Origin of the sequence: Serratia grimesii (assembly GCF_900186025.1) — a bacterium.
In the GTDB taxonomy this organism is placed as follows: Bacteria; Pseudomonadota; Gammaproteobacteria; order Enterobacterales; family Enterobacteriaceae; genus Serratia; species Serratia grimesii.
On sequence record NZ_LT883155.1, the window covers coordinates 57,672 to 115,342 of the forward strand.

The 57,671-nt window shown below is 55.3% G+C and carries 48 protein-coding genes (2 of these 48 cut by a window edge); 22 read left to right on the forward strand and 26 right to left on the reverse strand.

Annotated features, from left to right (window positions below; all coding sequences use genetic code 11):
• On the reverse strand, positions 1-828 hold the 5' portion of the coding sequence (locus tag SGBXF1_RS00270; RefSeq protein ID WP_186427641.1) for a threonine/serine dehydratase. The gene continues 141 nt to the left of window position 1, outside the view; the window shows 828 of its 969 coding nt (coding positions 1-828); it begins with the start codon at positions 826-828; the stop codon falls past the left edge of the window.
• Between the two features lie 170 nt (positions 829-998).
• On the opposite strand from SGBXF1_RS00270, the gene SGBXF1_RS00275 reads away from it, so the two are divergent.
• Positions 999-2,279 carry a YidR family protein gene (locus SGBXF1_RS00275; protein ID WP_037421177.1) on the forward strand — a complete coding sequence of 427 codons (1,281 nt, stop codon included), beginning with the start codon at positions 999-1,001 and terminating at the stop codon, positions 2,277-2,279.
• A 33-nt stretch (positions 2,280-2,312) separates the two neighbouring features.
• Here SGBXF1_RS00275 and SGBXF1_RS00280 read toward each other — a convergent pair whose 3' ends face one another.
• Complete coding sequence (locus SGBXF1_RS00280) at positions 2,313-2,657, reverse strand: YceK/YidQ family lipoprotein (protein ID WP_037421302.1); 345 nt, start codon at positions 2,655-2,657, stop codon at positions 2,313-2,315.
• A 304-nt stretch (positions 2,658-2,961) separates the two neighbouring features.
• Here SGBXF1_RS00280 and ibpA point away from each other — a divergent pair, with 304 nt between their 5' ends.
• The 3 genes from ibpA (at position 2,962) to SGBXF1_RS00295 (ending at position 5,863) form a co-directional block, all read left to right on the forward strand.
• Positions 2,962-3,375: a small heat shock chaperone IbpA gene (ibpA, locus tag SGBXF1_RS00285; RefSeq protein WP_037421174.1), complete on the forward strand. Its 414-nt coding sequence runs from the start codon at positions 2,962-2,964 to the stop codon at positions 3,373-3,375.
• A gap of 232 nt (positions 3,376-3,607) precedes the next feature.
• On the forward strand, positions 3,608-4,036 hold the full coding sequence (ibpB, locus tag SGBXF1_RS00290) for a small heat shock chaperone IbpB (RefSeq protein ID WP_037421171.1): 429 nt from the start codon (positions 3,608-3,610) through the stop codon (positions 4,034-4,036).
• Positions 4,037-4,204: 168 nt separating this feature from the next.
• Positions 4,205-5,863: a putative transporter gene (locus tag SGBXF1_RS00295; protein WP_186427642.1), complete on the forward strand. Its 1,659-nt coding sequence runs from the start codon at positions 4,205-4,207 to the stop codon at positions 5,861-5,863.
• Between the two features lie 34 nt (positions 5,864-5,897).
• Here the strand turns inward: SGBXF1_RS00295 and SGBXF1_RS00300 are convergent, their stop codons facing one another.
• The 10 genes from SGBXF1_RS00300 to SGBXF1_RS00345 form a co-directional block, all read right to left on the reverse strand.
• A complete protein-coding gene (locus tag SGBXF1_RS00300) occupies positions 5,898-7,151 on the reverse strand; it encodes a valine--pyruvate transaminase (RefSeq protein ID WP_061808256.1) in 1,254 nt (417 codons plus the stop codon).
• A gap of 134 nt (positions 7,152-7,285) precedes the next feature.
• Positions 7,286-9,352, reverse strand: a complete 2,067-nt coding sequence (locus tag SGBXF1_RS00305) for an alpha-amylase (protein WP_186427643.1) — start codon at positions 9,350-9,352, stop codon at positions 7,286-7,288.
• Between the two features lie 161 nt (positions 9,353-9,513).
• Positions 9,514-10,491, reverse strand: coding sequence for a glyoxylate/hydroxypyruvate reductase GhrB (ghrB, locus tag SGBXF1_RS00310; RefSeq protein ID WP_037421162.1), 978 nt, complete (start codon positions 10,489-10,491; stop codon positions 9,514-9,516).
• 166 nt (positions 10,492-10,657) lie between these two features.
• Complete coding sequence (locus tag SGBXF1_RS00315; RefSeq protein ID WP_017891160.1) at positions 10,658-11,926, reverse strand: MFS transporter; 1,269 nt, start codon at positions 11,924-11,926, stop codon at positions 10,658-10,660.
• Positions 11,927-12,023: 97 nt separating this feature from the next.
• Complete coding sequence (locus tag SGBXF1_RS00320) at positions 12,024-12,983, reverse strand: sugar kinase (protein WP_130382834.1); 960 nt, start codon at positions 12,981-12,983, stop codon at positions 12,024-12,026.
• A gap of 5 nt (positions 12,984-12,988) precedes the next feature.
• Entirely contained in the window at positions 12,989-13,741 is a 753-nt protein-coding gene (locus SGBXF1_RS00325; RefSeq protein WP_130382832.1) for a sugar phosphate isomerase/epimerase family protein, read from the reverse strand.
• Between the two features lie 182 nt (positions 13,742-13,923).
• Positions 13,924-14,958 (reverse strand): LacI family DNA-binding transcriptional regulator, encoded by a 1,035-nt coding sequence (locus tag SGBXF1_RS00330; protein ID WP_082797640.1) that lies wholly within the window; start codon positions 14,956-14,958, stop codon positions 13,924-13,926.
• A 128-nt stretch (positions 14,959-15,086) separates the two neighbouring features.
• On the reverse strand, positions 15,087-15,749 hold the full coding sequence (locus tag SGBXF1_RS00335; RefSeq protein WP_186427644.1) for an OmpA family lipoprotein: 663 nt from the start codon (positions 15,747-15,749) through the stop codon (positions 15,087-15,089).
• A 268-nt stretch (positions 15,750-16,017) separates the two neighbouring features.
• Positions 16,018-16,476 carry an N-acetyltransferase gene (locus SGBXF1_RS00340; protein WP_186427645.1) on the reverse strand — a complete coding sequence of 153 codons (459 nt, stop codon included), beginning with the start codon at positions 16,474-16,476 and terminating at the stop codon, positions 16,018-16,020.
• Positions 16,449-17,015, reverse strand: a complete 567-nt coding sequence (locus SGBXF1_RS00345) for a DNA-3-methyladenine glycosylase I (RefSeq protein WP_037421145.1) — start codon at positions 17,013-17,015, stop codon at positions 16,449-16,451. The genes SGBXF1_RS00340 and SGBXF1_RS00345 overlap by 28 nt, the downstream gene beginning before the upstream one ends.
• A 197-nt stretch (positions 17,016-17,212) precedes the next feature.
• On the opposite strand from SGBXF1_RS00345, the gene SGBXF1_RS00350 reads away from it, so the two are divergent.
• Positions 17,213-19,204, forward strand: a complete 1,992-nt coding sequence (locus tag SGBXF1_RS00350; RefSeq protein WP_186427646.1) for an autotransporter outer membrane beta-barrel domain-containing protein — start codon at positions 17,213-17,215, stop codon at positions 19,202-19,204.
• Between the two features lie 4 nt (positions 19,205-19,208).
• On the opposite strand, the gene SGBXF1_RS00355 is transcribed toward SGBXF1_RS00350, so the two are convergent.
• Positions 19,209-20,552, reverse strand: a complete 1,344-nt coding sequence (locus SGBXF1_RS00355; RefSeq protein ID WP_061808224.1) for an MFS transporter — start codon at positions 20,550-20,552, stop codon at positions 19,209-19,211.
• 262 nt (positions 20,553-20,814) lie between these two features.
• On the opposite strand from SGBXF1_RS00355, the gene glyQ reads away from it, so the two are divergent.
• The 6 genes from glyQ (at position 20,815) to SGBXF1_RS00385 (ending at position 29,214) form a co-directional block, all read left to right on the forward strand.
• Positions 20,815-21,729: a glycine--tRNA ligase subunit alpha gene (glyQ, locus tag SGBXF1_RS00360; RefSeq protein WP_037421295.1), complete on the forward strand. Its 915-nt coding sequence runs from the start codon at positions 20,815-20,817 to the stop codon at positions 21,727-21,729.
• 9 nt (positions 21,730-21,738) lie between these two features.
• Positions 21,739-23,808 (forward strand): glycine--tRNA ligase subunit beta, encoded by a 2,070-nt coding sequence (gene glyS / locus SGBXF1_RS00365; RefSeq protein ID WP_186427647.1) that lies wholly within the window; start codon positions 21,739-21,741, stop codon positions 23,806-23,808.
• A 273-nt stretch (positions 23,809-24,081) separates the two neighbouring features.
• Complete coding sequence (locus SGBXF1_RS00370) at positions 24,082-24,801, forward strand: DUF3053 domain-containing protein (RefSeq protein ID WP_037421136.1); 720 nt, start codon at positions 24,082-24,084, stop codon at positions 24,799-24,801.
• Positions 24,802-25,349: 548 nt separating this feature from the next.
• Positions 25,350-27,266, forward strand: a complete 1,917-nt coding sequence (locus SGBXF1_RS00375; RefSeq protein WP_186427648.1) for a PTS mannitol transporter subunit IICBA — start codon at positions 25,350-25,352, stop codon at positions 27,264-27,266.
• A gap of 61 nt (positions 27,267-27,327) precedes the next feature.
• On the forward strand, positions 27,328-28,482 hold the full coding sequence (locus SGBXF1_RS00380; protein WP_037421130.1) for a mannitol-1-phosphate 5-dehydrogenase: 1,155 nt from the start codon (positions 27,328-27,330) through the stop codon (positions 28,480-28,482).
• Positions 28,483-28,662: 180 nt separating this feature from the next.
• The gene (locus SGBXF1_RS00385) at positions 28,663-29,214 is read left to right on the forward strand and encodes an MltR family transcriptional regulator (RefSeq protein ID WP_037421127.1); all 552 of its coding nucleotides are present in this window, start codon (positions 28,663-28,665) and stop codon (positions 29,212-29,214) included.
• On the opposite strand, the gene SGBXF1_RS00390 is transcribed toward SGBXF1_RS00385, so the two are convergent.
• Complete coding sequence (locus tag SGBXF1_RS00390; RefSeq protein ID WP_061808222.1) at positions 29,211-29,819, reverse strand: LysE family translocator; 609 nt, start codon at positions 29,817-29,819, stop codon at positions 29,211-29,213. The genes SGBXF1_RS00385 and SGBXF1_RS00390 overlap by 4 nt on opposite strands.
• 139 nt (positions 29,820-29,958) lie before the next feature.
• Here SGBXF1_RS00390 and SGBXF1_RS00395 point away from each other — a divergent pair, with 139 nt between their 5' ends.
• Both SGBXF1_RS00395 and SGBXF1_RS00400 read left to right on the forward strand, forming a co-directional pair.
• Entirely contained in the window at positions 29,959-31,425 is a 1,467-nt protein-coding gene (locus SGBXF1_RS00395; RefSeq protein ID WP_186427650.1) for an aminotransferase-like domain-containing protein, read from the forward strand.
• A gap of 72 nt (positions 31,426-31,497) precedes the next feature.
• On the forward strand, positions 31,498-31,860 hold the full coding sequence (locus SGBXF1_RS00400) for a YibL family ribosome-associated protein (RefSeq protein ID WP_037421118.1): 363 nt from the start codon (positions 31,498-31,500) through the stop codon (positions 31,858-31,860).
• Between the two features lie 145 nt (positions 31,861-32,005).
• Here SGBXF1_RS00400 and SGBXF1_RS00405 read toward each other — a convergent pair whose 3' ends face one another.
• The 5 genes from SGBXF1_RS00405 to fdhD all read right to left on the reverse strand — a co-directional run bounded on the left by SGBXF1_RS00405 (position 32,006) and on the right by fdhD (position 37,280).
• Positions 32,006-32,785, reverse strand: a complete 780-nt coding sequence (locus tag SGBXF1_RS00405; RefSeq protein ID WP_061808220.1) for a class I SAM-dependent methyltransferase — start codon at positions 32,783-32,785, stop codon at positions 32,006-32,008.
• A 113-nt stretch (positions 32,786-32,898) separates the two neighbouring features.
• Complete coding sequence (gene yiiM, locus SGBXF1_RS00410) at positions 32,899-33,570, reverse strand: 6-hydroxyaminopurine reductase (protein WP_186427651.1); 672 nt, start codon at positions 33,568-33,570, stop codon at positions 32,899-32,901.
• 93 nt (positions 33,571-33,663) lie between these two features.
• Positions 33,664-35,589, reverse strand: coding sequence for a methyl-accepting chemotaxis protein (locus tag SGBXF1_RS00415; protein WP_186427652.1), 1,926 nt, complete (start codon positions 35,587-35,589; stop codon positions 33,664-33,666).
• Between the two features lie 124 nt (positions 35,590-35,713).
• On the reverse strand, positions 35,714-36,334 hold the full coding sequence (gene sodA / locus SGBXF1_RS00420; RefSeq protein WP_037421110.1) for a superoxide dismutase [Mn]: 621 nt from the start codon (positions 36,332-36,334) through the stop codon (positions 35,714-35,716).
• Between the two features lie 127 nt (positions 36,335-36,461).
• Positions 36,462-37,280, reverse strand: coding sequence for a formate dehydrogenase accessory sulfurtransferase FdhD (gene fdhD / locus SGBXF1_RS00425; RefSeq protein WP_420329910.1), 819 nt, complete (start codon positions 37,278-37,280; stop codon positions 36,462-36,464).
• A 222-nt stretch (positions 37,281-37,502) separates the two neighbouring features.
• Here fdhD and fdnG point away from each other — a divergent pair, with 222 nt between their 5' ends.
• From fdnG to selB, 8 genes are all read left to right on the forward strand, one after another.
• Positions 37,503-40,550 (forward strand): formate dehydrogenase-N subunit alpha, encoded by a 3,048-nt coding sequence (gene fdnG / locus SGBXF1_RS00430; RefSeq protein ID WP_130382808.1) that lies wholly within the window; start codon positions 37,503-37,505, stop codon positions 40,548-40,550.
• A 12-nt stretch (positions 40,551-40,562) separates the two neighbouring features.
• Positions 40,563-41,462, forward strand: coding sequence for a formate dehydrogenase subunit beta (gene fdxH / locus SGBXF1_RS00435; protein WP_037421096.1), 900 nt, complete (start codon positions 40,563-40,565; stop codon positions 41,460-41,462).
• A complete protein-coding gene (gene fdoI / locus SGBXF1_RS00440; RefSeq protein WP_012004559.1) occupies positions 41,459-42,094 on the forward strand; it encodes a formate dehydrogenase cytochrome b556 subunit in 636 nt (211 codons plus the stop codon). Before fdxH ends, fdoI begins: the two co-directional genes overlap by 4 nt.
• Positions 42,094-43,023, forward strand: a complete 930-nt coding sequence (gene fdhE / locus SGBXF1_RS00445) for a formate dehydrogenase accessory protein FdhE (RefSeq protein ID WP_061808215.1) — start codon at positions 42,094-42,096, stop codon at positions 43,021-43,023. The genes fdoI and fdhE overlap by 1 nt, the downstream gene beginning before the upstream one ends.
• A gap of 139 nt (positions 43,024-43,162) precedes the next feature.
• Positions 43,163-43,810: a DcrB-related protein gene (locus SGBXF1_RS00450; RefSeq protein WP_186427654.1), complete on the forward strand. Its 648-nt coding sequence runs from the start codon at positions 43,163-43,165 to the stop codon at positions 43,808-43,810.
• A gap of 34 nt (positions 43,811-43,844) precedes the next feature.
• Positions 43,845-44,450 (forward strand): glutathione S-transferase, encoded by a 606-nt coding sequence (locus SGBXF1_RS00455; protein ID WP_186427655.1) that lies wholly within the window; start codon positions 43,845-43,847, stop codon positions 44,448-44,450.
• Positions 44,451-44,518: 68 nt separating this feature from the next.
• The gene (selA, locus tag SGBXF1_RS00460; RefSeq protein ID WP_186427656.1) at positions 44,519-45,910 is read left to right on the forward strand and encodes an L-seryl-tRNA(Sec) selenium transferase; all 1,392 of its coding nucleotides are present in this window, start codon (positions 44,519-44,521) and stop codon (positions 45,908-45,910) included.
• Positions 45,907-47,748 (forward strand): selenocysteine-specific translation elongation factor, encoded by a 1,842-nt coding sequence (selB, locus tag SGBXF1_RS00465; protein ID WP_186427657.1) that lies wholly within the window; start codon positions 45,907-45,909, stop codon positions 47,746-47,748. The genes selA and selB overlap by 4 nt, the downstream gene beginning before the upstream one ends.
• Before the next feature lie 23 nt (positions 47,749-47,771).
• On the opposite strand, the gene SGBXF1_RS00470 is transcribed toward selB, so the two are convergent.
• The gene (locus SGBXF1_RS00470) at positions 47,772-49,019 is read right to left on the reverse strand and encodes an MFS transporter (protein ID WP_061808211.1); all 1,248 of its coding nucleotides are present in this window, start codon (positions 49,017-49,019) and stop codon (positions 47,772-47,774) included.
• A 219-nt stretch (positions 49,020-49,238) separates the two neighbouring features.
• Here SGBXF1_RS00470 and SGBXF1_RS00475 point away from each other — a divergent pair, with 219 nt between their 5' ends.
• Positions 49,239-50,231 carry an acyltransferase gene (locus SGBXF1_RS00475; RefSeq protein ID WP_061808210.1) on the forward strand — a complete coding sequence of 331 codons (993 nt, stop codon included), beginning with the start codon at positions 49,239-49,241 and terminating at the stop codon, positions 50,229-50,231.
• On the opposite strand, the gene SGBXF1_RS00480 is transcribed toward SGBXF1_RS00475, so the two are convergent.
• The 6 genes from SGBXF1_RS00480 to nhaC form a co-directional block, all read right to left on the reverse strand.
• Positions 50,226-51,149 carry a GlxA family transcriptional regulator gene (locus SGBXF1_RS00480; RefSeq protein ID WP_037426992.1) on the reverse strand — a complete coding sequence of 308 codons (924 nt, stop codon included), beginning with the start codon at positions 51,147-51,149 and terminating at the stop codon, positions 50,226-50,228. The two genes, SGBXF1_RS00475 and SGBXF1_RS00480, sit on opposite strands and share 6 nt — an antisense overlap.
• A 2-nt stretch (positions 51,150-51,151) precedes the next feature.
• Complete coding sequence (locus SGBXF1_RS00485) at positions 51,152-51,703, reverse strand: cysteine hydrolase family protein (protein WP_061808209.1); 552 nt, start codon at positions 51,701-51,703, stop codon at positions 51,152-51,154.
• A gap of 100 nt (positions 51,704-51,803) precedes the next feature.
• Positions 51,804-53,198, reverse strand: a complete 1,395-nt coding sequence (locus tag SGBXF1_RS00490) for an amidohydrolase family protein (RefSeq protein ID WP_186427658.1) — start codon at positions 53,196-53,198, stop codon at positions 51,804-51,806.
• A gap of 268 nt (positions 53,199-53,466) precedes the next feature.
• The gene (gene xylB / locus SGBXF1_RS00495; RefSeq protein WP_186427659.1) at positions 53,467-54,918 is read right to left on the reverse strand and encodes a xylulokinase; all 1,452 of its coding nucleotides are present in this window, start codon (positions 54,916-54,918) and stop codon (positions 53,467-53,469) included.
• Positions 54,919-54,961: 43 nt separating this feature from the next.
• On the reverse strand, positions 54,962-56,278 hold the full coding sequence (xylA, locus tag SGBXF1_RS00500) for a xylose isomerase (protein WP_130382790.1): 1,317 nt from the start codon (positions 56,276-56,278) through the stop codon (positions 54,962-54,964).
• A gap of 11 nt (positions 56,279-56,289) precedes the next feature.
• A protein-coding gene (gene nhaC, locus SGBXF1_RS23735; RefSeq protein WP_202819432.1) for a Na+/H+ antiporter NhaC crosses the window boundary here: on the reverse strand, positions 56,290-57,671 show its 3' portion. The gene runs 70 nt beyond the window's last position; the window shows 1,382 of its 1,452 coding nt (coding positions 71-1,452); the start codon falls outside the window, past its right edge; its stop codon occupies positions 56,290-56,292.

Below are 57,671 nucleotides of genomic sequence, written 5' to 3' on the forward strand. Positions count from 1 at the left end.
AATAATCCAGCGGTCGCTGGCGGCAATCTGGCGCATGGCCTGTTTGATTTCCGCTTCACTGACCAATATTTTGCGATCGATCACCTGCTGACATAGCGGGAAGGTGATCGCACCCGGCTCAACGCCGCCGGCAGTGCCATCGGACAGCGTGTCCTGTTCTTCCACCGGATAGATATGACCCGCCTGCAGTGCGCTATACATGCTGGTGGCATTTTTCGGCCAGCAGGCAATAAGTTGGGTTTTCGGCGACAATTGCTGCAAAACGGTACCAATTCCTGAAATATAGCCGCCACCACCCACGGCGACAAACACCGCATCCAAATCCGCTTGCTGCTCTACCAACTCCATGCCGCAAGTGCCCTGACCGGCAACCACCTGTGGATCGTTATAGGGTGAGATATAGACTTTACCTTCCTCAACGGCAGCCTTTTCCCCTGCCTGTTCGGCATTCAGTGCGTCGCCCGGTACCAGTTCTACCTTGCCGCCCAGCGCACGGATGGTCTCCAGTTTGATTGCGGCCGCCGTTTCTGGAGCATAGACCGTTACGTTGACACCCATCAGTTTGCCGGCCAGCGCGACGGCCTGCCCGTGATTGCCTGTTGAGGCGGCTATTACCCCGCCGCTGCGCTGTTGGTCATTCAGCAGCCGCAGTTTGTTGCTGGCACCGCGAAATTTGAAAGAGCCGGTATGTTGCAGATGGTCGCATTTCAGATATAGCTCACAGCCCAGTTGCTGTGACAACAGAACACTGCGTTCGAGTGGCGTCACGCGAACCTGCGGGCGCAATTGCTGATGGGCGGAAACAATTGCGTCGAATAAATTGCTCATACGGGCTCCTGTAGAAATTTTTCGTAGACTTTAAAATCCAGTGTGTACTTTTTAGTATTGCATGTAAACCCTCATTTGTACGTGAACAAAGTGTGCCAATGGGCAATGTGAACCCGCTGCCCATTCCGGTAAGATGGCTGTTCAGTACCCGCCTATGCAGGAGAGACGCCATGAGCCATCGGGAACAACAGCTGACTTTTGATCCACGTGGACATCAGTTAACCAACATTAACGTCTGGACGCCGGACAGCCAGTGGTTGGCTTACGACGTACGCCCGAATGGTGCTTCATTTACTGGCTTGAGTATTGAGCGGGTGAACGTAGAGAGCGGCGTGGTAGAGGTGGTCTATCGCGCACAACACGGCGCTCATGTTGGTGTGGTGACCGTCAGTCCGGATGCACCAGCTCGCTATGCCTTTATTCACGGCCCAGAGTATCCGGACAGCGTTTGGCATTATGATTTTCACCATCGTCGCGGGGTGATCGTCAGCGAGCCGGATCGTGAGTTGGCCATAACTCTCGATGCGATGGATATCACCGCACCCTATACCCCCGGCGCACTGCGTGGCGGCACTCACGTGCATGTCTTTAGCCCGGACGGTAGCCGCCTGAGCTTTACTTATAATGACCATGTGATGCATGAGCTGGACCCGGCGCTGGATCTGCGCAACGTGGGTGTAGCCGTGCCATTACAGGGCGTGAATCCTCCCAAGCAGCATCCGCGTGAATATGATGGCAGCCATTACTGTGTATTGGTGAGCGAGACGACACCGCAGCCGCAGCCAGGCAGTGACCAGATCAACCGTGCCTATGAAGAAGGCTGGATAGGTCAACGTGGTTATACCCGATCCGATGGGCGGCAACAGCGTTGGGCGCTGGCATTTATCGGCGATACACTTTCCAGTAGTGGTGAGAAGCTGCCTGAGGTTTTCATTGTTGATCTGCCACAGGATGATGCCGATTACGCCAAAGCCGGAGCCAGGCCGCTACAGGGCACTGCACGGCATTTACCTGCACCGCCGTTGGGAATACGCCAACGGCGACTGACGTTTACCGGACAGCGACGTTTCCCTGGTGTGGTGACGACTCCCCGCCACTGGCTGCGCAGCTCACCCGACGGCAGTATGATTGCCTGCCTGATGAAGGATGATGCGGGTGTCGTGCAGTTGTGGGTTGTCTCACCCAACGGTGGTGACCCGCGGCAGGTCACTCATGGTGAACAGGGTATTCAATCGGCGTTTAGTTGGCACCCACAGGGGGGCAGGATCGCATTGGTGTGTGATAACAGCCTGATGCTATGTGAGGTCGCCAGTGGCCGTATGCAACGCCTGACACAGCGTACTGCGCTGCCGCCTTCGGGGGACGCTATTGTGTTCTCACCGGACGGTAGCAAAGTGGCGTTTATGCGTGAGATTGACGGATTCAGCCAGATTTTTGTGGTTGAGCTGTAATCAACCGCGGGCGCGTGGCCCGCGTCTGATACGTTAATGTGGGGTGGTGGTGGCTGCGTGGGCAGGATCGCCGCTGGCGGCCAGATTCTGCTCTTCGCCATGCAAGATGCGCGCTCTTGGCGAGTCTGCGGTACCGTCACTGCCGGAGCGCATATAGTCGTAAGGCAGTAACACCGTGTCCATCACCGCCGAGAATGGCAGATCCAGCGCCACCAGTGGCATCATCGCCCAACTGGTATTGTCGTCCCTCAGCACATCCATGCTGGCACGGGTACCCGGATAATAGCCCTGATTCGGGCCGGTGTGGCTCATCACGCTGGAGCAGCCGTTGGTCGCTAACAGCATGCAACTGGTTGCTATGACTCTTATCGTTTTCATTATTCCATCCTGCAGGGTGCTGTTCCCCAAAATCTGCTGATCTATAACATCTTGTAGATGTTTTAAAAGGAGCAAGAGCCCGCTCTGTGGCGGCCGTCTCAGTTTATTGTAAGGGATAAAAAAACTTTCGCTGCACTGATTATCATTTTTTTGATCATCAGCGGTTGAAATGGTGAAAGCCACCCCCATTTTCTTATCAGAAGCAAATTAAGAATTCGCCGTAAGGGAATTCTGATTATTTAGCCTGTCCATGATGGAAGGCTTAATTATTCAACCTCGCTGAAGTGCCTTAGGAGGCTGTTTTATGCGTAATTTCGATCTTTCTCCACTCTACCGTTCCGCAATTGGTTTTGACCGTTTATTTAATGCGTTGGAGGCGGGTCAGAGTCAGGGTAATGGCGGCTATCCTCCTTATAATGTTGAGCTGGTGGATGAAAATCATTACCGCATCGCGATCGCGGTAGCTGGGTTTGCCGAGCAGGAGCTGGAAATCACTACCCAAGATAATCTGCTGATTGTACGCGGCGCCCATAATAATGAACCGGCGGAAAGAACCTACTTATATCAAGGTATTGCTGAGCGGAACTTTGAACGTAAATTCCAGTTGGCCGAGCATATCAAAATTAAAGGCGCCAAGCTGGAAAACGGTTTGTTGTATATAGATATGGAACGAATTGTTCCAGAAACATTAAAACCGCGCCGGATAGAAATTAAATAATTCTTATTTCAACGGCGGAATGAACCGCCGGTGCAATGAATGTTAGTTAACGTGCCTGCCGTCAGGGGGCACTGCTTAATTTACCCTATGAATTTCAAGTACAGTAAGGGGCCCGCTCATTTAACCCACTGCGCTTATCTTGATAAGTGACTGGGATGAATGAGTGCAGGTAACAACACAGTAGCTTGAAAGACGACGGGTAAAATCTCGCTTCATAGAAGGAGTTTATACTATGCGTAATTACGATTTATCCCCGCTGCTGCGTCAGTGGATTGGTTTTGACAAACTGGCAAGCTCAATGGGCGGTCAGGAGCCGCAAGGTTTCCCGCCTTACAACATCGAGAAAAGCGACGACAACCATTACCGCATTTCTCTGGCGCTGGCCGGGTTCAAACAAAGTGAGCTGGATATTGAGGTTGAAGGTCCACGCCTGACTGTGCGCGGCAAACCAACACCGCCAGAAAAACAGGTGGAATATCTGCACCAAGGGCTGGTGTGTAAAGAGTTCACGTTGACCTTCACGCTGGCTGAGCATTTGCAGGTGTCAGAGGCCCAGTTTGAAAACGGCCTTCTGCATATCGATCTGGTGCGTCAGGTGCCGGAAGCCCTGCAACCACAGCGTATTGCTATCGGCACCACGCCGGGGTTGGAATCAAAATAACCGACTGAAAAACAGCTAAATTATACGGGGGAAGTCCAAACGGGCTTCCCCCGTTGTATTCTGTGGTGCACCCCACAGTCGTGCCTTCCCGCTTATGCCAAAATCCCTGTTAATTGTGCGTATTTAACCGCAAAACCGGTTGTTAAACTTCTGGCAAGGATGTGACCAATGAGCGAAATCGCCCTGACCGTCAGTATGTTGGCGTTGGTGGCCGTTCTCGGGCTGTGGATGGGTAATTGGAAGATATACGGGGTAGGACTGGGTATTGGTGGGGTGCTATTCGGCGGTATCATCGTTGGGCATTTCGCCCAGAGCTGGCAGCTTAATCTTAATGGCGACATGCTGCATTTTATTCAGGAATTCGGCCTGATCCTGTTCGTTTACACCATTGGTATTCAGGTCGGTCCTGGTTTCTTCTCTTCGTTGCGGGTGTCCGGGCTGCGGCTCAACGGCTTCGCCATTTTACTGGTGCTGGTTGGTGGGCTCGTCGCGGCGGTGGTTCACAAACTGTTTGCTGTACCACTGCCAATCATTCTTGGTGTGTTCTCCGGGGCTGTCACTAATACCCCCGCACTCGGCGCCGGGCAGCAAATTCTTACCGATTTAGGGTCAGACCCTGCAATGGTTGATCGGATGGGGATGGGTTACGCCATGGCTTACCCGTTCGGTATTTGCGGCATTTTGCTGGTGATGTGGCTGATACGTCTGTTTTTCCACATTAATATCGAGCAAGAGGCGCAGGCGTTTGAAAGTAGCCTGGGTAACCAACGTGAACTGCTGCACACCATGAACGTGGCAGTACGCAACCCTAACCTGCAGGGGATGGCTGTCAAAAATGTACCGCTGCTCAATGGTGAGGACATCATCTGCTCACGCTTGAAACGTGGTGATTTACTGATGGTGCCGGCGCCGCTTGAGAAGCTTGAACTGGGCGATTATCTGCACCTGGTGGGCAAGCGCGAAAGCCTGGAAAATGCCCGGCTGGTTATTGGTGAAGAGGTCGACGTCTCACTGTCAACGCGCGGTACAGAGCTACAGGTGGTGAGAGCGGTAGTGACTAATGAAAAGGTGTTGGGCAGTAAAATCCGCGATCTGAACCTGAAGCAAAAATACGACGTGGTGATCTCACGGCTCAACCGCTCTGGGGTTGAATTGGTCGCCGGCAGCAATGTGACGCTGCAATTTGGTGACATCCTCAACCTGGTGGGGCGGCCCGAATCTATCGAGGCGGTGGCGGCGATTGTCGGTAACGCCCAGCAGAAGCTCCAGCAGGTGCAAATGTTGCCGGTGTTTATCGGTATTGGTCTGGGCGTGCTGTTGGGATCTATCCCGCTGTTTATACCGGGTTTCCCGGCGGCATTGCGTCTGGGGCTGGCCGGTGGCCCGCTGGTGGCGGCGCTGATCCTTGGGCGTATCGGCAGCATCGGCAAGCTGTACTGGTTTATGCCGCCCAGTGCCAATCTGGCGTTGCGGGAACTGGGGATCGTGCTGTTTCTGGCGGTGGTCGGGCTGAAGTCGGGCGGTAACTTTGTCGATACGCTGATTAATGGCGAAGGGCTGGCATGGATTGGTTATGGCGCGCTGATTACCGCGATTCCTCTGTTTAGCGTGGGCGTACTGGCGCGGACGGTGGGCAAGATGAATTATCTGACGCTGTCTGGCATGCTGGCGGGGTCAATGACCGATCCCCCGGCGCTGGCCTTCGCTAACGGCTTGCACCCGACCAGCGGCGCTGCTGCGCTGTCCTATGCCACGGTTTATCCGTTGGCGATGTTCCTGCGCATCATGTCACCGCAGTTGCTGGCGGTGTTGTTCTGGGCAATATAAGACGATGGGGCGCATGTGCGCCCCATCGTTATGATCAGTTCGCTTCTTGGTGAGCGCGTTCGATCTCTTCCGCCAGTATTGCCACGCCGCGCTCAATCTTCTCCGGATCCGGCACGTAGTTCATCCGCATGCACTGGTGGGTATGCGGCCATTCATGCTCCAGCCCCGGGAAGAAGTAATGCCCTGGAACCATCAGCACACCACGTTTTTTCAGGCGTTGGTAAAGCAATTCGGTAGTGATCGGCAGGTCCTTAAACCACAACCAGAGGAAAATTGCCCCTTCCGGTTTGTGGATCAGACAGCGCTCTGGCGACAGGTAGCGGCGAATGATCTCGATAGTGTGCTCGACACGCTGTTTGTAGAACGGACGGATCACCTCGTTGGACAAACGCAGCAGGTCGCCACGTTCGATCATTTCTGTCGCCATTGCCGGGCCTATACTGCCCGGTGACAGGCTAATGATGCCGTTCATGTTGGTCAGGGCACTGATGGTCTTTTCATCGGCGATCACAATGCCGCAACGCGAACCGGGTAGGCCGAGTTTCGACAGGCTCATGCACAGAATAATGTTAGGGTTCCACAGCGGCGTTGCGTCGCTGAAGATAATGCCAGGGAACGGCACGCCATAGGCGTTATCGATCACCAGCGGAATATTGCGCTGTTGCGCCAGCAGGTCGAGCTTCATCAGCTCTTCGTCGGTGATTACGTTACCGGTTGGGTTAGTGGGGCGCGACACACAGATCATACCGATATCGTCGCCAATATTCAGATGTTCGAAATCAACGTGATACTTGAATTGGCCTTCTGGCAGCAGTTCGATATTGGGTTTGGCCGAAACAAACAGGCCCTCGTCCAACCCTGCATCGGCATAACCGATATATTCTGGGGCTAGCGGGAACAGCACGCGGCGGCGGCTGCCGTCGGCATAGCGCCCGGCAAACAGGTTAAACAAGTAGAAAAACGCGCTCTGACTGCCGTTTGTCAGTGCAATATTCTGTGGAGAGATCTGCCAGCCAAGTTCATCGTGCAGCAAATTGGCTAGTGCTTTCAGCAGGGCGTCTTTGCCCTGCGGGCCATCATAGTTACACAGTGCCTCGGTCAGTTTGCCCTGGTCGAGCATGTCCTGGCACAGTTGCTTGAAGTAGCTTTCCATCTCTGGAATTTGCGCGGGATTACCGCCGCCGAGCATGATGGCACCGGGGGTGCGCAGGCCTTCGTTCAGGTCATCCATTAAACGGGTAATGCCCGCGTAACGGGTAAATTTGTCGCCGAAAAGTGAAAAAGTCATAGGTGCAGCTGTATTGTTTTTAGCAGGTAATTCCCCACCATACCGCCTGACAATTTCCGGCGCAATGCGGCTCAGAAAATAACCACCGGGAGTTAACTTCACCCGATGGTTATTTCTCAGCATATTTATCTGAATTAATGTGACCGATCGCCGACCCACACCACCATAGCCCTATCGTCGCCAAGCCGACGGCTGAAGGCGTAGTATTGCGCGGTCTGTTGCGACAGCTGGTTACCTGCACCGATTGCCGGGTGGCGAGCGCGGAATTGACCCAGCCGCTGCCAGTGCGCTAACAGTGGGGCTTTGTCGCCCAGTAGCTCATTCCAGTTCATATCGGAACGCGTGCCCTGCAACGGGTCTGAACCGCTTGGGCCAAGCTGACGGCCACTTTCATCACCGTAGTAAATTTGCACCGCGCCGGGGGCTAGCAGCAGCAGATCGGCGGCGCGCTGCTGCAACGCCAGCGACCCTTTGGCATCACTGGCAAAAAACAGCCGGGTATCGTGCGAAGAGATATAACTTAATACGTTGAAATCCTGAAGTTTGTCGGCCATCTGTTGGTAGGTGGCGTCGATACTGGAAAGGCAGCTCAGCGCCTGTGACGCCTGGTCCTGGAAATCAAAATTAATCATCGCGTCGAAGCCATTCTGGTAGTAGTCACTTTTCATGACGCCATGGCCCCAAGCTTCACCGGTCATCCAGAATGGGGCGTTATCCAGTGCCTGTTGCGGATGAGCGGCTTTCCACTCAGCCAGCGCTGCCGTGGCACGCTGTTTCAGTAGCGCCAGCGTCGGTTTCTCTACGTGTTTGGCGGTGTCGACACGGAAGCCGTCGATGCCGTAGTCGCGTACCCATTGGCTGAGCCAAATGGTCAAATAGTCACGGGTGGTGGCTCCGGGAATTTCGCGCGCAGCAGTGTCGGGTTTATGGCGATAAAACAGCGGTAAACCACTGACGCCAGGTGCTTCAGTTTTGATGTCCGGGAGGAAGGCCAGCGACATGGTGAAATCGTCATAGCCCGGGGCGTCATAGTCGCCGATATCGGTACGGATCCAATTCTTGCCCCACCAGTGACTCCAACCGGCCTTGTCGCTGAAGTTGATATAATCGTTGAAACTGTGCCAGTTTTGTCCCGGCCCCGGCCGCCAATCTCCCCAATTCTTACCCAGTGTTTTTTCTATTTCTGCTCCCTTCAGATACAGCGAGCCGAACTGAAAGGTCTGCATATCCGCCAGCGTGGCGTAACCGACGTGGTTCACCACCACGTCGAACAGAATGCGGATACCCCGTTGGTGTGCCTGCTCAACCAGCGTACGCAGATCTTGCTCGTTGCCCATGTTGGCATCGAGCCGGGTCCAGTCCAGCGCGTAGTAGCCGTGATAGGCGTAATGCGGGAAGTCACCCTTGGTGCCGCCGCCGACCCAACCGTGGATCTGCTCCAGTGGTGAACTGATCCACAGCGCGTTGACGCCGAGTTGTTGTAGATAATCCAATTTTTGCGTCAGGCCAGCCAGATCGCCGCCGTGAAAGGTACCTATTTCCTGCATGCCGTCACTGCGACGGCCATAACTGTGATCGTTGGCAGGGTTACCGTTCTCGAAGCGATCGGTGAGGGCGAAATAGACCGTGGCGTTGTGCCAGTTGAAAGGTGCGGGCTTCTCGCTGTCGGCAGATTCCAGCAACAGCAATCCTCCGCTACCATCCGCGGGTAGCAGGGTGACTTTTCCTTGGCTGACTTTTACCGTTTGGCCGGAATAGAAATCACGTACCGTTTCGCCTTCGGCGAAGGTGGCTGCCACGTCGAGGGTAACGGGTTTGCCGTCCCAACGCTGACAGGTGTGTGCCACCGACGTGGCGGCAGTTTCCGGCTCGGTGATTAGGCTGAGCTGTAATGTTGGTGTGCCACTGCGGGTGTCTATGCGCACCTGGTATTCACCGGCGCGGAAAAGTCGCCAGTTGATCGATGGACTGTCGCCGCAAGGTTGTAACGACAGTGTTTGATTCAGCTTGGCCGCCGTGGTGGGTTGCCAGCACTGTTGGCCTTGGTAAATTTTCAGTGGCAGTTCGCCCTTTGGCAGCGTGGCGTGGCTGGTGAATAAGCCGCTGGTGGATTCATCAAACACCGGGAAGCTTTGCAGTGTCCAGCTTGCCATAGCGGCCGGTGACAGCAGCATCAATAAGGGTAGGGTTAGATTTTTCATAGCTCTCCGTACGCGTGGCAGGAAGCGTTTTTATTGTAGGGTAATGCCCAGTGTGACAAATGCTGAAAAGATCGCCTCATCCCAACAGGTTATTTTCTGGGAGGAGAAGGAAGGGGGAGATAAGTGGAAGAAAATGGGCGGGGAAACCCCACCCATCATGACTATTTTTTCAGTAGCTGCGGATTAACGCAGTTTTCAGTTACCGTGCCGGTCAGTGCGGCAATCAGGTTGTCGACGGCACATTCGGCCATGCCATAGCGAGTCTCATGGGTTGCAGAACCGATATGCGGCAGTGCCACCACGTTTGGCAGCGACAGCAACGGCGAAGATACCGGCAGTGGTTCTTTTTCAAACACGTCCAGCCCGGCTGCGTGGATGGTTCCGTTTTGCAGTGCTTCGATCAGTGCCGCTTCATCTACGACGGGACCACGGCCAGCATTGATCAAAATGCCGCTCTTTTTCATCTTCGCCAATTGGTCACGGCTGATCATATGGAAGGTTTCATCAGTCAGCGGCAGCGTAATGCAGATAAAATCGGATTCGGCCAATAGAGTGTCCAGATCACAACGGCGAGCGTTAAAGCGTTGTTCGGCCTCTTCATGGGTACGGCGCGCGTTGTACAGCACCGGCATACCAAAACCGAAGTGTGCACGTTGCGCCAGTGCCAGGCCGATACGGCCCATACCGAGAATGCCAATGGTTTTATGGTGCACGTCGACGCCAAACCAGTCCGCCCCGATACTGCCTTGCCACTCGCCGGCTTTCACCCGCTCAGCTACTTCCACCACCCGGCGCGCTGTCGCCAGCACCAAACTCATGATGGTATCGGCGACGGTTTCGGTCAGCACGGTGGGGGTATGCATCAGCAGCACGTTATGAGCATTAAGCGCGTCGACGTCGAAATTATCGTAACCGACGGAAATGGTTGAGGCCGCACGCAGTTTTGGTGCCTGTTGCAGGAAGGCCTCATCAATTTTGCCGCCGGAACCGATGATCCCTTCCGCCTGTTGCAACGCCTGGCGCAGCTCATCGCGGTTATCCGGGGTCAGGCCGTCGAAGGCGTGCACGGTGAAGTGCTGTTCCAGTCGTTCACGCAGGTCGGCAGGGATGTTTTTGTATAAAACGATAGAAGGCTTCATCACGAACTCCAGCAATACCCTTCGTCTTTCAGACTGCAGCGTTGTTAACTGCTCGAACTTCCCCCAGTTACTTACTTAAGTAAGCGCCTGGGGGAAGTTCGTTTGTCGCCTAGCTGCAGCCTGAAATCCATTGGGTATATTCAACAAAAAATAAATTATAACGAGACTAAGCCAGCTGTGGTTGGGCCTCGTTGCGAGCGGGTTTGACTACCAGCGTCAGCACCACCGCTGCCAGCAGGGCAATGGCCATAAACATATAAGAAGCTGCCGGGCTACCAGTAGCGCCGTTCAGGTAACCGACAAACCACGAGCCGAAGAAAGAGCCCAGTGCACCCATGCTGTTGATCAGTGCCATCGCGCCACCGGCGACGTTTTTCGGCAGCATTTCAGGAATGATGGCGAAGAAAGGCCCATAAGGGGCATACATGGCGGCACCGGCAATCACCAACAGAGTGTAAGAGACCCAGAAATGGTTGGCGCCGACGGCGTAAGAGCCGAAGAAAGCCAGCGCGCCAATCAGCAACAGTGGCCAGACGAACAGCTTACGGTTTTGCATTTTATCGGAAGCCCAGGACACCAGGATCATGGCGATAGTCGCTGCCAGATAAGGCACCGCCGACAGCCAGCCAGCTTCCACCATACCCATCTGCATGCCGCTTCGCAGGATGGAAGGCAACCACAGCACGAAGCCGTACACACCAATACTCCAGGCAAAATACTGTGCGCACAGCAAAATAACGTTGCGTGAGCGGAAGGCTTCACCGTAGTTGCGCACCGCTTTAATGCCTTTTTGTTCTTCTTCCAACTGCTGCTGCAACGCCTGCTTTTCATTGTCGCTCAGCCATTTGGCCTGGGCGGGTTTGTCTTTGGCCAGCACCCACCAGCAGAAGGCCCAGATTACCGCCGGAATGCCTTCAAAGATAAACATTTCACGCCAGCCGTAGGCGTGGATCAGGTAGCCGGAAACCACCGACATCCACAACACCGTCACCGGGTTGCCGAGGATCAAAAAGGTATTGGCGCGTGAGCGTTCTGATTTGGTGAACCAGTTACTGATGTAAATCAGCATCGCTGGCATTACCGCGGCTTCCACCACGCCGAGGATAAAGCGGATAGCGGCCAGCATGGGGATATTACTGACCATGCCGGTCAGTGAGGCACAGGCCCCCCACAGGATCAGGCACCAGAAAATCAGTTTTTTAACGCTGCGGCGTTCGGCATAGATAGCGCCGGGGATCTGGAAAAAGAAATAGCCGAGGAAAAACAGCGCACCCAGCAGCGATGACATGCCTTTGGTGATGCCCAGATCGTCATTAATGCCGGCGGCCGAAGCAAAGCTGAAGTTGGCACGGTCGAGATAGGCCAGGCTGTAGGTGATAAACACGATGGGCATGATGTACCACCAGCGTTTAGCCGCGATAGTCGCTTTGTTCATGTTCAGATTCCTCAGTGTTCTCTCAACGCGTCCTGGTTGTAGGGCCAGAGGTACACGTCATATGGAGAAGTCGGTTAACCGATTATGTTTGTTATATTTATTCAGCCAGTGCTGCGCGGGTTGGCAAACCTTCGCTGTCGCCAATGGCCTGGATCGCCAGCGAGCCGATTTTGTTACCGCGTTGAACCGCCTGTTTCAGCGTTTTGCCTTCCAGCAGGGCGCTAAGGGTGCCGACGGCAAAACCGTCGCCTGCCCCCACGGTGTCCACCACGTTGTCGACTTTAATAGCAGCTACAGCCGCCTGGTCGCCGGCGGCGGTTTTAAACCAGGCGCCGTCCGGGCCGGTTTTGATGATCACGGCCTGCACGCCGCGTTCCAGGTAAAAATCGGCAATGCCTTCTGGGGTTGATTGGCCTGTGAGGATTTGTCCTTCTTTCAGCCCCGGCAACACCCAGTCGGCGGCAAGCGCCAATTTATTCAATTGCTCGATCATCACTTGCTGGCTGGACCACAGCACCGGACGTAAATTAGGGTCGAACGAAATGGTTTTGCCCATCGCACGCATCTCCCGCGCGGCATGGTGACACAGCGCCAGCGATTGGCCGGACAGGGCTGCCGCTACGCCGCTCAGGTGCAGATGGCGAGCGGAACCAAAGTATTCGCGGTTGAAATCGTCGACCGACAGGTGGCTGGCCGCCGAGCCTTTGCGGAAATACTCCACGCTGGGATCGGTACCATCGGTGGTTTTAGATTTGATCTGAAAGCCGGTCGGGTAATTGCCGTCTACCGTGACCTGTTTAGCGTTAATGCCTTCTTTTTTCAGCTGTTGCAGGGTGAAACGACCAAAAGTATCGTTGCCGACGCGGCTGACCCAGCCAACGTTCAGCCCCAGACGTGCAAGGCCGATCGCCACATTCAGCTCTGCCCCTGCAATGCGTTTGGTGAAGGTTTCCACGTCCGCCAGATCACCGGTTTGTGTTGCCACGAACATCGCCATGGCTTCACCCAGCGTGACAACGTCCAATTGCCCGTTATGTGCGGCTGTTAGCATGGTCATGGTGTTTACTCCGCACGCAGGAGGTTAACGTAGTAGCGGGTGACATCTTCCAGGTTGTCGCCTTGCAATGGGAATTCAATGCCGCGTGGTACATCCAGTGGTAAGCGGGTCAGCAGATCGCGCCAACTGCCATCGCTGTCGTCCAGCGCTACGGCGCGCCAACCGCGTAGACCATGGGTTGCGGCTTTAACGTGGACATAGCTGACGTGGCGAGCCAGACGTTCGGCGGCGGCGAAGGCGTCTTGCCCCACCCAGTGCCAGTTGGCCATATCGAAAGTCATGCTGACCGGCAGACGGTTATCTTCAGCAGCGTGGAAAAAGGCATTCAGCAGTGACAGAATGCCGCAGTCCGGGGTCTGGTCATTTTCCACCACCAGGCTGACCGGATGCTGCTCCAGTGCCACTTTCAATTCGGTAAAATCGAAGCCCGGTTGGTAATGACCCAAGGATAATTTTAACTGGCGCGCATTCAACGTCTGGGCTTCCGCCAGCAGAGCCGCCAGGTTTGGGTTCAGAGTGTGCTGTGGGGTAAACAGGGCTTCAGGTGCGGAGTAAACGGCAAACAGTTGCTGTTGTTCAATGGCCTGAGCCAGAGCCGGCAGGGCCTGTAGATCCTGAACAGAAAACAGTTCGCGGCGAATTTCTACGCCGTCGGCACCTGCACCGGCGATGATCGGCAGTAAAGCGGCCTGGCCACCGAGCTGCTGGACGGTATCGGTGCCGTAGGCGCCGGTCACTATGATAATTTCTCTGGTCATTTTTGCTCCTGAGGAGGTGTTAGTCCCACCGATGCTGTTAACCACACGTTAAATGGTACCGGTTCCATGCGAAAGCGACAGAGTGTAAAAATATGATCGCAATCACGAACCTGAGCAAAAAATAGTCTGAGTCGAGCTGTGCAGGGGGCCATGGGCTGTGCCCCTGCGGGAAAGAAGGGAGATTATCGGGTGGTGGAACCGCGTACGATCAGCTCACCGGGGAACATTTGTTCGCTGATTGGCGTATCCAGGCCTTGAATGCGTTGCACCAGTTGTTCAAGCGCAGCATGGCCCATTTGATAGGTGGGTTGTTTCAGGGTGGTGATGCCGACACCGGCCAACTCGGCCCATTCCAACTCATCAAAGCCCAACAGGCCAATATCGCTACCCCACTGGATACCCAGGCGGCGCATAGCACGTGCCACCTGCAGGGTCAGGGCGCCGTTGGCGGAGATCACCGCTTTGCGCATGCCGCGATGGCGAGTATTAAAATTGCTGAGCACGTCTTCCAGTTGCTTCAGGTCGTTAAGCGGCGTTTCAGCCTGTTCAGCCAATAATCCGGCATGTTGTGCCATGGTTTGATTAAAAGCGTGCAGCCGCTCCAGCCGGGTGTTCACCGTGCCGATCGGTTCGCTGAGGAACAGGATGGCTTCGAACCCTTGTTGTAGAAGGTGCTCCGTGGCGATCGTTGCCGCTTCGTGGTTATTGAGGCCTACGACGTCACAGGCGAAGTCATGAATTTTGCGGTCGATCAGCACCATAGGCAGCATGGATTGTTGCAGTGTCGACAGGGCCTCTTCGCGCATGCCGACGGCATTCACCACAATGCCTTCCACCCGGTAGCTGCTGAGCAGTTGCAGGTAGTGCTGTTCCTGATTGACCTCATTGTTGGTGTTACACACTAACAGGGTAAAACCGTGCTGGCGGCAGGCCGCTTCGATGCCGCGCATCACGTCTACCGAATAAGGATTGGTGATATCAGCAATGATGAGTCCAATCAGCCGGGTTTGACCGCCCTTCAGGCTGCGTGCCATCTGGCTTGGTCGATAGTCGAGCTGGTGGATTGCTTGTTCAATACGCTGTTTGAGATCGTCAGAAAGTAGGTGCTGCTCACCATTGAGATAGCGCGACACGCTGGTTTTACCTGTCTTGGCGGTTTTCGCCACATCGCTAATGGTGGCTCGCCCCGAGGCGCGTATTGCCTTAACACTGCTCACAGCCGATCTCCCCTGTGGTTAATTGCCAAGGAGACTAACACACCCGATACGGAGCCGGGAATGTTCAATGGGAGACAGTCAGGATTGCGGGGGATAAGAAACGGCGGGGCATAACACCCCGCACGAGATTACTGCAGTGGGCTGAGCGTGATTTCAACGCGGCGGTTTTGCGCCTTGCCTTCTGCTGTGCTGTTGGAGGCGATCGGGTTATCCGGACCGGCACCTGAAGTACGGATACGGCTTGCCGCCACACCCTGAGTGATCAGCGCACTACCAACGCCGTCTGCACGTTGTTGCGACAGAGTCATATTCAGGGCACGGGAGCCGGTGCTGTCGGTATAACCGATGATGTTAACTGCCGTTTTCGGGTATTCCTTCAACACCATGGCCACGCCGGTCAGGGTGTTGGCGCCCGCCGGTTTCAAGGTGGCACTGCTGCTGTCGAAGGTCACATTGTTCGGCATGTTCAGCACGATATTGTCGCCCTGACGGGTAACGCTAACGCCGGTACCTTTCATTTTGTCGCGCAGTTTGGCTTCCTGCACGTCCATGTAATAACCTGCGCCGCCACCCAATGCTGCACCGGCCGCAGCGCCGATCAATGCGCCTTTGCCGCGATCTTTCTTCGACGAGGACAGCATGCCTACGCCTGCGCCCAATGCCGCGCCGATCCCTGCGCCAATACCGGATTTACCGGCTTCAGATTCCCCGGTGTACGGGTTAGTGGTACAGGCTGACAGCGTGAGCGCAATGCTCACCGCGCCGGCAATAATCGCAATGCGTTTATTCATATTTTTTCCTTTTTGGCATCAGAATCTGTGTGCGTCAGTCCAATCTGGGGGACGCTAAAAAAGCCATTGGCAACCCGGTATACCAAGCTGCGGCGCTACTATGACGCGTATCCTCTCCAGCAGTTCCGGAAAAAAACGTGACAAATTATAAGTAGCAAGCGGGCTGCGCCAGTTATCCGGGAAAAAGCAGGGGAATACCATGCAGCGGATTCTGAATTGAGCGCACTTCGGTGCGGAGTGCGCCATTTTTAGCCAAAAGTGACAAAATTTAAACTGTGGATGCCCAGTTCATGATCAACGTATAGGCTTGAGTTTCTTCATTAAACAGGCGTTGTGTGACCTGGAAACCTTGCTTGTGGTAGAACGCGCAGGCGCGCAGATTTTGCTGATACACTTCCAGGCTTAGCTGGGGATAGCGCTGTTGTACGTGCGCCATGAGTGCCTGAGCGACGCCATGGCCGTGAAATGCTCGCTCAACAAATAACGCCCCAATGAAGCGTTGATCCAGCACACTGATAAACCCGACGATTTTTCCCGCATGCCAATATGCCCAGCTATGTGCTCGTGGCAGATAGTTTTCTCGCACCAGTGTTTCGCTTTCCCGCCAATAGCTTTCTTTTACGAACGGATGGGCGGCGATAGTACTGGGTAGCCACAGGGCCATAAGCTGTTCGAGATCGGCCGGACGGCAAGGGTGGATCACTGCGGCTTTGGGTAGCAGAGGCATCCTGTCAGGTGATCGTTCACCAGCCCGCTGGCTTGCATAAAGGCGTAGCAGGTGGTGGAGCCGATAAATTTGAAGCCACGTTTTTTCAGCGCCTTGGACAAGGCGTCTGACCGGTCGGTTTTCGCCGGCACTTGGGCCAGTTCTTGCCAGCTATTGAGCTGGGGTTCGCCGTCGACAAATGCCCAGATAAAGGTGACAAAATCCTCACCGGCCGCTTCCATTGCCAGGTAGGCCCGGGCGTTAGCGATGATGGCTTCGAGCTTGCCTCGGTGGCGGATAATACCGCTGTTTTGCATCAGCGCTTCCACTTCTTGTTCGCCCATGGCGGCTATCCGCTGTGGATCAAAATTGTGGAAAGCCCGCCGGTAATTCTCACGTTTTTTAAGCACGGTGATCCAGGACAGGCCAGCCTGTTGCCCTTCCAGGCACAGCATTTCAAACAGTTCATGCGCATCGGTGGTTGGTGCGCCCCATTCCTTGTCGTGATACTCGAGGTATAACGGATCTGCCGTCACCCAACCGCAACGTTCGCTGGTCATACTGACTGTCCTTATGCTGTGTTTATCTACAGTAATCATCGCCCGAAGTGGTGAACTTGGCAAGCCCATGATTGTTTTATCATCAGTCGGCTTGACGTGACGAAAAAGCCAGCAATATTTACTAAATGGCCGGAAACGAAAAAGGCCAATGATAAAAACGTATTTTCCTTCATTTGCTGGCTCTCAGGAGTCTATTCATGCCTCTAAAAATAATGTGCATGCCCCGTCCAGCGGTGCTTGCAGTGGCGATATTATGCAGTATGACGACCCCGGCGCAGGCCTATGACCAGCTCTATGTTTTTGGCGACAGCTTGAGCGACACGGGTAACAATGGCCGTTTTACCTACGACAGTAATAAGCATCAGTTATATGACGAAGTGCTGGCACAGCGAATTGGTGCTGCGTTAGTGGCCTCAGACGATGGCGGTTATAACTACGCTGCGGGTGGTGGTGTCGCGGTACCGGCACTCAATCCGGCAGACAATACTCAGGATCAGGTACAGAGCTACCTCAACCGAGTCAATGGCCGGGCTGATGGTGATGGTCTGTATATTCACTGGATTGGCGGAAACGATCTGGCGGCGGCGGCGTTAAACCCGACAACCGCGCCGGGGGTAGCCTATAACAGTGCTGCTGCGGCGGCTGCGCAGGTTCACTCGCTTTTGAATGCCGGCGCCGGCACGGTGATCGTACCGACGGTGCCGAATATTGGCTCTACGCCGCAGTTGATGGAGCTGATTATCCAGCAGGCGCTGACCCCAGTGCAAAACGCTGCGGTACAGGCTGCTTATGCCACGCTCAATTCATTGGCCACGCCAGATAATGCCTCTCGGACTCAGGCCATTCACCAAGCCCTGACTGCCGCAGCGGCACAAGGCAGCGCAATCCCGCAGGTACAGCAGGCCATTGCCGCGCAGTTGATTGCCGCTTTTGACAGCCTGAGTGCCCAGGCTGGGCAACTGGCCGATTTTTATAACCAGAGCGAGGATCGTCTGCTGGCGCAGGGCAGCGGTAATATCGTTCGGGTCGACGTGAATAAACTGTTTAGTGAGGCGATTGCCAACCCAGCGCAGTTTGGTTTCACCAATACCGCAGGCATGGCCTGCCCGCCGGGTGTCTCTTCTGCGGTGTGCAGTTCGACAATGCCTGGTTTCGACAGTAGCCAGTCCTACTTGTTCGCTGACCATTTCCACCCCAGCCCGCAGGCACATCAACTGATCGCCGATTACATTCAGGCAGTGCTGGACGGCCCGGCGCAGGTTGTGGCGCTGAATCAGGCGACGGCGGCCATGGCGCGTGACAGCCGCGCTACCCTCGACAGCCGTTTCCAGCAGTTGCGCAGTAACGATAATAACCCGCAAGGGGCTTTGGGCGTGTTCGGTGGTTATGCCGGACAACACTATGATTACTCTTCCAATCTTGCGGCAGGTGATGGCAATGCCACTACCCATAATTTGACGATCGGGGTGGATTACCAACTGACAGATGCCTGGCTGATCGGTGCATTGATCTCTGGCTCCAATGATGATCAACAACCATCCAGTCGCTATGAATACAAAGCGCGTGGTCTGCTGTTTTCTGCTTTTACTTCTCTCAGTGTGTTTGAGCACGGTTGGGTGAATGCTGATTTGCACTATGCGACGATGGATTACGATGATATTCGCCGTAGTATGCAGCTTGGATCGCTGACCCGTACTGAAACCGGCAGCACAGACGGTAAACAGTGGGGAGCTCGTGTGACTACCGGTTACGACTTCCCCATCACCTCTTACCTGACTACGGGACCGATGGCGCAGTTTGCCTGGGATTACAGTAATGTCTCCGGCTATAGCGAGGACGGCAGCGACAGCACGGCGATGAGATTTAATGACCAAACTTACCATTCGCAGATCGGCGCATTGGGTTGGCGACTGGACACCAAATTTGGCCTGTTTAACCCATATGCTGAAGTGAGTTACCAACATCAGTTTGGTGATGATGTTTATCGGGCTGGCGGTGGACTAAAATCCACGCAGACTTCGTTTACCCGCGACAGTGCCAACCAGGATAAAAATTGGGTGGATGTGACGGTGGGGGCGAATATGCCACTGACCGATCAAGTCGCGGCGTTCGCCACCGTTTCGCAGACCGGTGGGCTGAGTAGTGGCGAACAGTTTATGTATAACGTCGGTGTCAGTGCGCGATTCTGAGTTGTTATAATCTGGCGGGTTGCTGCGTGCTGCCATGGTTTGGTTGCGTGCTGTCGGCCCCTATCTTTCTTTCTGGCTGCAGTAGCGTCATGCACAGCATGCTGCAAAAAGACACCACGGCAGTGGCGAAGAACATCGCGCCATAGCCGTGGTGTTGCGCCAACCAACCGCTCAACATAGGCGCGGTGATCGAGGCAATATTGGCAATCGCCAGCGTCATGCCGCTGTAAGCCCCTACTGAAGCCTTTGGCGTAACGTCGATCACCACCGACCAATACACGTTATTCACCAGTGCATTCAGCGCATTGCCTAAAGTCATCAACAGGATGATTTCGGTTGGCGTGCTCATGAAAGGGATGAGCAGGAAGCAGGTGGCGGTTAACAGCAGTGTTATCGCAGCAAACAGATTGCGCGCCAGCCGCAGGTTACCAAAGCGACGTAGTAATGCATCGGCGATACGGCCGCCGAGCAGCACGGTGAAACACGCGCCACTCCACGGAATCATTGCCACATACCACAGAGAGTGCAGATCGTAGTTAAAGGTATCCTGAAGGTATTTGGGCCCCCAAGTGACCAGCACAAAGGTGACGTAGAGGAAAGAGAAGTAGCCCAGGGCGTTAAACACCAGCGTACGGTTGGTAAAGAAAACCCACCATGGCAGACGCGGTTGATTGTCATCGGCTTCCTGATCGGCACGGATAGCCGCCAGTTCGGCGGCGTTAACTTCAGGATGCTCCTGCGGCGTGTCGGCGAAGAAACGGGCGAACAGCAAAATGGCGATTAACGAGAACAGGCCCAGCAGAATAAACATGCTGCGCCAGTCATCGGTTAGCAGCAGCAGCCCTACCGCTAGCGGTGCTGTCAGCAGTGAACCCACTTGCGTACTCAGTAGGCCGATGCCCAGAGAAAATCCCCGTTCTTTGCGTGGAGCCCAGTTAGCGATGGTTTTGTTCATCAGTGCATAGGCCGGGCCTTCGGCAAAGCCGAACATGATACGCAGTGCGGCGAAACCCATGATCGCCGATCCGCCAAACAGCGCCACACCCAGTTCGCCAGCCCAGGCGGTGGCGATTTCCAATAACGACCACAACGCTCCGGCGATCAGCCAGACTTTTTTGGTGCCAATGCGATCGGCCAGAAAACCCCCACACAATGAGCCAAACAAATATCCGAACCCGAAATATCCCAGCACGGCACCCAGTTGCGCTTTATTGAAGTTGAATTCATGGGAGATATCATTGGCAGCAAAGGACAGTGCGCCGCGATCGACGTAGTTGATCAGCGCAATAAAGAACACCATGGCGAAAATACGGTAGCGATAGCGGCTGTCGGTTAAGGCGTTAGTCATCAGCGAACCTCCTGAAATGTGGATATCAGGACACTAGCAAGGTTGATGCCAGCCTCTGGGACTACTGGGAGAAGGGGGGGATAACGGTCTGTCGGGCATTAACAGGCGCTGTGTGAGCGCATTTGCCCCATTTCAGTGCGTGAAAAGAGCGCGCTTCTTTGATGATTCGCACTTGTTACTGGATTCAGGCTGTATATCTTACGGTCAACGGGTATACTGGCGCATCCCATTTAAATCCACTTGTATCGCGTGCGAATTCAACATGCAAAAGTTTGATACCAAGACCTTTCAGGGCCTGATCCTGACACTGCAGGACTATTGGGCGCGCCAAGGCTGCACCATTGTTCAACCACTGGACATGGAAGTTGGCGCGGGAACCTCACACCCGATGACGTGCCTGCGCGCACTGGGGCCGGAGCCGATGGCCACCGCCTATGTGCAGCCGTCCCGCCGTCCGACCGACGGCCGCTACGGTGAAAACCCGAACCGCCTGCAACACTATTACCAGTTCCAGGTGGTGATTAAGCCATCGCCGGACAACATTCAGGAACTGTACCTGGGCTCGTTGAAAGAGCTGGGTCTGGATCCGACCATTCACGACATCCGCTTCGTTGAAGACAACTGGGAAAACCCGACGCTTGGCGCCTGGGGGCTGGGTTGGGAAGTGTGGCTGAACGGTATGGAAGTGACGCAGTTCACTTACTTCCAGCAGGTCGGCGGCATGGAGTGCAAGCCCGTCACCGGCGAGATCACTTACGGCCTGGAACGTCTGGCGATGTACATCCAGGGCGTGGACAGCGTCTACGATCTGGTGTGGAGCGACGGTCCGTTGGGTGTCACCACCTATGGCGACGTGTTCCATCAGAACGAAGTGGAGCAGTCTACCTACAACTTCGAATACGCCGACGTGGACTTCCTGTTCTCCTGCTTCGAGCAGTATGAGAAAGAAGCCCAGTCGCTACTGGCGCTGGAAAAACCACTGCCGTTGCCGGCTTACGAACGTATTCTGAAGGCTGGTCACACTTTCAACCTGTTGGATGCGCGCAAGGCGATCTCAGTGACTGAGCGTCAGCGTTATATTCTGCGTATCCGCACGCTGACCAAAGCCGTTGCTGAGGCCTACTACGCTTCCCGCGAAGCGCTGGGCTTCCCAATGTGCAAAAAGAACAAGAACTAAGAGGCAGCCATGACTCAACAGACTTTCCTGGTGGAAATCGGCACGGAAGAGCTGCCGCCGAAGGCTCTTCGTTCACTGGCAGAAGCTTTTGCCGCGAATTTTACCGCCGAGCTCGATAACGCCAATCTTGAGCACGGCGAAGTGAGCTGGTTTGCCGCTCCGCGCCGTCTGGCGTTGAAAGTGGCTAATTTGAGCGCTGCACAGGCCGATCGCGAAGTCGAAAAACGCGGTCCGGCGATTGCTCAGGCGTTTGATGCTGACGGCAAACCAAGCAAAGCAGCCGAAGGTTGGGCACGCGGTTGTGGCATCACCGTCGATCAGGCCGAGCGCCTGGCGACCGACAAAGGTGAATGGTTGCTGTATCGCGCCCATGTTAAAGGCCAGTCCGCACAAGCGCTGCTGGCGGGCATGGTTAGCAGTTCGCTGGCCAAGCTACCTATCCCGAAACTGATGCGCTGGGGTGATTCCGACGTGCAGTTCGTGCGTCCAGTGCACACCGTGACGATGCTGCTGGGTGCAGAACTGATACCAGGTACCGTGCTGGGCATTGATTCTGCTCGCACGATTCGTGGTCATCGCTTCATGGGTGAAGCTGAATTCACTATCGACAACGCCGATCAATACCCGCAGATCCTGCAGGAGCGTGGCAAGGTTATCGCCGATTACGATACGCGCAAAGCGCTGATCAAGCGTGACGCTGAACTGGCGGCGGCGAAAATTGGTGGTAAAGCCGATCTGAGCGAAAGCCTGCTGGAAGAAGTGGCCTCGTTGGTGGAATGGCCGGTGGTGCTGACTGCCAAATTCGAAGAGAAATTCCTGGCGGTACCGGCAGAAGCGCTGGTGTACACCATGAAGGGCGACCAGAAGTATTTCCCGGTGTATGACGCGGCGGGCAAACTGATGCCGAACTTTATCTTCGTGGCCAATATCGAATCCAAAGATCCGCAGCAAATCATCTCCGGTAACGAGAAGGTTGTGCGTCCGCGTTTGGCCGATGCCGAATTCTTCTTCAACACCGACCGCAAAAAACGTCTGGAAGACAATCTGCCGCGTCTGGAAACCGTGCTGTTCCAACAGCAACTGGGGACCCTGCGTGACAAGACTGACCGTATTCAGGCGTTGGCGGGCTGGGTTGCCGGCCAGATTGGTGCTGACGTCAACCACGCTACCCGCGCGGGCCTGCTGTCGAAGTGTGATCTGATGACCAACATGGTCTTCGAATTCACCGACACCCAGGGCGTGATGGGTATGCACTACGCGCGCCATGACGGCGAAGCGGAAGACGTTGCCGTTGCGCTGAACGAGCAGTACCAGCCGCGCTTTGCCGGTGATGCACTGCCGGAATCGCTGGTGGCTTGTTCGCTGGCGATCGCCGACAAGATGGACACCCTGGCCGGTATTTTCGGTATTGGGCAACATCCGAAAGGTGATAAAGACCCGTTTGCGCTGCGTCGTGCCGCATTGGGTGTGCTGCGTATTATCGTTGAGAAGAATCTGTCGCTGGATCTGCAGACGCTGACCGAAGAGGCTGTGCGCCTGTACGGCAGCAAGCTGACCAACACCAAGGTTGTCGACGAAGTTGTTGAGTTCATGCTGGGTCGTTTCCGCGCTTGGTACCAGGAAGAAGGCCATGCGGTCGACACCATCCAGGCGGTGTTGGCTCGTCGTCCGACCAAACCGGCTGACTTTGATGCACGTGTGAAAGCGGTGACGCACTTCCGTACGTTGGAAGCCGCGGCAGCGCTGGCTGCGGCTAACAAACGTGTCTCTAACATCCTGGCTAAGTCTACTGATACGCTGAATGACCGCGTACACGCCTCGGTATTGAAAGAAGCGGCTGAAATCCAACTGGCAACCCATCTGGTGGTGTTGCGCGATAAGCTGGAGCCGTATTTCGCTGCAGGCAATTATCAAGATGCGTTGGTAGAGCTGGCCGATCTGCGTGAGCCGGTTGATGCCTTCTTCGATAACGTGATGGTGATGGCAGAAGACGAAGCGGTGCGTGTGAACCGTCTGACGTTGCTGAGCAAGCTGCGTGAGTTGTTCCTGCAGGTGGCGGATATTTCCGTACTGCAGTAAACCGTTCTGTTGTGAAAAGGCGCCTTAGGGCGCCTTTTTTATTGCGGTCGGCACGCCCTCCGTTTTCTCCTTCGGTGCTGCTAATAGTTCGTCGACGTGGGGAAAGGCTTGGTTTCAATTGCTGCTGTTACCCTCTATTGCCAAAGAATAGCCCCTGAACGGTGAATCGCGTATCGGATCGTACTCAGTTGATCTATTCTTATAGGCGCAAGGAGTGCAGCAAAAGGGACGGAGTCCGATGAAAAAGCAGGTTTATAACAGGAGTTATGTCACATGGCGGTAGGGATCCAGAGCAGGAGTTTCGCGCGTTGGTTGGCCCCGGTATTGGCATTGTTGGTGGTCATGCAGCTGACTGCTTGCGGCGATAAAGAGCCGGAACAACGCAAGGCGTTTATTGATTACTTACAGAATACGGTGATGCGCAGCGGCGCGAAAATCCCGACGCTGAGCGAAGATCAAAAACAGAAATTCGGTAACTATGCCGGGGATTACGCCATTTTGGTCGGTTTTTCCCAGCAATTGTCCAAGTCATTGGATGCCAGCCTGACACCGGCGTTGGATCAGATTAACCAGATCCGCACCGCGCAGGACTACATGAGCAAACGTGATACGCTGCAACAGTCCGTTGGGGCGCTGAACCTGCTGGGGCAGCAGATTCAGTCGGCGAAGTCACAAGCGGATACCGCACGGGCAGCACTGAAGCAACCCGACGATCTGAAAGCCGTGTATAACCAGGCTTATGACAAGATTGTCACCGGGCCAGCCAATGCGCTGATGCCAGTTATCCCGACCACCGCCAGTTTCGTCCAGGATCTGGTCCAGGTCGGGGATTTCCTGCGTACTCAAGGTAATCAGGTGAGCTTCAACAATAACGGCGTGCAGTTCCGTACTTCCCAGCAGGCAACGCAGTACAACACCATGATGTCGAATCTGGTGGCTAAGCAGCAGGATTTACTGAATGCGCAGAAAACCGTCTCAAGCGTGACCCAGTAATAGTGTAAAGGCAGAAGCCGATGTTTGGCTTCTGCCTTTCTGTTCCGACAGTTCCCTTCCAGTCTTTCCAACAGCTTGCTCACTTCTTGTGCGACGCTTCTGTACTACACTTCAATTAATCATCGTTTTTTCGACATGTAGTTTTCTTTCATTCATCGCACAGCGATTTCCCGACAGGATGAATGCTCACAGGGAAGAAAGCCCTTAGAACAGGATTCGGTCATCACTGACAAATAAATTGTGATTTACATCACAATTTAAAAACAAACACGCATCAATTAAATGTGACTTAAATCACGTTTTTGTTGGATTTAAGCGAGTTTTGTCTCTTTTGTGGTTTTTTTACACTGAGTAAATGTGATCAAAGTCACTATAAATGGCCTATTGGTGGGGTTATTAGTGTGATTATGATCACAAAAAATCCGTGAAGTTCGCGCGGTAAAAACAGCGTGATAGAGTCCATTTCGCATACAGCATCAACACGGCTGGATCGTAACAACAATAATCACGCGCTCTATTGTCAGCGCGTAACAATAGGGGTGTGTTTTATGTTTTCACCAGACATCAAAGTCAAAGTTCAAAACTTTGGCCGCTTCTTAAGCAACATGGTGATGCCCAACATTGGCGCATTTATCGCCTGGGGTATCATCACTGCGTTATTCATTCCTACAGGTTGGCTGCCTAACGAAACCTTAGCCAAGCTGGTTGGCCCAATGATCACCTATCTGCTGCCGTTGCTTATCGGTTTCACCGGTGGCCGGTTGGTAGGGGGCGATCGCGGTGGGGTGGTCGGTGCGATCACCACCATGGGCGTGATCGTCGGGGCTGACATGCCGATGTTCCTCGGCGCGATGATCGCGGGTCCGTTGGGTGGCTGGGCGATAAAGCATTTTGACCGCTGGGTAGACGGTAAGATCAAAAGCGGTTTTGAGATGCTGGTGAACAACTTCTCTGCTGGCATTATCGGCATGCTGCTGGCGATTCTGGCCTTCCTGGGCATAGGTCCACTGGTCGAAGTGCTGTCGAAGCTATTGGCAGCGGGCGTGCATGTGATGGTGGTGAACAACCTGCTGCCACTGGCGTCTATCTTCGTCGAACCAGCGAAAATCCTGTTCCTGAACAACGCTATCAACCACGGCATCTTCTCGCCACTGGGCATCCAGCAGGCGACCGAGGCCGGCAAATCTGTCTTCTTCCTGATTGAAGCCAACCCAGGCCCGGGTATGGGCGTGCTGATGGCCTACATGTTCTTTGGTCGTGGTAGCGCCAAGCAGTCTGCTGGTGGTGCGGCGATCATCCATTTCCTGGGCGGTATCCACGAAATCTACTTCCCGTACGTGCTGATGAATCCACGCCTGCTGCTGGCGGTGATCCTGGGCGGTATGACCGGTGTGTTCACCCTCACCATGCTGAACGGCGGTCTGGTGTCCCCAGCCTCACCGGGTTCCATCCTGGCGGTACTGGCGATGACACCAAAAGGTGCTTACTTCGCCAACATTGCGGCAGTGTGCGCAGCCTTCGCGGTGTCCTTCGTGGTCTCCGCCTTCCTGCTGAAAACCTCAAAAGTGAAAGAAGAGGATGATCTGGAAGAAGCGACTCGCCGTATGCAGGAAATGAAATCTCAGTCCAAAGGCGGTGCGGCGGCTCACGCAGCGGTAGATGGTGACCTGACGACAGTGCGCAAAATCATCGTCGCTTGCGATGCAGGTATGGGGTCCAGTGCGATGGGTGCTGGGGTGCTGCGCAAGAAGGTGGCGGACGCTGGGTTGAAAAACATTTCGGTGACCAACAGTGCCATCAACAGCCTGCCGGATGATGTCGATCTGGTGATTACTCACCGTGATCTGACTGAGCGTGCGATGCGTCATGCGCCACAGGCACAGCATATCTCGCTGACCAACTTCCTCGACAGCAAGCTGTACAGCGATCTGACCGAGCGTCTGGTGGCGGCCAACAAAACCACCGATAACCAACAGAAAGTGATCAGCACGCTGGACGATAGCTTTGAAGCGAGCGAGCAAAACCTGTTCCGCCTTAGCGAAAGCAACGTGTTCCTTAACCTGCACGCCAGCGACAAAGAGCAGGCAATCCGCTTTGCCGGTGAGCAGTTGGTCAAAGGCGGCTATGTTGAGCCGGAATACGTCCCTGCGATGCTGGAACGCGAAAAACTCACCTCTACTTACCTGGGCGAGTCGATCGCCGTACCGCACGGCACCATCGAAGCCAAAGACCGGGTACTGCGCACCGGCGTGGTGTTCTGCCAATACCCGCAGGGCGTGCGTTTCGGTGATGAAGAGGATGAGGTTGCGCGGTTGGTTATCGGCATCGCCGCACGCAATAACGAACACATCCAGGTGATTACCAGCCTGACCAATGCACTGGATGACGACGGCGTCATCGAACGGCTGGCAAATACCACCAGCGTGCAGGAAGTGCTGGATCTACTGGGCGGCAAGAAAGCCTGATAACAGAATCATTTTAAGGGGTGCAGCTTGCTGCACCCTTCGACATTAGAAAGGTAGGACTATGAAAGCATTACATTTCGGTGCGGGAAATATAGGGCGTGGTTTTATCGGCAAGCTGTTGGCGGATGCGCACGCCGAACTGACCTTTGCCGACGTTAACCAGACGGTGCTGGACCTGCTGAACAGCCGCAAAAGCTATCAGGTCCACGTGGTCGGCGAACAGGCCCGGGTCGAACAGGTCAACAATGTCAGTGCAGTGAACAGCGGCAGTGACGAGGCGGTTGCGCTGATCGCCGAAGCAGATATTGTGACTACCGCCGTGGGGCCGCAAATTCTGGCTAAAATTGCCGGGACTATCGCTAAAGGGCTGACCAAACGTCATCAGCAGGGCAACAGCCAACCGCTGAACATCATCGCCTGCGAGAACATGGTGCGGGGCACCAGCCAGTTAAAACAGCATGTGTTCGATGTTCTGCCGCAGGACGATCAGGCGTGGGTTGAACAGCATGTTGGCTTCGTTGATTCGGCGGTTGACCGCATTGTACCGCCAGCGGAAGCGGGCAGCAGCGATCCGCTGGAAGTCACTGTTGAGACCTTCAGCGAGTGGATTGTTGATCAAACCCAGTTTAAGGGACAGCCACCGGCGATTGCCGGCATGGAACTGACAGATAACCTGATGGCATTTGTTGAGCGCAAATTGTTCACGCTCAATACTGGCCATGCGATTACCGCTTATCTTGGGCAACAGGCTGGCCTGCTGACCATCCGCGATGCCATTCTGGACCCGGCGATCCGCCGCGTGGTGAAAGGCGCGATGGAGGAGAGCGGTGCAGTGTTGATCAAGCGCTACGGTTTTGACGCCGCTAAGCATGCCGCTTACATCGACAAAATCCTCAGCCGTTTTGAGAACCCGTACCTGCACGACGACGTTGAACGTGTGGGCCGTCAGCCGCTCCGTAAATTGAGCGCCGGTGATCGGCTGATTAAGCCGTTGCTTGGCACGCTGGAGTACGGTCTGCCGCACGCTAATCTGATCCAGGGTATCGCTGCCGCCATGAGTTACCGCAGTGAGCAGGATCCGCAGGCCAAAGAGCTGGTAGAACTGTTGGCCAAATTGGGGCCAAAAGCAGCGCTGGCGCAAATTTCCGGTCTGCCGGCGGAAAGTGAGGTTGTAGAACAAGCCGTTGCTGTGTATAACGCCATGCAGCATCAATAGGCTATTTTACTTGCCGTTTGGTGGTTGGGCAGTGCTCGAACTCCTCGCATACTACGTGTACGCTCCGGGTTCTGTGCGCTGTCCGCCCATAAACTGGCTGCGACAATCACGCCTATTGGTAATAAGTTAGTGACCGATACAGCACTGAAATACTCCCCCTACGCCTTTCGAAAAGCGACGATGGAAGAAGCACAGGCATTTGAAAATAAGGTTCTGGAAAGGCTGAACGCTGGCAAGACAGTACGCAGTTTTCTGATCGCAGCAGTAGAGCTGTTGGCGGAAGCGCTTAACGTGCTGGTGGTGCAGGTGTTCCGTAAGGACGACTATGCGGTGAAGTATGCCGTCGAACCGCTATTGTCCGGTGCAGGGCCGCTGGGTGAACTGTCGGTACGTCTGAAGCTGATGTATGGACTGGGAGTGATCTCACGCCATGAATATGAAGACGCCGAACTGCTGATGGCGATGCGTGAAGAGCTAAACCACGACGGCTCAGAATACCGTTTTGTCGATGACGAGATCCTCGGGCCGTTCGGTGAACTGCACTGTGTGGCTGCGCTGCCGCCGGTACCGACATTCCTGCAACCCGGCGAAGCGGAAGAGTCGCTGATCGCCATGCAGCGTCAGCGATACCAGCAGGTGTTGCGCTCAACTATGGTGCTGTCGGTGACCGATTTGATTGCCGGTATTGGTGCCAAACAACCCTCACGGCTTTCCCCACTCGGTCGCAGTTAAGCAAAGGCCGCGCGCCACTCATCGAATAACAGCCACAGTGCGGTGGCTGCCATCAAGCCCGCCATTACGCCATTGAACAACCGCAGTTTCCAGGTCACGCGCAGCGCATCACGCAGACGATCGCCCAATATCGCCCACACCAGTACGCAAGGAATGTTCAATGCGGTGAAACCGGCAATGATCATCAGCGTGTGGGCAAGGCTGGCACCTTCGCGTGGGGTGAACAGGATAGCGACGTTAATCGCCATCAGCCAGGCCTTGGGATTTACCGCCTGGAACAGGGCGCCGTTGATTAAGCGCATTGGTTGCGCCTGTTGTTTGCCGTCTGGTGACGCGGCTTTGAATAATTTCCATGACAGCCAGAGTAGATAAGTACAGCCGATGACCGCCAGCGGAAAACGAATCATGCTGGCCCAACTCAGAATCAACGCCAGTAAGGTTGTCGTCAGGGCCAGCTGCACTGCACAGCCAACGCTAATGCCGAATACCATCGGCAGGGTACGACGCAGGCCAAAGTTGACCCCGGAAGATGCCAGCAACAGGTTGTTGGGGCCTGGGGTGATCGACATGACGGTAACATAACTGATAAAAGCGGAGTCCAGCATAACGGGTTCCTTAAAAGGCTGGGGAGCAAGGAAACCAGCATAAAACCTACAGGCAGATGGTGACAGAACCAGAAACCAGCTATTGTCATGGATACAGTTGTATCAACTGTAAACTGTACCCATTACCTGGAGACAAACTGTGACCCTGCTCGATGAAATGCCGGAAACGCGTTATCAGCAACTGGCGGATACCTTAGCTGAAGCCATACGTCGTGGCACGTTACTGCCTGGCAGCCGTTTACCGTCGGTGCGGCGCTGTGCGCAAACCCATAGCGTCAGTATCAATACCGTGGTCGCGGCTTACCGCACGCTGGAAGATCGCGGGTTAATTGAAGCGCGGCCACAGTCTGGCTTTTATGTTCGCAATACATTGCCGGCACTGAAAGCGGCCTCGCCGACCAGTAACCGAGTAGAGCCACCGACAGATGATGTATTGGCGCTGATCGACACCGTGTTTTCTGCCCAACAGAATCCCGCGTTCACCAACCTTTCGCTGGCCTGCCCACAAACGTCTGATTTTTATCCGGGTGGTAAGTTGGGACGGATGCTGTCGTCGCAACTGCGTCGTCAGCCGAACCTGATCGGCCAGTACGCACTGCCCCCGGGTAGCCTGCGGCTGCGTCAGCAAATTACCCGTCGTTCGATGATGCTGGGCATGATGCTTGAACCCAGCGATATCACGCTGACTCACGGCTGTATGGAGGCACTGCAACTGGCATTGCGCGTGACCACTAAGCCAGGGGATTGTATTGGCCTGGAATCACCGACGTATTTTTATCTGCTGCCGCTGTTGGCCAGCCTGGGATTGAAAGCGCTGGAAATCCCTACCGATCCACAGCATGGTCTGTCGCTGGATGCGCTGGAGTTGTTGCTCAATGAGAAACGACTGAACGCGGTAATCGCCATGCCGACGGTGCAAAACCCGTTAGGCTGTACCATGCCGTTGGCGGCAAAAAAACGCCTGGCACGGCTGATGAACGATCATCAAGTGCCATTGATTGAAGATGGGTTGTATGCAGAGATTCAATTTGGCGGCGCATTGTCCCCAGCAGTGAAGTCTTTTGATCGTGACGGTTGGGTACTGTTCTGCTCCAGTTTTACCAAGACGCTGGCACCGGATTTCCGTATTGGCTGGATTAGCGGCGGTCGTTTCAACGACGCATTGCGCAAGCTGAAGGCCGTTTCATCCATGTCTGAGTCGCAGCTGCTGTCGGAAACCTTGGCGATGTTCCTGGAAACAGGGGGCTACGATCATCACCTGCGCAATCTGCGTAAACGCTATGCAGCCCAGGTGGATGAGGCGCGAGCGCTAATTGCGCGTCATTTTCCACGCGGCACGCGCGCGACACAGCCGGCGGGTGGCTTTGTGTTCTGGGTGGAGTTCCCGGTTGGGGTAGACAGTGTGGCACTGTTCCATCAACTGCTGGAGGAGCAGATCTGCCTGACGCCGGGCACGTTGTATTCCCCGAGTGGCCGCTATCGCAATGCGCTGCGGCTCTCCTGCTGCTACCCATTTAATGCGCGTTACAGCCAGGCATTGGCGCGTGTTGGGGCTAAAGCATGCGAGATGAGCGGCCTGCCGCCGGGCATTGCGCAAGACGGGTAACCACGCGCACATTTTGCTACAATGTGGGCATCATTGATTAGCGTGCCGTACAGGCACAACAGGCCAGATACCATGAAAGAGATAGAAAAGGCAGAGATTAAGCGCCTTAGCGACCTGCTGGACGCACTGAACCACAAAGACACCCTGGTGATCCAACAGGGTAATCTTGATCTGATTGCTCAGCACACCAAAGAAAAAGAGAAACTGGCAGCGGAAATCGAACGCTTGAAAGGCGTTCGTGTTGAGAAGCTGAGCGCAGAAGCGCAGAAGCTGAGCCAATTACCATTCAGCCGTGAGATCACCAAGAAAGAACAGGCTGATATGGGTACGTTGAAGAAAAACGTGCGCGGTCTGATCGTGGTGCACCCGATGACTGCTCTTGGCCGTGAAATGGGCCTGAAAGTGGTTACCGGTTACGCCAGAAAAGCGTTCTGATCAGCCAATACTCGTCATACTCGACGCTGCATCCGTGCTAGCTGCGAGCGTATCTTTGGCCCATCCGTGGGCCTTATCCCTTCAGGGTCACTGCGAGTAGCCTTGATGCAGTTTCAATGATTTTGGTTAGGTGGGTGTCTGGCTTTTATCGCTTGGTGGTGAAATACGCCTTGGTTTGATAGGGCACAGTTACCGTTTCTTTGCCCTGCAATTCCCCTTCTTCAGCCACCAATTGCCGAATCTGATCGATCACCTGTTCTTGTTGTTGCTGCGGTAAAGCGGCAATAAAGCTGGTGGAGCGCACCCGGTTATAAATCACATCTTCTATCGCGCCTTGATGGGCAAGCATAAATACCTGTTCTTGCAACGCCTCTAATCCTTTAGACGGGAAAAGCTTACGCCATTCACCGGTGTAGAAACGCGGCGCGTCACCTTCGTGACGATCGACAATTTGGTTCAGTTTACGTACCCAACTGACGCGTGCATCACGCATGTTCCACACCAGACCAAGTTTGCCGCCGGGCTTAAGGATTCGTTGGATCTCGGCCAAAGCCTGTGGTGTGGCGAACCAGTGGAAAGATTGCGCGCAGACCACTGCGTCAACCGACTCATCCGGCAGGGGGATCGACTCGGCTGTACCCGCTAATGTTTTCACTTGCGGCAGCGCTGCTGAGAGCTTTTCCAGCATCTGCGCCACGGGTTCAACGGCGATTACCTGCGCACCCGTTTCCAGTAAGCGCGGGGTGAACTTGCCGGTGCCGGCCCCGAGATCGATCACTGTCATACCCGCATGAAGGCCGATGGTATCGCGCAGCCAGACGGCGATCTCCGGTGGATAATCAGGTCGGCCCTTAACGTAACGATCGGCGTTGGCCTGGTAGCCTTCTGCCGCAGCATGGTGGATCGAATGAGACGAGGTGTTCATAGCTTTGCTCCTGCCTGAAAGAGGTTGTCGGAACGACCGACGCTGAACAGTATAGGTGGCTGAAAATGTTTGGCGCAGCATGCCGCGCCATGTTTTATTCCCAGCCAGCTTATTTAGCGGCCCAACAAACGGCGATTAAAGTCTTCAATACGGCCTTCGGTGACGCGCGTGAGCATGGTTTTGCTCCAACTGGCAGATAGCCCGGCGACGGCCAGCAGGCGGCGATATTGTTCTTCATCAAACGGCATATGCCAGGCGATGCTAATGGCCTCGGCGACCGAAACATCACTGTTGCGCATTACCCGTTCCAGCGGATGATCGCCGCTGACTTTACCGGCAGACACCACGCGGTACAGCCAGCCACATCGACCGCTTTGCTGCATCAGCACTGAGATGTCATCGATATCAAAATGGTAGTTGAGCTTGAAACAAGGGGAGCGTGGCTGGGTGACCTGGATCAGTGCTTCACCCCAGCGAAAGATGTCACCCATAAACACGTTGTGTTCGGTCAGCCCCAGGGTAGAAATATTCTCGCCAAAAGCAGGCGCGCTGAACTGTTCGGCCAGCGCCGGAAACTGTTCACGCCAATGGTCATAATGTTCACGTGGATAGTGACACAGCGCGCGGTCTGGGCCGCCGTGATAACTTTTCTCCGCTTGTTCATCGCCTTCCAGGCCGAGCGGGGTCAGCTTGACTGCACCGTCCACCAAGCGCTTGGCGATGCCGCTAGGCCGCCCGCCTTCATAGGGTTGGATAGTGCCGATATAAACCTCAGGATGATGCATATACGCCTCCATGTCTCGCGTCGAAGGACCAGAATAGCCTGAGTTGGCAGGAGGGAACAATAACCCGCCCGAGAGGTTTCGGGCGGGGGAAAATTAGAACGTCGTCCAGTTGTCTTGTGTGTCGGTATGGGGGACCGGTTTGCGGGATGGGGCTTTCGGCGTTGCGGTTTTCACGGCAGCAGGTGCCGGCTGCTCTGCCAGACGGAACACTGATACACTCTGCAACAGCATTTCTGCCTGTTCCTCCAGCGAGTCGGCGGCGGCGGCGGATTCTTCCACCAGTGCGGCGTTCTGCTGGGTGGTGTGATCCATTTCGACAATCGCCTGACCGATTTGGGCTATGCCGCGGGTCTGCTCGTCGGAGGCGGCGGCGATTTCCGCCATAATGTCACGCACATGGGTAACCGACAGGACAATCTGCTCCATGGTGTTGCCGGTGTTCTCCACCAGTGTGGTGCCGGTCTGCACTCGGTTAACCGACTCGGCAATCAACCCTTCGATCTCTTTCGCCGCTTGGGCGCTGCGCTGTGCCAGATTACGGACTTCGCTGGCCACAACCGAGAAGCCACGACCTTGCTCACCGGCGCGTGCGGCTTCTACCGCTGCGTTGAGTGCCAAGATATTGGTCTGGAAAGCAATGCCGTTGATTAGGGTGGTAATTTCAGCGATTCGCTGCGAACTGCTGGAAATATCGCGCATCGTGCTAACTACGTTTTCTACTAACTTGCCACCTTGCTGGGCCGTCTGTGAAGCATCGGTGGCCAGCTGATTGGCGTGGTGGGCGTTTTCAGCGTTTTGTTTCACCGTCGCGGTCAGTTGCTCCATGCTGGCGGCCGTTTCTTCCACTGCGGCGGCTTGTTGTTCAGTACGTGAGGACAAATCGGTGTTACCCGCGGCGATCTCTGCGGCGGCAGTGGACACCTGGCTGACCCCCATCTGAATTTTCTCAATCATATCGCGCAGGTTTTGGCTCATGGCTGCGACTGCGTTCAGCAATTGGCCCAGTTCATCACGACGGGTGCTGGTCTGTGCCTGTCGCAGATCGCCACTGGCGATACGTTCCGCCAATGCGAGCGTACTTTGCAGCGGCCGGGTGATTTGCAAGGTGATACGCCAGGCAACCAGCAAACCGACGATGATGGCAATCAGTGTGGTAACGCCCATTTGCACTTGTGCAGAATTGATGTCGTTATGGGTTTGCGTCAATTCATCCTGTAAAAAGGCGTTGACCAGTGTACCGACTTCCTGCGCACTGTTGCCCAGGCGTTGGCTGATTAACTGTTCCTGTTGATAGGCCGGTAGGTAGGCTTCAATACGGTTTTTATAGTCGTCGAGGGCGGTCAGCAAGGGTTGCAGCAGAGGACGTTGGGCGTCGCTGAGCCGTCGGCTCAGTGCATTAGCCGCGCTACGTGCGTCGTCAATTGCCGCGACCAGCGGTGCTTCGGATTCAGCGCTCAGGCTAAGTAACAAGCCGCGTGCACCGTAGCGCACCAGCGTCAGTTTCTGGTTCAACTGAATAAAGGCCAGTTGCAGGTCACCATTGGTGAGTTGGCGTTCCACTTGGTTCAGGTTGTCCTGCACCTCCGACATGTTCCAGCTTTGACGCACGGCATCTTTCGCCGCCACCGCCTTTTCGAAAGCATTTTGCTGCTGCTGGTATTGGCTGATCAGCACGACCAAGCGTTGAAGGTCTTTTTTGCTCTGAGGATCCCAATTCAGGTTCTGACCCTGGTTGATCAGCTTTACCGCGTTTTCGATGCTGGTGCGGTTATTGTTCAGGTATTCCGGTTTGTAAGTTTGCCCAAATAGCGCACGGTTATATTTGGCCTGATTAATTTCGTCGTTCAGGCGATTGCTGAAATCAATGCGATAGGCCCGCGATTCAATGATACTGAGGTACTGGGCGCCGGTACCGGCGATGATCGCGGTCAGCAACAGCATGAGACCAAATCCGAGTCCGAGCTTTTTGCCGACGGTGAGATGAACGAACTTTCCTGCCAATGTTTGCAATGCCGCCATAATGTTTTTCCTTTCCGGGCGAACGTCAATTGAACAAACCATCGGCAAAGAGCGGTCAAACTTTAGCGAATTTTGGTCAAAAAAATACCCGCACTAAGCGGGTATCTTTATTGCTGGGGGCGAATTACTTCTTCGCAGCGAAGCGTGCAGCGGCTTCATCCCAGTTAACCACGTTCCAGAATGCTTTGATGTAGTCTGGACGTTTGTTTTGATATTTCAGGTAGTAAGCGTGTTCCCACACGTCCAGGCCCACGATTGGGAAGCCTGAAGCGCCGGCAACGGCTTCGCCCATCAGCGGGCTATCTTGGTTAGCAGTAGACACTACAGCCAGTTTATCGCCTTTCAGCACCAGCCAAGCCCAACCTGAACCGAAGCGGGTCGCTGCGGCTTTCTCGAACTCTTCCTGGAATTTCTCAACGCTGCCGAAATCACGTTCGATAGCAGCTTTCAGATCGCCACCCAGAGTGGTGCCGATTTTCAGGCCTTTCCAGAACAGGCTGTGGTTAGCGTGGCCGCCAGCGTTGTTACGCATGAAGGTACGTTTGTCAGCAGGCACTTTATCCAGATCCTGGATCAGTTCTTCAACGCTGTATTGGGCCAGTTCTGGATAAGCTTCCAGCACGGTGTTGGCGTTGTTAACGTAAGTCTGGTGGTGTTTGGTGTGATGGATTTCCATCGTCTGCTTGTCGAAATGCGGTTCTAGTGCGTCGTAGGCGTACGGCAGGGATGGCAGTGAATAACTCATAATCATCATCTCCAAGGGTATATGGGCGGCGCATTATGTGAGCACCGCGTAAGCAGTCGGATCATTATAGTTATTTAAATGATATTGAAAATGATTATCAATGCCCTACTTATCGTGTGGTTTTAGGCTAATCCACAATGCGCTGCGGGTGGGTAAACACCGTGGCACGGCCGGGTTTGCTGAAGCCGACCAGCGTCAGGTTGCTGCGTTCGGCGATCTCCACCGCCAGTGAGGTTGCCGCAGAAACCACGAACAAAATCTCCACGCCACACATGGCAGCCTTTTGCACCATTTCATAGCTGGCGCGGCTGGAGGTTAATACAGCACCTTGTTGCCAGCCCTCTTTGGCACGTACACCGAGCAGCTTGTCCAGAGCGACATGACGGCCCACGTCTTCACATCCGCCGAGTAATTCCCCTTGTGGCGACAACCAGGCGGCGGCATGGGTGCAACCAGTCAGTTGCCCAACTGACTGCACTTCTCGCAGTTGTTTCAATGCAGAATCAAGATGGGTGAGGGAAAAGCTTTGGGTAAACGGCAGCGCAGGCAGTGGGCGAAAAATATCCGCTAACTGTTCGATGCCACACACGCCACAGCCAGTGCGGCCTGCCATAGCCCGGCGACGCTCTTTCAACCCGGCAAAGCGACGGCTGGACAGCTCTATTTGCACCTCCAAACCGTTACAGGTTTGGTTAATCTCTATACTGTAGATATCGCGCGGTGACTCAATGATGCCTTCGGACAGGGAAAAACCCAGGGCGAATGCCTCCAGATCTTTGGGTGTGCACATCATCACCACGTGAGAAATGCCGTTATAGACCAGCGCGACCGGGACCTCTTCCGCCAGCCAGTCCTGCTGTGCGGTGGTGAGTTGCCCACGTTGATACACCTGGGACTGGGTCACCCCTGTGAGTTGAGTCTCATTGATGTGTTGCTCTGGGTCTATAGTGTTCACTTAACTGGCACCTGTTTGTAACAACCCCATGTACGTTGTGGTAATATCTTTGCGTCATGGCGGCCGCTGGCCGAACCAACATATACCCTACGGATTTCATGTCGTAACTTAAAATTCATGGGGTAAAAACAACAGTAATTTTAGCGCTTCCCGCTTCAAGGGGGAAAGCGCCATTTGAAACAATGTGACAATCGCGAGTGAAAGGAGACCCCCATGCAGGTCAGCAGAAGGCAGTTCTTTAAGATCTGCGCTGGCGGTATGGCAGGAACGACGGTGGCTGCACTGGGTTTTGCCCCAGAAGTGGCGTTAGCGGAAACCCGGCAGTACAAATTGCTGCGTGCCCGTGAAACCCGTAATACCTGTACGTATTGTTCCGTCGGCTGTGGGCTGTTGATGTACAGCCTTGGTGATGGCGCCAAAAACGCCAAAGAAAGCATTTTCCACATTGAAGGCGACCCGGATCACCCGGTCAACCGCGGCGCGCTTTGCCCGAAAGGCGCGGGTCTGGTCGACTTTATCCACAGTGCAAGCCGTCTCCAGTATCCAGAATACCGTGCGCCAGGCTCCGACAAATGGCAACGCCTCACTTGGGACGACGCCTTCACGCGCATCGCCAAGCTGATGAAAGAAGACCGTGACGCCAATTTCGTTAAAACCAACGAACAGGGCGTGACCGTCAACCGCTGGCTCAGCACTGGCATGTTGTGTGCCTCCGCTTCCAGTAACGAAACCGGGTATTTGACCCAAAAATTTAGTCGCGCTCTCGGCATGCTTGCCGTAGACAACCAAGCACGTGTCTGACACGGACCAACGGTAGCAAGTCTTGCTCCAACATTTGGTCGCGGTGCGATGACCAACCACTGGGTTGATATCAAGAACGCGAATCTGATTGTCGTCATGGGCGGTAATGCGGCGGAAGCGCATCCGGTGGGATTCCGCTGGGCGATGGAAGCCAAAATTCATAATAAAGCCAAGCTGATCGTGATCGATCCGCGCTTTACCCGTACCGCATCGGTGGCGGATTTTTACACGCCGATCCGTTCAGGGACCGACATTGCCTTCCTGTCGGGCGTCTTGCTGTACCTGATGACCAACGACAAAATTAACCGCGAATACGTTCATGCCTACACCAACGCCAGTTTGCTGGTGCGAGAAGACTTTACCTTCGAAGACGGTTTGTTCAGCGGTTACGATGCAGAAAACCGCAAGTACGACAAAACCACCTGGAACTACCAGCTTGATGAAAACGGCTTTGCCAAGCGTGATCTGACGCTGCAGGATCCGCGTTGCGTGTGGAACATGCTGAAACAGCACGTCAGCCGTTATACGCCGGAGGTGGTGAACAATATCTGCGGTACGCCTACCGAAGATTTCATCAAGGTGTGCGAATACATTGCTGAAACCTGCGTGGCGGATAAAACCGCGTCGTTCCTGTACGCTTTGGGCTGGACTCAGCACTCGGTCGGCGCGCAGAACATTCGCACTATGGCAATGATCCAGCTGTTGCTCGGCAACATGGGTATGGCAGGCGGTGGCGTTAACGCGCTACGTGGCCACTCCAATATCCAGGGGCTGACCGATCTGGGTCTGCTGTCGCAGAGCCTGCCAGGCTATATGACATTGCCTTCGGAAAAACAGACTGATCTCGATACTTACCTGAAAGCGAACACGCCGAAAGCGGTGTTGCCGGGCCAGGTGAACTACTGGAGTAACTACCCGAAATTCTTCGTCAGTATGATGAAGAGCTTCTACGGTGATAAGGCGCAGAAGGACAACAGCTGGGGCTTTGACTGGTTGCCGAAGTGGGACAAAGGCTACGATGTATTGCAGTACTTCGAGCTGATGTCGCAAGGCAAGGTCAACGGTTACTTCTGTCAGGGCTTCAACCCTGTGGCGTCGTTCCCGAACAAGAACAAGGTGGTGGCCTCGCTGTCAAAACTGAAGTTCCTGGTGACCATCGATCCACTCAATACCGAAACGTCCAACTTCTGGCAGAACCACGGTGAATTCAACGACGTCGATCCGTCGAAGATTCAAACCGAGGTATTCCGTCTGCCGTCTAGCTGCTTCGCCGAAGAAAACGGTTCGATCGTGAACTCCGGGCGCTGGCTGCAATGGCACTGGAAAGGTGCTGATGCCCCAGGCGAGGCGAAGCACGACGGGGAAATCCTTGCGGGTATCTTTATCCGTCTGCGTGAGATGTATGCGCGTGAAGGTGGTGCAGTACCGGAGCAGGTACTGAACATGACCTGGGATTACCTGACACCGGAAGATCCTGCTTCGGAAGAAGTAGCGATGGAAAGCAACGGCAAGGCATTGGCAGATATCCTCGACGCTGACGGTAAAGTGTTGGCGAAAAAGGGTGAACAACTCAGTACCTTTGCGCATTTGCGTGACGACGGTACTACTGCCAGCGGCTGTTGGATCTTCGCCGGTAGCTGGACGCAAGCCGGTAACCAGATGGCACGCCGCGACAATGCCGATCCATCCGGCCTCGGCAATACGCTGGGCTGGGCCTGGGCTTGGCCGCTCAATCGCCGCATTCTGTACAACCGTGCTTCGGCTGATCCGCAAGGTAAACCTTGGGATCCAAAACGTCAGTTGCTGGAGTGGGACGGCGCCAAGTGGGGCGGGGTAGATATCCCAGACTACAGTGCCGCTGCACCAGGCAGTGACGTCGGGCCATTCATCATGCAGCCGGAAGGCATGGGCCGCTTGTTTGCCGTCGATAAAATGGCCGAAGGTCCGTTCCCGGAACACTATGAGCCGTTTGAAACGCCGCTCGGGACTAACCCGCTGCACCCTAACGTGGTTTCCAACCCGGCGGCAAGGGTGTTCAAGGACGATCTGGCGGCGATGGGGACCTCCGACAAGTTCCCGTACGTTGGTACCACGTACCGGTTGACCGAGCACTTCCACTACTGGACCAAGCATGCGGTGCTAAACGCTATCGCGCAGCCGGAGCAGTTTGTGGAAATTGGCGAGTCGCTGGCGGCGAAAAAAGGCATTCAGCATGGCGATACGGTGAAGGTCAGCTCCAACCGCGGCTTTATCAAGGCCAAGGCTGTCGTAACCAAACGTATTCGTACCTTGCAGGTGCACGGTCAGGATGTGGACACCATCGGTATCCCGATCCACTGGGGTTACGAAGGGGTAGCGAAGAAAGGCTTTATCGCTAACACGCTGACGCCGTTTGTCGGTGATGCTAATACGCAGACGCCAGAGTTCAAGGCGTTCCTGGTTAACGTGGAAAAGGTGTAACGGAGACGAATTATGGCAATGCAATCTCAAGACATCATTCGTAAATCCGCCACCAATGGCTTCACGCCGGCGCCCCGCGCCCGTGACCACCAGGAAGAAGTGGCTAAACTGATCGATGTCACCACCTGTATCGGCTGTAAGGCCTGTCAGGTGGCGTGTTCTGAATGGAACGACATCCGCGATGAAATCGGTCACAACGTCGGGGTGTACGATAACCCCGCCGATCTGACCGCCAAGTCGTGGACGGTGATGCGCTTCTCCGAAGTGGAGGAAAACGGCAAGCTGGAGTGGCTGATCCGCAAAGACGGCTGCATGCACTGTGCCGATCCGGGCTGCCTGAAGGCATGCCCGTCGGAAGGGGCGATCATCCAGTACGCCAACGGCATTGTCGACTTCCAGTCCGAGCACTGTATCGGCTGTGGTTACTGCATCGCTGGTTGCCCGTTCGATGTGCCGCGCATGAACAAGGACGACAACCGGGTATACAAATGTACCCTGTGCGTCGATCGCGTTGATGTCGGCCAGGAACCAGCCTGTGTGAAGACCTGTCCAACCGGTGCCATCCATTTCGGTACCAAGGACGCCATGAAGGAGGTAGCCGCCGAACGCGTCAGCGAGCTGAACTCTCGTGGTTATCAGAACGCCGGTCTGTACGATCCGGCGGGCGTGGGCGGCACCCATGTGATGTATGTGCTGCACCATGCCGACAAACCGCAGCTTTATCACGGTTTGCCGGATAACCCGACGATCAGCCCGGCGATCACGTTCTGGAAAGGCGTGTGGAAGCCCCTGGCGGCCATCGGCTTTGCCGCTACCTTTGCAGCCAGCGTATTCCACTATGTCGGTGTCGGTCCTAACCGCGTCGACGAGGACGAAGACGATGAGCCGCACGATGAGGAGACGCGCAAATGAAGAAGGAAAAGCGTATTCAGCGTTATAGCGCGCCGGAGCGAATCAACCATTGGATAGTGGCGTTCTGCTTTGTGTTCGCCGCCATCAGCGGGCTGGGGTTCTTCTTCCCCTCCTTCAATTGGTTGATGAACATTCTCGGCACACCGCAGTTGGCGCGTATTCTGCACCCCTTTGTCGGGGTGATTATGTTTGCGGCCTTCCTGCTGATGTTCTTGCGTTACTGGAAGCATAATCTGATCAACCGCGAAGACATCGTCTGGGCCAAAAACATCCAAAAAATCGTCATGAACGAGGAAGTGGGTGACACCGGACGTTATAATTTCGGTCAGAAGTGCGTATTCTGGGCGGCAATCATTAGTCTGGTGCTGCTGCTGGCCAGCGGTGTGGTGATCTGGCGGCCGTACTTTGCGCCGTCATTCCCGATACCGCTGATCCGTATCGCGCTGTTGGTGCATTCACTGGCGGCTGTTGGTCTTATCATCGTGATTATGGTGCACATTTACGCCGCGCTTTGGGTAAAAGGCACCATTACTGCCATGGTGGAAGGCTGGGTGCCGGCGGCTTGGGCTAAAAAACATCACCCGCGCTGGTACCGAGAGGTCCGCGAGAAACAACAGGAAGACAAACCCTGATGAGTATCCGCATTGTTCCTAAAGAGCAACTAGGGGCACAGCGCGAGAAGTCCACAACGGCGGAAACCATCCCGCCGTTACTTTTCGCGAATCTGAAAAGCCTATATAGCCGCCGTGCCGAGCGTCTTCGCAAGTTGGCGACCGACAACCCGCTGGGCGACTATCTGAACTTCGCTGCACAACTGGCCGAAGCACAGCATCACGCCTTACACGACAACCCGCTACAGCTTGATCTTACCGACGCGTTGCAGCAAGGGGCTGCTAGTGGCAAGCCACCATTGGACCTGAGCGTTTACCCACGTAGTGAGCATTGGCACAAGCTGTTGAGCTCGCTGATCGCAGAACTGCGTCCTGAAGCACCAGAGCATATTCTGGCCGTGCTGGATAATCTGGAAAAGGCATCGGCACATGAGTTGGAACTGATGGCTCAGGCGTTGCTTAATCAGGATTTCGGCAAGATTGGCAGTGAGAAGGCGCCGTTTATCTGGGCCGCGTTATCCCTTTATTGGGCGCAGATGGCCAGCCAAATCCCGGGTAAAGCACGGGCTGAATATGGTGAGCATCGCCAATTCTGTCCAGTGTGCGGCAGCATCCCGGTAGCCAGTGTCGTGCATATTGGCACCGTCAGCGGTCTACGCTATTTGCACTGTAACTTGTGTGAAAGCGAGTGGCATGTGGTGCGGATAAAATGCAGTAACTGCGAACAGACCCGCGATCTCAACTACTGGTCGTTGGACAGCGAACTGGCTGCAGTGAAGGCGGAGAGCTGCGGCGACTGCGGTACCTACCTGAAAATTTTGTATCAGGAAAAAGACCCGCAGGTTGAGGCGGTAGCGGATGATTTGGCCACGCTGGTGCTTGATGCCAAAATGGAAGACGAAGGTTTTGCCCGCAGCAGCATCAACCCATTCCTGTTCCCAGGTTCGTAATATCTGGCTTTATGGGCTGAATATATTCGGCCCTTATCATTTATCGGATGATTAATTTCAGACTGGGCTTCTGGCATTCGCCGGGGTGACTTGCTACGTTTACGCAATGACGCGCGAAGCGAAAGGAAAGGGACGGACGATGTTGAAGACCATTGCGAAATTCACTGCGGTTGCTGTTGTCGCTATCGGGCTGACGGCCTGTGACAACAAGGACGATACCAAACCGGCAGTACCAAAGCCGGATACCAAACCGACCGTCACGCAACCGGCACCGCCACCACCGGTAGTGGAAACCCCTCCTGCACCGGTTCCCGGGCTGAAAGTCTTGCTGCAGAAGGGCAATATTACCTTTGAACTGCCGCCGGGTTTTAGCGATCAGACCAAGAACAGCGGCATCATTAACGACAACAAGTCGACTATTCAACGCTTCCTCGACGGTAAATCGCGCCAGAGTACGGTATCTTCCGAAGTGATCCCGCCTGATGATATGAAGCTCAATACCAGCGATAAAATGCTGAAAGAGCTCACCCAGAGCATTATCACCGAGCTCGGGGATCGCTATCAAAATATCCAGACCACCAAAGAAGAGACGTTCACCGTTGGCAAACAGAAATTCCATCGGGTGGATACCGAACAGAGCGTCAACGGGCAGAAGGTGGTGTCCACCATCGTGCTAACGGTGTTCAATAAGCGGGTGGTGACGTTGCAAATGTTGTCACCGGCTAAAACGCCGGAGGCGCATCAAGCGCTGGTTCAGCGGATTATCGACTCGCTGGCGGTGAAATAACAACGCTGTGGTTTGCAAGCCGAGGGGAAGACTGATGAAGCTTATTGGCAGTTACACCAGCCCTTTTGTCCGCAAGATTTCCGTGATGCTGCTGGAAAAGGGGATCGCGTTCGAATTTGTTAACGATCCGCCCTATGAGCCGGGCAGCCGGGTGGTAGAGCTAAATCCGCTCTCCAAGGTGCCGGTGTTGGTGGCCGACGACGGTGCGGTATTTTACGACTCGCGCGTGATCGCCGAATACCTTGAAACCTTGCCCTCTGCTCCGTCATTTTTACCTGCCGATCGCCTGTCGGCGCTGCACATACGTCAGGTGGAAGCCTTGGCGGATGGCGTGACCGAGGCCGCTGCCACGCTGTACCGCGAGAGCATGCGGGCGTCGGATAAACAGGATGAAAATTGGATCCTGCGCCAGCGTGCCAAGCTGACGCACGGGCTGGACGTGCTGGAAAAACTGGCGCAGGAAAAAAAGCTGTTGAACACCGAAACGCTGACACTGGCGGATATTGCGACCGGTTGCGCGCTGGGTTATCTCAATTTCCGTCGTATCATGCCCAATTGGTGCGTCGAGCGCCCAGCGTTGATCAAACTGGCCGAACGCTTGTTTGCCCGCGAAAGTTTTGCCCGCACGATGCCCCCCTGATCTTCTCTCACCCCGCTGCGGCGGGGTTCTGCTTTATGCCGAGACCATAACACTTAAACCGAGCGACCATGAGCACTGAATCCCAGCATCTTTACAGCCAATTACCCGCTATTGACCGTCTACTGCGTGACCCTGCGATCGAGCCGTTAGTGGCGCAGCATGGTCAAACGCTGATAAGCGAGTTGCTGCGCCAACTGCAATGGCAAGCGCGTGAGACGATAAAACAACATCAGAGGTTACCTGACTGGTGTGGTGACTGGCCGCAGGCACTCTGCACTGCGTTGATGCAGCAGCAGCGTTCGGCATTGGCGCCAGTTTTCAATCTGAGCGGCACCGTGCTGCACACTAACCTTGGTCGTGCCTTACTGGCGCAACCGGCTATTGAGGCGGTGACGCGTTCAATGGGATCGGCGGTGACGTTGGAATACGATCTCGATGGCGCCGGCCGGGGGCATCGTGACCGTGCTGTCGCAGATTTGCTGTGCCAACTGACTGGTGCGGAAGATGCCTGCATCGTCAATAACAATGCGGCGGCGGTGTTGCTGATGTTAGCGGCGGTCGCACCGGGTAAGCAGGTGGTCGTGTCGCGTGGTGAACTGGTAGAGATTGGCGGGGCTTTCCGTATACCCGACGTGATGCGCCAGGCGGGCTGCCAATTGGTCGAGGTGGGCACCACCAACCGTACTCATCTGAAAGACTACCGCAATGCGATTAACGAGCAAACTGGCCTGCTGATGAAGGTGCATACCAGCAACTACAGTATTCAAGGATTTACCGCTGCAGTTGATGAAGCTGAACTGGCGCAGCTTGGCGCAGAACATGGCCTGCCAACGGCGACCGATCTGGGCAGTGGCTCTCTGATTGATATGGCGCAGTACGGCCTGCCGGCCGAGCCTATGCCACAGCGGCTGCTGGCGGCCGGGGTGGATCTGGTGACATTCTCTGGTGACAAATTGCTGGGCGGCCCGCAGGCCGGCATCATCGTCGGTAAAAAGGCGCTGATTGCCCGGTTGCAACAGCACCCACTGAAGCGCGCACTGCGCGTTGGCAAGCTGACGTTGGCTGCGCTGGAGGCCACCTTGCGCCTCTATCAGCAACCCGAACTGCTGGCGGATCATCTGCCGACGCTGCGTTTATTAACTCGCCCACAACAGGCAATGGAAGACGCGGCAGTACGTCTGTTACAGGTTCTCAAACCGCAGTTCAGTGAGCATTTCTGCCTGCGAGCCGAACCCTGTTGGTCGCAGATTGGCAGCGGTTCGTTGCCGGTGGATCGGCTACCGAGCTATGCGTTGACCTTTGAGCCGCTCGACGGTCGTGGCGCGACCCTGGAGGCATTGGCTGAGCGTTGGCGTCGTTTACCGCAACCGGTGATTGGTCGGATTAATGACGGCAGGCTATGGCTCGATCTGCGCTGTCTGGAACAGGAAGATACGCTGATTGAGGCATTGAACGCATGATTATTGCCACCGCAGGTCATGTCGATCATGGCAAAACGACCCTGCTCCAGGCGATCTCCGGGATCAATGCGGATCGCCTGCCGGAAGAAAAACGCCGTGGCATGACCATCGATCTGGGCTATGCCTACTGGCCGCAGCCTGATGGCCGGGTATTAGGTTTTATTGATGTGCCTGGCCATGAAAAATTCCTCGCCAATATGCTGGCAGGCGTTGGCGGCATTGACCATGCGTTGCTGGTAGTGGCCTGCGACGACGGCATCATGGCACAGACCCGGGAGCATCTGGCTATCCTGCGTTTGAGTGGCCGCCCGGCATTGACGGTGGTACTGACCAAAGCCGACCGGGTAGATGACGTGCGTGTTGACGAGGTGCGGTTGCAGATTGGCGACGAACTGGCGCAGCAGGGTTGGTATCAAACGCCCGTGTTCGTTACCGCTGCGCAACAGGCTCAGGGCATCGACGCGTTGCGTGAGCATTTGTTGGCATTACAGCCTGACGAACATGCGTTGATGCGCCGTTTCCGCCTGGCGGTGGATCGTGCGTTCAGTGTGAAAGGCGCCGGTCTGGTGGTGACGGGTACTGCGCTGGGTGGAAAGGTAGCTGTGGGTGACCAGCTGTGGCTGACTGGCGTAGATGCTCCAGTACGGGTACGCGGTCTGCACGCCCAAAACCAACAGGTTGAGCAGGCACAAGCCGGGCAGCGTATTGCGCTGAATATCAGCGGTGACGTCAGTAAAGAACAGGTAGCTCGGGGTGACTGGCTGCTAGCGAAAAAGCCACGGGTTGCCGCCGAGCGCATTCTGGTCCGGCTGGATGCTGACCAGCCGATAAAGCACTGGCAGCCACTGCATCTGCATCATGCTGCCAGCCATATCACCGGGCGGATTTCGCTGTTGAATGAAGAACTGGCTGAGCTCATTCTTGATCGCCCACTGTGGTTGGCCGAAAACGATCGGCTGGTTCTGCGGGATATTGGTGCTCGCCACACCTTGGGCGGCGCACGGGTTCTGAGTTTGACCACGCCAAGGCGCGGTAAGCGCCAGCCTGAGTATCTGGCTTGGTTGGCTGCACTGGCGCAGGCAGGTGATGACCAGCAGGCGTTGGCACTGCATTTGCCTAATGGGGCACTGGATCTGGCTGCTTTTGCCTGGGCGCGACAACTCACCGACAGCGAGCTGGCAGCGATGTTGGCAGACCATGAATTGCTGATTGCCGGCGATATGGCACTGGCGCAAGAGAATGTGCTGCAGGGCCAACAAAAGCTGTTGCAACTATTGGCTGAGTATCACCAGCAGCATGCCGATCAACTCGGTCTTGGGCGTGCACGGTTGCGGCGTATGGCCTTGCCACAGCTTTCTGAACCTCTGGTGTTTATGATGATCGATCGGTTGCTGGCCGATGGGTTATTAAACAACACGCGTGGCTGGCTGCACCTGCCGGAACACGGCTTGTCGTTCAATGCGGAAGAACTGGCTCTGTGGGTACGTATCGAGCCACTGTTCGGTGACGAGGCTTGGTGGGTGCGTGATCTGGCGGCTGAATTGGGTGAGGGCGAGACGCGGGTGCGGGCGACGCTGCGTAAAGCGGCCCAGTTGGGCCATGTCACGGCAGTGGTGGTAGATCGTTACTACCTCAGCCAACGTATCGAACAGTTCGCTGCGCTGATCCGTGAGCTTGATGCGGCGCAGGGCAGCGCGAACGCGGCGGATTTCCGCGATCGGCTCGGTGTTGGCCGCAAACTGGCGATTCAGGTATTGGAATTCTTTGATCGCAGCGGTTTCACCCGCCGCAAGGGAAACCAGCATCTGCTGCGCGACGGCGGTCTATTTGGTGGGTAAGCGGGGCGAATGCCCCGCTTGGATTACAGCGCAGCGTTAGGCGTCGGGGTGGCGTCGCCACTGCGGCGTTTGCTGAGGAACAGCGCTACCAGTGCCAGCCAACACAGTCCGCTCACCAGGTTGAACAGATTGAACAACCCACTGCCGCCCCACACGTAGGCCACTTTCGCCAGTTCGATGCCGACGGTAAACACCATCATGCTCAACATACCCATGGTGGCGGAGACGGTACCTTTACTGACGTTGCTGGAAAACAGCGTCAGGCGGTACAACCCGGCGTTAGCCAGCCCAATACCGTAAGCGTACAGGCTCAAACCTGCGGTCATCCACAGATAAGCGTGGCTAGAGAATAGCGTGGCCAGTGCCGCGACCAACAGCCCCAGCATCATGGGTGCCGCACCGATTTTGATCAAACGTTGTACACTGTTCTTACCGGTCATACGTGCCAGTGTCAGGTTGCCGAGGATCAACGCGCCAAATACCGGGATTTGCAGAAGACCGTAATCCAGCGTCGACAGCGACTCGCCGCTGATCAGGATCACGGGCGATTGGGCAATCCAGGCCAGTAGCGGCAGGCTGGCGAAACCGATAGCCAGCGCCCCACAGACAAAACGACGGTTGGTTAGCACCTGGCGATAATCACGCCACAGATTGGCCGCCGAGAGTTTTTCACCCTGCAACGAGGCCGTTTCCGGCATCGCCTTCCACAAACCGTAAAAAGCAAAAGCGGCTAATGCGGCGAACAATACGAACATGCTTTGCCACGGTGCGACGTGGATCAGCGCTGCACCGGCCAGCGGCCCGAGCAGCGGGGCAATCAACGCCACGTTGGCCATCAATGCAGTAATTTTTATGCACACTGATTCTTCAAATGACTCCTGTATCGTGGCGTAACCGACAGCCCCGATAAAGCACAAGCCAATTCCCTGCAAGAAACGCATAAAGATAAACTGCTCGATGTTAGTCACTAGCAGAATGGCCAAACAGGCGACGATAAAGAACGCCACGCCAGCCAGCATCACTGGACGACGACCACGGCGATCCGACAATGGCCCCAGCAGCCATTGCAGGAAGATACCGCCAGCCAGATAGGCGGTCATTGAGGTTGGCACCCACTCTTCACCGGCGTTGAAATCCGCCACCACCGCCAGCATGCCAGGCTGGATCATATCGTTGGCGATATAGGTGGCGAATTCGAACAGCACCAGACAAAGAGGGAATAAAAGCGCCTGTCGACCCAAGCGAGCCGCAGGTGGTAATGTTGTTTTCATATTTATCGTACTGAAAGTAAAGAGAAAATAAGGAACTGTCAGGGCGGGAAGCGCAATCTGAGCGAGTTGTGGCGGCTATTTTGCCGCCAATTGTTCACCTTAGCAATAATAAGGTGTTGTTTCAGCACATTCTGATATTGCCCGCCAGGGTTGCCACTCGCACTTTCGCTAGTTAACCTCTTTTTAACAGACGAAGATGACAACACTGCGGGCGACCTTTTGAGTAATAAAATTGGCTGGATAGATAACTTGCGTGCGGTGGCGTGCATGATGGTGGTGATGATCCACGCGACCACCTATTACGTCACCAGTGGTGTGACGGTGGGTGAGCATAACTGGGATATTGCCAACGTGCTGAATTCGATGTCGCGCGTCTCGGTGCCGTTGTTTTTCATGATTTCCGGTTATCTGTTTTTTGGTGAAAAAAGTGCCGGGAAAAAGCATTTCATCCGCATTGGTTGCTGCATCTTGTTCTATAGCGCGATCGCGCTGATCTATATTGCTGCGTTTACTAAAATCGGCTTCTGGCCGTCGCTGCGCGGCATACTGTTGAAACCGGTGTTTTACCACCTGTGGTTCTTCTATGCGATTGCAGTGATTTATTTGCTATCACCGCTGATCAACGTCAAACCGGTATCACGCCGCTATCTGGCCGGCGTGCTGGTGATCCTGGCTGTTATCGCCAACCCCAATACCCATTCGCTGACGCTCGGTAATACTCACTTACTGCCGGTTAATTTGTATATCTATGGCGATACTTTTTATTACTTGCTGTATGCGTTGGCCGGTCGAGCCATTGGCATGATGAACACTCAGGGGCGTGGCGTTAGTGGGTTGGCGGCATTGGGGTTTGTGCTGAGTGTGGTGTTGATCATTCATGGCACTAAAAACCAGATGTCTATCAACGGCAACTTCGCCGATACCTACTACATCTACTGCGGTCCGTTGGTGTTTATTGCGGCAGTATCGATGTTGATCTGGTTTAAAAACTGTTTGCCGGAGCCGATTGGCTGGTTGAGCGTTTTTTCCCGACATTCGCTGGCGATATACGGTTTTCACGCCTTTATCGTCAACTTTATGCGCAGCCGGCATCTGGAACTGACCTCCTATCCGTTATTAGATATCTTCTGGGTATTCGGTGTGGCGCTGGCGCTCAGCCTGTTGTTGTCGATGGGGTTACAGAGAATCGACAGCCGACGACTGGTGTCATAACGACATCGAGCTGCGCTGCTGGGCGCGGCGCAGTTGGCGACCAGAGGAAAACCCCGCGGCCAACGCCGCTTTCTCCAGCCCATAGCCTTGTTGCAGGCGCTGTTGCGCCACCGCCAGCCGCAGTTGCTCATGATATTCGCGCACGCTGATGCCGACATGGCTGCGGAATAAGCGCGCCAGATGGCGGCTGCTAACGTGAGCTTTTTCCGCGACTTGTGGCACTGACCATTCGGCCTCCGGTTCGGCGGCCATCACGTCTTGTGCGCGGTGTACCGCCGGGTGCAAATGGTTGCGGTAGCGTAGCCAGGGTGAAAGCTGTGGATCGTCGCCAGAACGGCGAAAATAGACCACCATCTCGCGAGCGATTTCCATCGCCCGTGTGGCACCGCACTGGCGGTTAATCAGGTGCAGCGCCAGATCGATACCCGCGGTAATGCCAGCGCTGGTGTATATGCTGCGATCTTCAACAAAGATGCGGTTTTCTTTTACTAATGCGGTAGGTGCCTGCTGACGCAGGCGTTCGATCACGTCGTGGTGAGTGGTGCATTGGTGGTTGTCGAGTAAACCCGCCTGTGCTGCTAGTAGTGCCCCGGAACAGACACAGACCAGCGTGATACGTTGCTGTTGCAAGTCAGGTTGCAGTGTTGCAAGCCATCGCCGAGCCTGTTCGGTGGCTTGATGGTTAACGTCACCGGGTGATGTGCTGACACCCGGGATGACCAAAATAGCGTTGTCTTCCAGCCGTTCGGGCAATGGTTGCAACTGACTCAGCGTCATGCCAATAGAACAGGTTATCTGCGGTAGTGGGCTTATGTAGCGCAGGCTGAACTGCCCGGCGAGACGCAGGGTTTCTGCCGGGCCGCTAACGTCCAGTGACAACACGTTGGGCAGCATCAGAAAGTAGACGGCCTGCAGCATGATTACTCCTGTGAGAGTTGCGCCAGCACCTCATCCACACTGGCGAGCTGGGCGAAGCGGTCGACCAGCACGGTCTCAGTATGCCGCTTGAGCTGTTCGGTGGTAAAGACCTCACCGTTGGGATGTTGCATTGGAAAAGTCATTGTGGCTTCGGTAACGAAAGTCACTCGATAGCCAAGATCGGACGCTACTCGGGTGGTGGTTTCGCAGCATTGTTCGGTGCGGATACCGGAGATAATTAAATGATCAATATCCCGTTGGCGCAGCCAGGCGTCCAGGCCGGACTCGGTCAATGCGTTGTGCACGTGTTTGTGTACGGTGATATCGGCCTGATGGTCGAGGAACGGCAAGCGCTTCACCCAGCCGGACGCCAAAGAAAATGGCCCTTGTGGCGACACGTGGAATACATCAACCAGCGCTACACCTTGCTGATGACAACCGTCTATCAGCCGCGTTAGCGCCTGTTGGAAAGCGGGAAGATCGTCCTCTTGCCAGAATGGACGGTGCTGGAATGATTGTTGAACATCAATGATCAATAACGCGCTATGTGACATTTTCGGCCCTCCGCCAATTAGGTATAACGTCATACTGCGCCGTTGTCCTGTAGAGCAGAAGGCCAAAAACGGCCATCATAGTGGCATCAGCGGACCAGCATCAGGCTTTGCCAACCTGACCAGCCACCAATCGCCCTTGATGGATGGTGGTGCGGCGTGTCGGCAGACGGGCCACTGCTTCGGCGGAGCAACTGGCGTCAATCAGCACGAACTCTGCGTTGTCCCCGGCTTTGGGCCACACCCGTTGACCTTTGTCATTCAGCGGCAGCACACCGCCAGTGGAAATCGCCATGGCCCGTGACAGATGGAATTCGTCGGAACCCCGATAGAGCTGGGCGTAAAGGTTGGCTTTTTCCAGCATATCGCCGGTGCCGAACGGGGACCAATGGTCGATCACGCTGTCGGTTCCGGTCATCACAAATACCCCTTTTTCACTGAGCTGCGGCAGTGGCATCATCAGCCCCCCAATCGGCACCGTAGAGGCGATGGTGATTTGCTGCGCCGCCAGTCGGGTGGCGGTTTCCTCTAATTCGTTCGGATTCAGCACTGTCAGAGCGAAGGCATGGCTGATGGTGACTTTACCGCGCAGAGATGGATTTTTTTCCACGGTGGCGATCATGTAGTTGATGGCTGCCACCCCGGCTGGACTGGTTTCATGCAGGTGAATATCGACGCCTTTACCGGTGTCGAGCGCAATCTGGAACATGGCATCCAGCGACTGTTCCATCGCCCCGTCGACATTGGTCGGATCCAGCCCGCCAACGTATTGCACCCCCATCTGCATGGCTTCACGCATCAGTCCATCGACTTTGGAATGCAAAAGCCCGTGCTGCGGGAAGGCGACGATTTCACAGCTGAAATCTGCCTGGTGCTTTTCCAGTGCCCGTTGCAGGTGTTCCAAACTTTTTAGCCCGCTAACCGGATCGATGTTGCAGTGGCTGCGCGCCACGGTGCTGCCTTTGGATTGCAACAGGGCAATCAAATTTTCTGCGCGCTGTTGCGAAGTGGGCAGCAATTTGGGGATCAATGTTTGTTCCAGCGCAATCATATCCATGATGGTTTTGCCCTGGCGCGGGCGCGGTGCCTGCCATGGGCCGCTGTAAAAGGTCTTATCCAGATGGATATGCATGTCGCGAAATGCCGGTAACAGCAATTGGCCCTGTGCCTGATAGCACGGTACGCCAGCGGGTGCCGCCGCATCCTTCGGGTGGATAGCTGCAATTTTTCCGTCTTTGATTTCAAGCTGATAGTGCGCGGTGCGGGTGCCGATGACGGTGTCGCCATCGTACTCAAAACCCTCTTCCAGCCGAACGTCGCTCAGCCAATAGTGGCTGTCGGTCAGGGTCATAGGTGTGGTCTCTGGTATACATGTGCTGCTCGTTGGTGTGGCGGCTTGTGCCACGCCCCCTGTCAGGCCGATTACCGCACAGGCGGTGGTGATTTTGCCGGTTTGGCTGAGGAAAGCTCTGCGGCTTTGTTGTTGGTTTTTTTCCACGTTCAGTTCCTTATCCAGAGGTGAGGTGCGTCAAAAGACAGCCACCAATTTAGGAGAGGAGCAGACGGGTTGGCAGTGACATTTGCCACTGGAGACTATTCGATTTGGCAATAATAAGGGGCAGAGCTAGTGCCTTCCGGCATTATACCCAAGATAATTGGAGCTGCATCGCGGCGGCAACTGCGCGAGTTCCCAGGAGCATAGTCCACTATGTGACTGGGGCGAGTAATGGCAGCCAACAAAGATGCAGCTTCAAGTATGCAGGGTATTACATCAGCGGCAACAAGCGAGTATAGAGTTCGCGGAAGGTACTGCGTTGTTCAGCGTACTGCTGGTGGCGCTCGGCATCAGGGGTATGTACCTGCTCCAGCGGCAACTCTGGCAGCAGTTCACCGAGTGAACGTTGCGGGTTCAGTGCGATCTGGGCCAGCCGTGCGGCCCCCAGCGCAGGGCCGACGTCGCCGCCGGTGCGGTATTCCAGCCGTTGGCCGCTGATATCCGCCAGCATTTGCCGCCAGAACGGGCTACGCGCGCCGCCGCCAATCAGGGTGATGCCAGAAGGTTGTAGACCACTGGCATGCAGTACATCCATACCGTCCGCCAGGGCGAAACCGACGCCTTCCAGCACCGCACGAGCCAGATCGTTCGGCCCATGTTGGTGGGTGAGGCCCCAGAATGCCCCCTTGGCGTTTGGATTGTTATGTGGCGTCCGTTCGCCGGACAGGTAGGGCAGAAACCACAGCGGGGCCACCGCCGGTGGTGCCTGTTCGACATTGCGAAGCAGGGTGGCAACGTCTTCGACGTTAGTCAGTTTGCAAACCCAGTCCAGACAGGATGCGGCGCTTAGCGTCACCGACATCAGGTGCCAGGTGTCGGGCAGCGCATGGCAGAAGCTGTGCACTGCGCTGGCCGGGTTGCTGAGAAAGCCGTCGCTGACGGCAAAATAAACCCCCGAGGTACCGAGCGACAGCATTGCCTGCCCGGCCTGATATAGCCCCACACCGATCGCCCCGGCGGCATTATCGCCGCCACCGGCCACGACAGGCACCGGGGACATGCCCCAGCGCCGGGCCAGTTCGGTATGGGTTTGCCCTGTGACCTGATTACCCTCGAACAGTTGCGGCATCTGGCTGCGGTTCAGGCCGCAGGCGGCCAACATCTCGTCGCTCCAGTCGCGCTGCGCCACGTTCAGCCAGCCGGTGCCGGCAGCGTCCGACATGTCGCTGGCGAAATCGCCGGTGATGCACCAGCGTAGGTAATCTTTGGGTAACAACACCTTATCAATGCGATCAAACACCTTGGGTTCGTGTTGTTGCACCCACAGCAGTTTAGGGGCGGTGAAGCCCGGCATCATCAGGTTGCCGGTGATTTGCCGCGATTGCGGCACCGCCTGTTCCAGCGCCTGGCATTGCGCGCCGCTTCTGCCGTCATTCCACAAAATGGCCGGGCGTAGCACCTGTTGCCGTGCGTCCAACAGGGTGGCGCCGTGCATCTGGCCGCTGAGACCGATGGCCTTCACCTGTTGCAGGCTGTGCTGCTTGCCCAGCGCCAGCATGGCGCGATCGGTGGCGTGCCACCAGTCCTGCGGGGCCTGCTCTGACCATAAGGGATGCGGGCGGGAGATGGGCAGCGACTCACCGTGGCTGGCGAGCAATTGGCCCTGCTCACTGAGCAAGATGACTTTTACGCCGGACGTGCCGAGGTCGATGCCGATATACATGAAAAAGATCCTTAAAGGCGCGGCGAGTGCCGCGCGGGGTCAGTTAGCCGAACAAATAGCGGTTCATCAGGTTTTCGAGCTGTTCCTGGCGGCCGCTGACGTGCTGTGGTGCCAATGCATGTCCTTCAGCGTACTGTGCCAGCGCCTCGAGCGACAGTTTGCCCTGCAAAATTTGCTGGCCCAATTCACCATTCCAGCCGGCATAGCGTTTTGATACCTGCTGATGCAACTGGCCGTCGGTCACCATTTTTGCTGCGACCTTCAGCGCCAGTGCCATGGTATCCATAGCCCCAATATGGCCATAGAACAGGTCGTATTTGTCGGTGCTTTGACGGCGCACCTTGGCGTCGAAGTTAAGCCCGCCAGTGGTAAAGCCCCCGGCCTTGAGAATTTCGAACATCACCAAGGCGTTCTCTTCCACGCTGATCGGGAACTGGTCGGTATCCCAGCCCAACTGTGGGTCGCCCCGGTTGGCATCGACGGAACCAAATATGCCGAGCGCAATGGCGGTGGCAATCTCATGGTGGAACGAGTGGCCTGCCAGCGTGGCGTGGTTGGCTTCGATATTTACCTTGATCTCTTTTTCCAGGCCGAACTGCTTGAGGAAGCCGTACACGGTGGCGACATCGTAATCGTATTGATGCTTGGTCGGCTCCTGGGGTTTTGGCTCGATAAGCAAGGTGCCCTGGAAACCGGTTTTGTGCTTGTGCTCCACCACCATCTGCATAAAGCGGCCAATTTGCTCACGCTCTTGGCGCAGATCGGTATTGAGCAAGGTTTCATAGCCTTCACGGCCGCCCCACAGCACGTAGTTTTCACCGCCCAGACGCTGGGTAGCATTCATGGCGGTGAACACCTGGGTGGCCGCCCAACTGAAGACTTCCGGATCCGGATTGGTGGCCGCACCGGCACCATAACGCGGATGGGTAAAGCAGTTGGCGGTGCCCCACAGCAATTTCACGCCGCTACTGTGCTGCTTTTCCTCCAGCACGTCAGTCATGACTGCGAAGTTGTGCAGATACTCTTTCAGTGAGGCGCCTTCCGGTGAAACATCAACATCATGGAAGCAATAATAGGGCACGTTCAGCTTGTGGAAAAACTCGAACGCCACGTCGGCTTTACGTTTGGCTAACGTCAGTGCGTCGCCCGGCTGCTGCCAGGGGCGATCGAAAGCGTCAGTACCGAACATGTCGGCGCCGTTCCAGCAGAACGTATGCCAGTAGCAAGCGGCAAAGCGCAGGTGCTCTGCCATGCGTTTGCCAAGCACCAGCTCATCCGGGTTGTAGTGACGGAAGGCCAGTGGGTTATTGCTGGCAGGGCCTTCGTAGCGCACTTGCTCAAGCTGATCAAAATATGACATTAGGGGCTTCCTTATTTGAGGTTATCGGCAGTTTGGGCCAGCAACTGCTGCTGTTCTTCTTCTTTCAGCCGGGCAATACCGAATCCGGTAAATCCCCACAGCGTGGCAAAAAATATTCCGCTCCAGCACAACACTGCCCATGGCAGGTAGCTGAGAGTGGCGACACCGAGGGTGCCGGCCATGTAGGCGCCTGCGGCGGTCCAAGGCAGAATAGGTTCAAAGATCGTGGCGGAGTCTTCCACTGTGCGGCTCAGATTCTTCGGGTGCAGACCGCGTTCGATATAGGCGTTACGCAGCATTTCAATGGGGATCAGGATGGATATTTGCCCGTTGCAGGTGACGCTGATCATCGTCAGGCCACAAGCCAGTGTGGCCAGGATCATGGTGCCGGTGGAATGCACCAACTTAAGGAGTGCGTGGACGATCACTTCCAGTGCGCCACTCAATGCCAATGTGCCTGCAAATGAAAGGGCGCAAAAGCAGATCAACAACGTGCTCATCATGGAGTTCATGCCACCGCGGTTCAGCAGATTACTCAGTACAGGGTTGACGTCTTGATTGCCCACCATCGACACGTTAAACCCGTCGACTGCGCTTTTGACGACGTCATGGAAGGCAAATCCTTGAATAAATGAGGCATTCACCATGGCAACCAGCGCTGAAACCAGCATGACGGGAATAGTGGGTTTTTTAGTAATTGAGCCATAGAGCACAATGGCGACAGGCAATAACAGCAGCAAATTAAAATGGTAGATTCCTGCCAGGCCAGAGGTAATCAACAACACTTTGTCGGGAATGGCGGCGCCAGCAAGATCGCCAGACATGCCATAAAAGAACATAACAACGGCAGAAAGAATGAGTGATGGCAGGGTGGTGTAAAGCAGGTGGCCAATATGCTCATACAAATCGACCTGTGCCGCCATGGCCGCGAGGTTAGTATCCCCAGACAGAGGTGATAGCTTATCGCCAAAGTATGCCCCGGCAACCACGGCTCCAGCTGTGGCGGCCAGGTTTGCATCCATGCCCATAGCGACGCCCATAAATGCGACGCCTACGGTCCCAGCCGACCCCCAGGATGTGCCGGTGCAAACGGAAACGACGGAGGTGACCAGCAGCGCGGTGACGTACAGCATCGCCGGATTGATCAGTTTTAAGCCGTAATAAATCATCAGTGGGATCGTACCGCCCGCCATCCAGGTGCCGATCAGCAAACCCACGCTGATGAGAATCAATAAGGCGGGCATTGTTTTGGCTATCTTCTGTGAGATTGAAGCGAGAATATCGTTGTAGCTGTGGCCGAGTCGCTTAACTAACAACGCGGCAATCACGGTGGACAGTACCATCAGGGGTTCTGGCGGTAGATCAAAAGCGGCGTAGCCAATGCCCAGCAATA

Bases quoted from the DNA above. Each gene is read 5' to 3' on its own strand.
- ibpB (WP_037421171.1), top strand. From the start codon at position 3,608: ATGCGTAATTACGATTTATCCCCGCTGCTGCGTCAGTGGATTGGTTTT.
- SGBXF1_RS00325 (WP_130382832.1), bottom strand. From the start codon at position 13,741: ATGACCAGAGAAATTATCATAGTGACCGGCGCCTACGGCACCGATACC.
- SGBXF1_RS00340 (WP_186427645.1), bottom strand. From the start codon at position 16,476: ATGCCTCTGCTACCCAAAGCCGCAGTGATCCACCCTTGCCGTCCGGCC.
- SGBXF1_RS00275 (WP_037421177.1), top strand. From the start codon at position 999: ATGAGCCATCGGGAACAACAGCTGACTTTTGATCCACGTGGACATCAG.
- SGBXF1_RS00375 (WP_186427648.1), top strand. From the start codon at position 25,350: ATGTTTTCACCAGACATCAAAGTCAAAGTTCAAAACTTTGGCCGCTTC.
- ibpA (WP_037421174.1), top strand. From the start codon at position 2,962: ATGCGTAATTTCGATCTTTCTCCACTCTACCGTTCCGCAATTGGTTTT.
- SGBXF1_RS00485 (WP_061808209.1), bottom strand. From the start codon at position 51,703: ATGTCACATAGCGCGTTATTGATCATTGATGTTCAACAATCATTCCAG.
- SGBXF1_RS00280 (WP_037421302.1), bottom strand. From the start codon at position 2,657: ATGAAAACGATAAGAGTCATAGCAACCAGTTGCATGCTGTTAGCGACC.
- glyQ (WP_037421295.1), top strand. From the start codon at position 20,815: ATGCAAAAGTTTGATACCAAGACCTTTCAGGGCCTGATCCTGACACTG.
- SGBXF1_RS00305 (WP_186427643.1), bottom strand. From the start codon at position 9,352: ATGAAAAATCTAACCCTACCCTTATTGATGCTGCTGTCACCGGCCGCT.
- selB (WP_186427657.1), top strand. From the start codon at position 45,907: ATGATTATTGCCACCGCAGGTCATGTCGATCATGGCAAAACGACCCTG.
- selA (WP_186427656.1), top strand. From the start codon at position 44,519: ATGAGCACTGAATCCCAGCATCTTTACAGCCAATTACCCGCTATTGAC.
- SGBXF1_RS00370 (WP_037421136.1), top strand. From the start codon at position 24,082: ATGGCGGTAGGGATCCAGAGCAGGAGTTTCGCGCGTTGGTTGGCCCCG.
- SGBXF1_RS00320 (WP_130382834.1), bottom strand. From the start codon at position 12,983: ATGACCATGCTAACAGCCGCACATAACGGGCAATTGGACGTTGTCACG.
- SGBXF1_RS00415 (WP_186427652.1), bottom strand. From the start codon at position 35,589: ATGGCGGCATTGCAAACATTGGCAGGAAAGTTCGTTCATCTCACCGTC.
- SGBXF1_RS00350 (WP_186427646.1), top strand. From the start codon at position 17,213: ATGCCTCTAAAAATAATGTGCATGCCCCGTCCAGCGGTGCTTGCAGTG.
- SGBXF1_RS00450 (WP_186427654.1), top strand. From the start codon at position 43,163: ATGTTGAAGACCATTGCGAAATTCACTGCGGTTGCTGTTGTCGCTATC.
- SGBXF1_RS00400 (WP_037421118.1), top strand. From the start codon at position 31,498: ATGAAAGAGATAGAAAAGGCAGAGATTAAGCGCCTTAGCGACCTGCTG.
- SGBXF1_RS00405 (WP_061808220.1), bottom strand. From the start codon at position 32,785: ATGAACACCTCGTCTCATTCGATCCACCATGCTGCGGCAGAAGGCTAC.
- xylA (WP_130382790.1), bottom strand. From the start codon at position 56,278: ATGTCATATTTTGATCAGCTTGAGCAAGTGCGCTACGAAGGCCCTGCC.
- fdhE (WP_061808215.1), top strand. From the start codon at position 42,094: ATGAGTATCCGCATTGTTCCTAAAGAGCAACTAGGGGCACAGCGCGAG.
- SGBXF1_RS00455 (WP_186427655.1), top strand. From the start codon at position 43,845: ATGAAGCTTATTGGCAGTTACACCAGCCCTTTTGTCCGCAAGATTTCC.
- SGBXF1_RS00380 (WP_037421130.1), top strand. From the start codon at position 27,328: ATGAAAGCATTACATTTCGGTGCGGGAAATATAGGGCGTGGTTTTATC.
- SGBXF1_RS00470 (WP_061808211.1), bottom strand. From the start codon at position 49,019: ATGAAAACAACATTACCACCTGCGGCTCGCTTGGGTCGACAGGCGCTT.
- SGBXF1_RS00385 (WP_037421127.1), top strand. From the start codon at position 28,663: ATGGAAGAAGCACAGGCATTTGAAAATAAGGTTCTGGAAAGGCTGAAC.
- glyS (WP_186427647.1), top strand. From the start codon at position 21,739: ATGACTCAACAGACTTTCCTGGTGGAAATCGGCACGGAAGAGCTGCCG.
- SGBXF1_RS00355 (WP_061808224.1), bottom strand. From the start codon at position 20,552: ATGACTAACGCCTTAACCGACAGCCGCTATCGCTACCGTATTTTCGCC.
- xylB (WP_186427659.1), bottom strand. From the start codon at position 54,918: ATGTATATCGGCATCGACCTCGGCACGTCCGGCGTAAAAGTCATCTTG.
- fdoI (WP_012004559.1), top strand. From the start codon at position 41,459: ATGAAGAAGGAAAAGCGTATTCAGCGTTATAGCGCGCCGGAGCGAATC.
- fdxH (WP_037421096.1), top strand. From the start codon at position 40,563: ATGGCAATGCAATCTCAAGACATCATTCGTAAATCCGCCACCAATGGC.
- SGBXF1_RS00480 (WP_037426992.1), bottom strand. From the start codon at position 51,149: ATGCTGCAGGCCGTCTACTTTCTGATGCTGCCCAACGTGTTGTCACTG.
- ghrB (WP_037421162.1), bottom strand. From the start codon at position 10,491: ATGAAGCCTTCTATCGTTTTATACAAAAACATCCCTGCCGACCTGCGT.
- SGBXF1_RS00335 (WP_186427644.1), bottom strand. From the start codon at position 15,749: ATGAATAAACGCATTGCGATTATTGCCGGCGCGGTGAGCATTGCGCTC.
- SGBXF1_RS00315 (WP_017891160.1), bottom strand. From the start codon at position 11,926: ATGAACAAAGCGACTATCGCGGCTAAACGCTGGTGGTACATCATGCCC.
- sodA (WP_037421110.1), bottom strand. From the start codon at position 36,334: ATGAGTTATTCACTGCCATCCCTGCCGTACGCCTACGACGCACTAGAA.
- yiiM (WP_186427651.1), bottom strand. From the start codon at position 33,570: ATGCATCATCCTGAGGTTTATATCGGCACTATCCAACCCTATGAAGGC.
- SGBXF1_RS00295 (WP_186427642.1), top strand. From the start codon at position 4,205: ATGAGCGAAATCGCCCTGACCGTCAGTATGTTGGCGTTGGTGGCCGTT.
- SGBXF1_RS00390 (WP_061808222.1), bottom strand. From the start codon at position 29,819: ATGCTGGACTCCGCTTTTATCAGTTATGTTACCGTCATGTCGATCACC.
- SGBXF1_RS00300 (WP_061808256.1), bottom strand. From the start codon at position 7,151: ATGACTTTTTCACTTTTCGGCGACAAATTTACCCGTTACGCGGGCATT.
- SGBXF1_RS00345 (WP_037421145.1), bottom strand. From the start codon at position 17,015: ATGACCAGCGAACGTTGCGGTTGGGTGACGGCAGATCCGTTATACCTC.